Source organism: Methylophaga sp. UBA2012 (genome assembly GCF_002335235.1).
Classification (GTDB): domain Bacteria; phylum Pseudomonadota; class Gammaproteobacteria; order Nitrosococcales; family Methylophagaceae; genus Methylophaga; species Methylophaga thalassica.
Genome location: NZ_DDCG01000019.1, coordinates 172,338 through 230,008, shown reverse-complemented (window position 1 = coordinate 230,008; position 57,671 = coordinate 172,338). Strand labels below are relative to the sequence as shown.

Here is a 57,671-nt window from a genome sequence, read left to right as displayed (position 1 = left end):
TTAAAGCAAAGGTCTGCAAATACACGGGCGGTAACGAAGAGATGCCAAAAATACTGAGTCGTTCTGGCAGACCTGCTGGCTTTTCTGTCGCTGTTTGTAAAAGCTGATTAAGCTGGTTTAACAACCTGGCCCGATGCATAGGTTCGGGATCATCCACTGTGATTTTTTGCCAGAGTAGCCCTTGCCAGTTATCGCTTTTTCCCCGCTCCCATTCTGCAATCCAGTCTGGTCGGTACATCAGGTACTGATCATAGGTATCCGCCAGGCGTTCGGCTAATTGAAAGCGTTTTAATTCATCGGTTTGTTCACCTAAATAAGCGGCAATCGCGGTAAATTCCGGCTCATCAGCTAACTCGGGCAACAGGGCAAATAAACGCCAGCTAATTGGTGCTTTGGCATAAGGTGAATGCAGAGGAATATCGGGCCAGATTTGTCGAAATAAACGCCAGATATAGGCAGAGGGAAAAGGAAACTCCGTATTGGCTGAAATGCCTTGTTCATTGGCTAAAAATAATGATAGCCAACGAGCCAGCTCATTACTCTGCACAATAATATTTTCCTGCTCAAACGGACTGAGCGGCGCGGACTGAAGCTGTTCAGCAAGCCAGGCAGCCAGTTGTCTGCTGTCATTACTGTAAACCATCTTCAGCATGTGGATTCCTTCACGTCAAAAGCCACATATTACGGGATGTTTCGGTTGAAACAAACTGCTTTGAATGTCAGAACAGCGGTTGAAGCTAACACCATCAAAAATCAGGGCTTATCTGCTTTGTAGAAAACAGCTGAACAGCCAAGCCCCAGGTCATCCCGCCTATTCGAGTTTACCTAGCATTTTCTAACATGTTTGTTTGTGGCATACCTCACATTATTTTGAAAATTCATCACATTGTCATAATCCATCATTATCTTGAGCGTCATCTCTATTACCTGACTTGGAGTTAACGTGAAACATACACATAAACTACTGATTGCTTCGATATTAACCGCTTTATACAACGCACCCGTGCTGGCAGAAGATTGTGTCGCCGGAGGCACAGCTGACTCCCCTACACTGCTTTGTAATGCAGCAGACAGTAATAACATTAATGACAGCCGTGATAATTTGTCTATCACTGTTGAAAGTGGTGCTCAACTTGTCGATGAAAACGATCGCCCTGTAAAGCTGGACGGTTCAAACCAATCAGTCATTAACTACGGTCTTATTGAAAGTGGCGATGATGATGCTATTCGCGCTAAAGGCACTGACCTGACTATCGATAACTCTGGCACCATTATTGGTGGTGATCGTGGTATACGCCTTCAAGATGATGCCGATAATTTCACTTTGCTTAACCGAGAAACTGGAAAAATCTTTGCTGAAAATCAAGCCGTAAGATTAGACGATGATACCGAACTGAAAAATGCACACATCACCAACTATGGTCAGATCGAGAGTGAAAAAGGTCGTGCTATTCAGAGTCGTGGTGCAGGCACAACAGTCATTAACTACGGGACATTACGTGGTAATGAAGAAGTGATTGAAGCGCGCGAAGACTTCACCCTGGAAAATCACGGCACCATCGTCCTGAATGGTTTGTCATGGAACGCAGCGACGAAAACCTGGACTAACACTGGTGCCACCGACGATGAGGACGGCGTGCAATTTGCCAGCGGTACCGCAGATAACTACGGTGTGATTTTGGGCACCGATGATGGTATCGATATCGACGAAGGCAAAGTACACAACCATGCTACCGGTGTGATTGTATCAACCGGTACAGAAAGTGACCCTTTGAATGGGGGCAATGGTATTGATATTGATCCACTTTTCGAACCGAATGTAGGTGATGTTCGCACAGCCGGTCCACTGACCATCATCAACGAAGGTTATATCGAAGGCGTTCATGCGATTGGTTCGGATGACGCAAGTACTTCTGAAGTCACCGTCACCAACAGTGGTACATTGGTCGGTCGTTCAGGCACAGCTATCCATTTTGCGCCCAATCAAGGTAATAGCAGCCTCACACTGACAGGTAACAGTGAAATTATCGGTGATGTGATGTTTGGTAGCGGTGATGACATGGTGATCGTCGAAGGACTCACTACTACTGGTCAGCTAAGCTCAGGCATCTTTGATGGTGGTGAAGGCATCAACAGCATTTTCTTCAATGATTTCGAATTGTCAGATATTTTGTCATTTGAAATTTCTGATGCGCTTGTCTACCTGTCATTAGGCGTGGATAGTGGCGAATTACTATCAGGCAAGTTCAAAAACTTCTCATCATGGGGTTTTGGTGATGGCATCTTCTCTACTGAGTATCTTGCCAGCCAGTTCTCTAACCCAAGTGCCGTACCATTGCCTGCAGCATTACCTCTGTTTGCTTTTGGCTTGGTAGGTATGTGGGCTGGCCGTTCACGTCTCAGAGGTGCTAAAGCAGCCTAATTTGGGTGTTATTTAGAGGCCTGAGTTTAGAGCCAGTGTAAACACTTGATATGGAGTGTGTACACTGGCCCTAAATTATTTTGGGGATATTAAAACCTTCGTTAAAGCAGTCACCCTTTAAATTAGGTATGTTAGTGTCTCACTCACTATCTCAGTGTCAGAAAGAGGCCAGTTTTGAATTCTCGACATATTGTTTGCTTCACTTTTTTATTGCTGCTTCAGGCATGTTCTTCGATACCGACGACACAAAACCGCTCGGATACCGCATTACACTTGGCTAACAGCCATGGTTGGCAATCACAGCTCCTCACCACGTCTTCATTCCAATTGCAAAGCTTTGTTCCTAAAAACAGCAAACCATCAAAACGTTTAACGATTTATATCGAAGGCGATGGCTTAGCTTGGTTAAGTCGTCGAAAAATATCTTCTGATCCCACCCCAATCGATCCACTTGTACTCAAGCTTGCAGTACAAGATAAACAAGCTGTCTACCTGGCTCGTCCTTGTCAGTATATTAACTCTGATACCTGTGACAAAAAGGTATGGACCTCTGCTCGATTTTCAGCTGAGGTTGTGGAATCCATGAACCAAGCCGTCACTGAACTGAAAAATCAGTTTCAGGCCTCATCATTAAGATTGATTGGTTACTCAGGTGGTGGCGCCATTGCTACTTTATTGGCAGCTGAACGAGATGATGTCGACCAGCTGGTCACCGTGGCCGGTAATATCGATACAACGGCCTGGACAGAAATGCAGCATATTTCAGCATTAACAGACTCACTTAACCCGGCAGATGCATGGCAAAAACTCACTGATGTTCCACAAATCCACTTTGTTGGCAGTGAAGACAAGATCATGCCTGAGGCGGTTGCCAAGTCATATCAACAGCATTTTCCTGACTCCAGGCAACCCGAGGTCAGAGTGATTACTGGCATGACTCATCACTGCTGCTGGGCTGAGCACTGGCCAGAATTATTAATGGAAATTTCGGCTTCTGATCTGGAAATCGAATAGATAAAAAAAGCCATCATGCACTTCATGATGGCTTTGTTACTTGCAGATAGTTTTTAAGCTATTTATGCGACTAAATTCGCTTTACGTCGCAAACCTAAAAAGCCTAATAATGCTGGCCCAAATAAAAATAAAGCGGCTGGAACCGGCACGGCACTGACAGCTTGACTCACCACCAGATTAGCAAAGGTATCACCAAACACCAGTTCAAAATTAAAGCCGCTAATGCTCGGCAGAATGACACTATCAAAACTGCCAACGATGCTGGCAAACGTTAAAAAGTTAAACGTACCTTCGGTGACATCATCACCAATAAACTCAAAGCTCAACACTCCGGCCAGCGAAGCGATACCTGACACATCCAGTAAATCAGAATGCGTTTCATCAAACTCCACTACCATCGAACCAAACTCGCCTTGCGTGTAATTACCATTGATGATCATCGTGCCAATCGAATTACCCGCAGTCAGACTGGCATAGTTCTCATAACTTGAACCATTGACCGTAACGTTGCTGTTTATCGTGCCAGTGCCTGATAAGCTGCCGCCTTTAATATTCACGCTGGTTTGAGTCATGACGCCGTTGTTGATGGTTTGACCAGAGGTTTGTGTGTAGCTCCCCTCGCCGGTGACACTTCCCTTCGTATATATAGTTACATCACCACTATTCGTCATGACATTATTGTTGATAACTTCATTATAATTTCGCAGCGTATTTGAGGTCGAAAAAACACCGGAGTTTGTTATCAAGCCTTTGTTTATAATACGGTAATTATTGTTCAAATCCGCGTTATTTGTAATCTCACCAGTATTAGTAAACACAAAACTATTATTAGTGAATTGACTATTATTTATAATTTTGCCTTGGTTATTCACCGAACCGGCCATGATGAGCTGCCCATCATTTTCTATCTCACCGGTATTTGTCAGGGAGACGGCATTAAAAAGTCCTGTCGATTTAATGGAAATAAAACCATTATTATTCATTTCGCCTTGATTGTATAAACTTCCCCAGACAGCCAAAACCCCATCAGTACGATTATCAAGGACTCCTAAATTTTTCATGGTATTACCCTCGGTAATATACGCATGCTTATTGTTGATAAACGTGCCAGTATGGTCGATGGTAATTTTACTCGATTCTAAGGTAGTGACATTATTATCATTCTGGAACGTATCGCCGTTATTGACCGTATTATTATCGTCAGTAAGATAGAGTCTTTCCGTGTTAATGCCGCTTAAGTCTTGAGCATACGCGACACTTAGGATTGAACTAGTCATTAATACAGTGACTAGAAAAAGTGTAGGTTTTACAAAGGTATTCATCCGTTAATCTCTCGTATAGAGCAACCCAGCCACCTTGTCATCCTCAAGGCCTGTAGCTTTCCGTCCTCAGTTCACACTGAGTTTGGCAGAAAAATAGCGTATTGGAATCAATACACAACGAGAAACAGCTTAGTGTTTGTTTTGATTACGCACTATCCGATTTTCGCAAACTGTAAATTTAATTAAAGGCACGGCGAAGTGTGGTTGAAGGTAACTCACCAAAGAGTTGCAAATAGTCATTGGAAAATCGGCCAAGATGCCAAAAATGCCACTCACTAGCCACCTGTGTCACTGTTACACTGATATCGACCGGACAGAGAAGCTGAGAGCGAACCCGGTTTAATCTCAGTCGATACAAATAAGCATTGGGAGTCACCCCCACCACTTTTTTAAAGTTATATTGCAGATTACGCTGGCTGATATACAAGTCTTTACAGATATCAAGAATCGTCGGACAAGTATGACTTTCCAGCTTGGCATGAATATAGTTTATTGCTTGTCGTACTGATATCGTCGCCCGACGGCGTGACAAAACATCACTGGTCTGACCATCAAGCAGTAAGGATGAATCCAGTGCTAGTAACACATATTCCATTACCGATGAGTTCATGTTTTTCTGTTGTTCACGTAAGAGATGATTCGAGTCCATCGCTGATAACTCACATAGATAATCAGTGAAAACCTCTAACGGTTGTCGGTTCACCTCACTGAACAGCATGACGCACTCAGCAGCCATTTCCCAATGCTGTGGATTAATAGCTCTGGCTGACTCTAGAAGTGCCGACTGTTCAAATCGAAAATAGATCGTCTCAACATCAACTCCTGCCTGTATATCAACTTCAACATTGGCTGGCAGAAAAAATAATGAATTCTCAAAGCCATCGTACTCAGACACTCGCACCTGATTGTTCGCCGATCGTGCAAAAGACACTGTGCAAAAATCCTGCTCAATGATGGCACGTTTATGCACAATCTGATTTTGTTGTTCAAGCACGATTCGGACATCATCATTGCCCATTTCACGGTAATGTCCGCGGTACTGTCCTGCAGATAATTGCATTATCTCAATGGGCAACCAGTCTTGTGCCACCTGCTGTTCATAGGCATCAAACAGAGGCTGATCACGATAGACAGTATGGTGCGTCGACATCACTTTTATATGTTCGGTAGGAAGGATTGAATGCACATGACAATAAAAGCCATTAGAATGAATGACTCTGAATATACCCTGATTCAGCATTCTTTTCTCATTCATTGCAAACGGATGCTCAAGAAGCCAGACCTCATAGATGATAACGTGTCTCTAACAAACCACTAAGCAATCACCAGCTCCAAAACAAAAAAGCCCCAACCGTTTCCAGTTGGGGCTTTTCATTTCAGTAATGCTTCAGTCTAGAAAGACCAACGCAGTTTGACTGATGCCGTTTGGTTTAAAAAGTCTTCACGACCTTCTACATCGTATTGAGCGGTGATATCAGTGTAATCGTTTAAATTAACGGTGGCACCGACACCGGCTCTGGCTAACCACGGAGAGGGATCAATCCCATCCGTAGTAAAGGCAGTACCACCACCAGTATAAGACGCTGTCAGACTAGTATCGTCATTGATGACATCATAGCCCACGCCGATATTAGCCAGTAAAGTCGTCTTATCATTTAACTGATGGTCGATATCGGTTTGTACCATTAAGATAAATTCATCGGAATGAACGCTGTCCACATCAAGGTTAATCGCCCCTGCGCCTTTTTCTGTGTAACTTTCATCACGAATATACGCATAATCGGCACGAAGGCTTGGCATTACTGTGCTGCTGTCATTCAGCTCAAAACGTTTGCCAATACCCACACCCACATGGGCAGTGTAGCTATCGTAAACTGCTTCAGCGGTACGGCCAATAAAACTGATTTGGCGTTTGCTATCATTTTTATTCATACCCACATCGGCTTGCCAGTTCAGTTCCACATTTTCAAACTGGGATAAGTCATGGCTACCGTAGGCAATCAACTGATAGGCATCAATATCGGCTTTGTTACCGGATGACATACCATTACCATCAACGCGGGTGTTCATATACGATAAAGCCAGACCTAATCGGCTTGATTGGCTGACATCACCGTCCATACCTACCACAAAACCGTAAGAGTCGGCATCATAACCACTCACACCATTACGTTCTTGTTGACGGGTCCAGCTACCCACCGGTTTTAACCACATGTTTTTATCAGTTAAAAATGCATCACCTGAAGATAAACCACGAGTATTGGCCTGACGGCTTTGAATCACGCGGTTGGTGCTGTGCAAAGTATTGGCAGCGAGTTTTGTGGTGCCGCCCACCAGTAAAGGTAGAGTTTCGGCCACCGCTTCTGTGATTTCCTGGTCATTGGAAAGACGCCCGAATGCTGTTGACACGTTTGCAATATCTGTATTTGTAGAGCCGCCGTTCACAAAACCGTCTAATACACGTGCTGCACTACGACCGGATTTAAAGCCTTCACTGTTGACGCTTTGAAGTACACTGGTATTACCATCTCTTGTTACACGTAAGCCGACAGTATTCCCTTCTTTTTCTGCAGCGAATGAATAGAGTAATGAATTATCCGTCACTTCAAAGCTGCCTGCATCCAAGGTGCCTGCGCTAATCACCTTGCTGAGAAGGCTCCCATTAGCGAGCGATGGCGCACCTTTAACATCTACATCAAGCTTCGAACCATCGGCAAAAGTGGCAGTGCCCGTCACATTTAACTTACCGTATTGACTCGCATCGATCAGTCCCAGTCTAAGCAGACCATTCAGCGTTTGCGTATAGTCTGCCGTTGCTCCAGCCTGACCGAGTGTTAACGGTTTATTAGCAGCAATCGATAAGGTGCCACCAACCACATTCACATTTCCTGAAAAGCCTTCCAGGTCACCGGTTAAAGTTGTAGAACCTGATAAAAAGTTAATAAAACCTTTACCGTTAGCATCTACAATTTCTTGGGAGAATACATAGTTAGTGTTGTTATGGTTAAAGTTAATAATGCCATTGCCAGCACCTAGCTCAACAGATGATGCACCTAAAGTACCTGCTGTTACAACAGTATCGCCAGACGCTGCACCAATATTAAGTACCCCCGATCCAGCCGCCTGATCACCTAAAATGAGTGTACCAGTGCCATTATTTATATTGAAATTAGCACCATCAGCTAGATTTAAAGTCCCTTCCCCCCTGTAACCAATTATCGCAGTCGCACCATCTGCCTGAACAGAAGATCCAGTGCCGGTTACCTGCATATTGCCAATTGCCTCCTCATCATAGCCGAGAAGTAGGCTTGATGATTCTAATGTACCCCCATTTTTTACGATTAACGTACCTTCACCTGTGAAACCGACTCTTAGATAATTAGCTGTCAATGCTGCACTTGATGAGTCGATTATTAATGTGCCGGTTGCTCCTGATCCCACAGCAATGTTTGTCCAGCTTGTTGTGAGAGAACCATTTGTAATTGTCAGATTACCAGTAGACCCATCTGAGTTACCAAGATATAAATTAGCAGTAAGATTTTGTGATGAACCATCGCTGATAGATACTGTACTGCCATTATCTATATTGGCAAGGTCAGTAGGTATTACACCACTGTCCCAATTCGTCGCTGTAGACCATTCTCCATCAGCACCAACCCAATTGTTTATCCCTGCTGCCTGCACTGCCAGCGGTGTTGTTGTCAGCAGTGCAGCTGATAACACAACGGCATGACCGACTGTTTTGGTCTGAATGTTGGTCTTTTGTGTTTTTGTTTTACCTTTAGCTGATGTGAACTCAGAGGCTACCATCCATGCTTGCCTGCTGACATTCCAAACGATGCGATATGCTAGGTTCATACTACTTTTCCATTCCTGTTTTAATTAAGGGTCTACCGAAAACGTTTCTTACTAAAACGAATTTTGTGGTTTGTAAAAAAACGTTAAAAACGAATAAACACTAATCAATAGAAATGGTTTTTTTAAGCTTATTTTTGTATCAATTTGTATCAGACAATCGCGATCGGTTTGGTCAGCTGATAACCGACGTTACGTATGGTTTTGATGGGAAATTGAAAGTCATCCGAACTGAAGCGTTGGCGCATCCGTGAGATATGTAAATCCAGGCTTCGACTCTCAGGTGAATAGTTAGGATTACCCAGTGCACTATAAAGCGCCTCACGTGAGGTCGCCTTATCATCCATGGACTGTTTAGCTAATAGTGAAAGTATGGTCAGTTCACTATTGTTGAGTGGGTGTTGTTCACCATCAGGTGTTATCAATAACCAATTGACCGTATCCAATTGCCATGCATGTGTTTGCTTAGGCTGATGTGTTGTTAATGCTTGAAAGCGATTATTGATAACGGCCAGGAGTTCACGAATATCGACGGGTTTTGCCAAATAATAATCGGCACCAGAAGTAAGACCATTGACGCGATGCTCAACTTCACCCAATGCAGAAAGCATCACCACATCAATACGCCGGTTTTGCTTTAGACGACTAACAATATTGAGGCCACTGTCATCCGGCAGATTCACATCGAGCAGCACCATATCGGCATCAAAATCATTCAGAATGGCATCCATTTCTCGTGCTGAAGCAGCTTCATTGACCAGCAGACCTTCGCTAGTCAAAATGGCTTTAATTGGTGCACGAAAATCTGCATCATCATCAACAATCAAGATCTTCGGCTTAGTCATGAGACACCTCATTTTTTGCTATTTGCACACTGAAGACAGTGTGTTGTTCACAACTGAGTGAGATGGCAGCCTGATGCATATCGCATATACGCTTGGCAAAATATAATCCCAGACCTGAACCGCCCGCCGAGTCAGAGGATTCGACTCGAAAATATTTATCAAATATATAGGGGCGATGCTCTGCAGAAATACCGGGACCATCATCCACAACCTGAATAATGTAGTCACCGTTATTTTCTTTCAGTTCCATATACACGGACGATCTGTGTCGAGCGTTTTTAAGTGCATTTGAGACCAAATTAGAAAATAACACGTTGAGGAACATCTCATCGCCTAGCACATTAGCCCCTGAAGGTAATGAATGAATAAGAGGAATGTCATATTCCGTGGCTATATTCTCCAATACAAGACTTAGCGAAGTATCGTATAAAGCCTTCTCCTCCTGCTCAATCGAGTGAGCCATCCATTCATCATTTAAACAACGCTCGACCAAGGCATTCAGTCTCTCAGAAACATGCTTAATCCGATGCAAACTCTCATCGACGATCGGCGTTTTCACTTGCTGCAGCATAAGAGCGGCATCAGCATTTGCTTTAATCGCACCGATGGGTGCTTTAAATTCATGAGATAACATGGAAAGAAAATGTTGTTGTTCTTTCAATGATTGATGAGCAATATCACGTGCCTGAGTGACTTTATTCACCTCATTACGTAATTGGTTATGTAACTTTTCTGAGGTCAAGACAATAAAGCCCACCGTGATCACGAAGCTGCTGACAATAGCCATCAAGAAAATCACATAGGCGGCATTGAAATCCAAAAACGAGATGTCTTTTACAGGTGCGTAGAGCATATTGGCTATTCGCCAGAGACTGATCATTCCCAGCACCAAAAAAGTGAGAGACATACCTAATCGTCCAGGCAGGTTTCTAGCATTTTTCCATAAAACATAGCTTGTCATCAGTGTAAGAATAGCGACACCGGTTGCTGAAATAATGATACGTTCTGCTAGATAATGGCTGCTTTGAAACCACCAAAAAAGTGGCGATAAACATATAATCATCGAGACAGGAAAAAGCCAGGCAGGCTTTAACCCGGTTAATTGTCTTGAGGCTTGATAATAAAAGAGTAAGGCGAGGAAGTAACTGACATTCGTCACCATGATCGATAAAGTGACATCCATACTATCTCGAAGCAGTAAAAAATAGGAGGCTATAGCCTGAAAACCTGCGCCGATAGCCGCGTATTTCAAGCCTTCCACGTCTTTCAACAGACGATAAAATAAAAATAAAGTGATAGCTGAAATAGAAGTAGTGATGACTAAAACAAGAACGATGGTGCGTAAATCAGGTAACAAAAGTAACTCACTCTTACAAAGGCACTAAATGGAATATGTCTGCTAATTACAGCAACTGAGCTGCTGCAAGCAGAAAATCACCACAGATTATGACAAACCATCACCGTAAAGTGAAAAGCGTTCTGATCAAGGGCACTTTACATTACTCATAAACTTGTTTCGCCAAACAGATTTAGTGAGAGAATTTAAGCGTCTGTTCTAAAGATTTATGCCACTTTCACAACGATTATGTGTCAATACACTTACAGCAAAATAATCAAAGGACGAATATGACGAAGATATACCATAAAAACGACGCGGCCATTTCTGAGCTTGATGAACTGCAATATCACGTCACTCAGCAATGTGGCACCGAGCCCCCTTTTAACAATGCCTATTGGGATAACAAAGAACCGGGGTTGTATGTAGATGTAGTGTCTGGCGAGCCCTTATTTACCTCGTTAGATAAATACGACTCGATGTCTGGCTGGCCTAGTTTTACCCGCCCACTTGATGCCAACAATATTACTGAGCATAGTGATGACACACTAGGCATGGTCAGAACCGAAGTCCGTTCGAAATACGGTGATTCGCACTTAGGTCATGTCTTCCCTGATGGGCCAGAAGAACATGGTGGCTTGCGTTACTGTATTAACTCCGCCAGCTTACGCTTCATCCCCCAAGACAAATTAGCTGCTGAAGGTTACGCTGACTACCTGCCCTTGTTTGATAATGACGAGTCAACGGATACCGATACCATTGAAACCGCCATCTTAGCCGGTGGATGCTTCTGGGGCATGGAAGAACTATTCCGTCACCAACCCGGTGTAATTAATACCCGTGTTGGCTACACTGGCGGTCATGTGCCTGATGTCACTTATAAAGATGTAAAACAAGGCGACACCGGGCATGCTGAAGCGATTGAAGTGATGTTTGATTCTTCACAAACCAGCTACCGTGACATCCTGGAGTTTTTCTTTATGGTGCATGACGCCACCACCAAAAACCGTCAGGGAAATGATATTGGTGACAGTTATCGCTCAGCTATTTTTGTCGAAAATAGTGAACAAGCCAAAGTCGCCGATGAATTAATAAAAGAACTCGATGCCAGCGGCATTCTTCCCGGCCCAATCACCACCGAAGTCACCAAAGCCGGTCCATTTTACGAAGCCGAACCCGAACACCAGGACTATTTACAACATTATCCGAATGGCTATACCTGTCATTGGATTCGTAAAGATTGGAAATTGAAAAAGTAGTGCTTAGATAAATCACACACTCGGGCATCCAATCTGGATGCCCTTTTGTATGCCTATCTATTTTCCAGACCTTAAGCATCACAACTAAGAGCTAGTCCACTAGCATTTGACCGAAAAATAAATTTGCTTAAAAACGTAGGTTGGGTAGAACCTGTGAAACCCAACAAATCCTATACTTGAATATATATTTTGGGTTTCGTACCTCAACCCAACCTACAGTGCTGGGTGCCCTTTTTATGCCTAACAATAAAGCACTTCGCTTCCCTTTCTTTGGCTTGACAAAAAACGCTAGTGAGTTTGTATTTAAGCTATTGCCAGAAAACACAAAATAAGTCAGAGTTAAACTTAATTCAGAAAAAATGGAAGGTTTCATGAATACTATAAAGTTGGCTTTATTTGTCCAGCCAAGCTCACCATTCCGGCTTTATTTCCCAAAAAAATTAATCGCGTTTTTATTAATAAACAGATACTTAAGAAATCTAAACCGGAATTATGGAGCGACTTCTTTAATATTTATTATGAAGCCAGTGGCTTCATAATAAATATTTTTAATGTGAAGTAAGGTTTCTGCTTTCTTTAACATCTTCGGAAAGCCAAACTTTAATCAAAGATTGATAAGGAATATCTCTTTTGTTTGCCTCAGCTTTAATGCTTTCAAGAAGAGACTCCGGCAATCGAAGTGATATCGTTTTAGTAGACGGTTTTAAATTGGGAAGTGTTACTCTTTGAGCGTCACTCCAATCCAGATAATCAGTAGAGTCATGAGTTTCCCAAAACTCACGCTCTTCTGATTCATTTTTAAATTTCGGTAGTTTTTTATTTTTGCTCATAATAAGCCCTCTCTTTATGGTGCATATCGCGGGCTGAAATAACACGAATCAATGTTTCATTTTGGCGCAGGGTAAAAGTAATATGAAGCAACCGCTCCGTATCTGTTTTACCAAGGGCATGGTACCTAGTCTCTATTTGGCTGTGTTTTGGGTCGTGCAACAAGAGTAAAGGGCAATTAAAGAACACCTGCTCAGCCTCAACCTGACTAACACCATGTTTTTTAAAATTTTTTCTGGAGTTACCATCATCCCAGTTAAAACCTATAATAGAGTTTAAGTCAATCATTAATGTATATTATCAACATATACATAGTATGCAAAGCAAAGCTATCAACATGGCGCCCCAACTAGCTCCACTTCGGCCTACAGGTTATAACGCTTAGGGTAAACTCAGGAAATTAAATTAGGGATAAAATGAAACCGTCAAAACTAATAATTTTCAGTATATTAATTTGTCTTAATACACTTGCACAATCATCAACTTTATCAAAAAGTGAATTTACAAAAGAATTTCTTAAAGAAATATCTTCAGAAATTAAAGAATCAAAATTTGTAGTTATTTCCGACTTAAAAATTCACACAAATGATATAGCTGGTTATGAATTAAACATCTTTCTCGATAATGCTTATGATGCATATAACTCTGGTCAAAGATCTTTAACAGAGGTTTTTAATGACCAAATCAAATCTATAAAAAATCAACAATCCGCTTATTCTGATAACAATATCAAAAGTATATTTCCAGTCCTAAAGCCAAAAACTTATCTTGAAATTGCCAAGAAACAACTTAGAGATTCTGGATATGACAAAGAGACTCTTCCCTTCTATGTTGAGACTCTGAATGATGATATGTATGTATTATACGTTTTTGATACACCTGAAAGTATGCGGTTTGTATCACCGGAAGATGTAGAAAAACTTAATATAGATACATCGTTAATTCGCTCCATTGCCAGTAAAAATCTTGATAATTACTACCATAAGATTGGGGCACAATTACAGCTACTTGACACAAAAGGTAATGGAACAGTCTATATGTTTGCTGCAGATGAAAATTATGAAGCATCAGCACTTGTTTCTTCATTGTTTTTTGAACAAGCGAGTAATGCACTAAAAGGTGACTTTGTGGTATTTACCCCAGCAAGAAACTTAGTTTTACTTGTTGCTCCACAAGATACTCTTGGGCTCCAAATCGCATCTAAACTAGCATTTCAAGGTTATTCTGAGCTCGGTTATTCAATTTCACCTTATGGGTACAAAAAAGTTAATGGCAATTGGAAAAGGTTATTGTTCTGATGATTAATAATCAAACATTCAAACACTATAAACCAATTGATTTCGACTTGAGGCAAGGCTGACATGTCAGACGATATACCTGCTACCACCATATTTAAGTCGAGTTCGCACTGGGCTGTAGTCGGTATATTTTTACTGCTGTTACTGGCCAGTATTGCTCACGCTCGTGATTTTCTCGTGCCGGTAGCGCTTGGTGTGTTATTGGCACTGGTATTTAGTCCGGTGCGACGCTTCCTTGAGCGCCGACGGCTACCACCAGCTGTCTCCGCTTTTATTATTGTATGCGGATTGATGACGCTAATAGGTTTGGGCTTAAGCACGCTCGCCGATCCCGTACAGCGTTGGATTAAAGAAGCACCCACCATCGGTTATAAAATAGAACAGAAATTACGTGGTGCCAACGAATCAGCGAAAGAAGTCATTGATGCTGGTAAACAGATTGAGCAGATCGCCTCCCTGGAAAACGAGACAGAGCAAGTACAGAAGGTCTCACCACGCGAACCTGGCGTGCTTGTCAAACTTGCCACTTCGGTGCCTGAAATTCTGGCGCAAGTGCTATTTACCTTAGTGTTGCTGTTCTTTCTGCTGGCCTCAGGTGATATGTTTTACGAAAAGCTAGTACACATCATGCCGACGTTTAAAGATAAACGTAACGCGATCAAAATTAGCTATGACATTGAACGTAAGTTGTCGAATTACTTATTCACTATCACCCTTATTAATGCTGTGCTTGGTATAGCGGTTGGAGTATCAATGTGGCTACTGGGCATGCCAAATGCCATCTTATTCGGAGTGTTAGCGTTCGCCTTTAATTTTGTGCCTTACCTTGGTGCTATTGTCGGCGTTGTGATCGCGGCTCTCGTGGGATTGCTTACCTTTGACCATACCGGTACTGCACTGCTTCCGGCCCTCACTTATTTGATCCTAACTATTTTTGAAGGGCAGATTGCCACACCATATTTCGTTGGTCGGCGTTTAGAAATGAACCCCGTCGTGATTTTCCTCTCGGTCGCATTATGGGCCTGGCTGTGGTCGATTGTGGGTATGTTAGTAGCAGTGCCATTATTGGTTGCTGTTCGCACCTTTTGCGAACATATCCCCAGCTTAAAGGCATTTGGTACTTTTCTCTCGGCACGCGGTAGTGAAAACTTTCATCCAGAAAATACCGACATAGAAACCTGATGTGATACTAGAGGAAAAATAGAGATGGCGCTGGGGAAATAGAAAGTCGAAATCAAGAAACAAAATACTTCTGACGCTAAAAAAAGCATTAGCATTAAGTTGAGAACTTATCAGCACAAATCGGAAATTTGAAAAGCTCCTAACCCCCCGTCTATTGCCGCCAAAAATTAGGGTTGATTGATGGACTAAGTGGTCGAGTGTCTGACCGAAGGGAGTTATCGACCACGCCATCAAGCAAAGTTCATTTTTGGATGAAAGGCAATATCGGGTGCCCTTTTGTTTGGTTCGTTTATTTTGGGCATGCACAAATTCGTCTGGAACGAATTTGGACGCCAGAGGCGCCCGTAGGGTGAGTGACATGGATGTCACGAATCAAATTAAATGAACGCCTTGCGGCAGCGTGTGATTTAACAAAAGAAACTATCCGTTGGGTTTTGTTCCTCTACCCAACCTACACAACTCATGTTTTTGTTATAAACAATCAAACCATTACAAAGCTTAACATATTCTCTTATAGTTTAAAGAAGGGTGCGCTTGCGCGCACCCCGGTTGAGTTAGGCTGCTTTAGAAGTGTCAGCGTTTTGATTTTCCATATCATGTTCCAAAGCTTTGTTAGCTGTTTGATTAATCGGGATTGATTTAGGCTTCATCGCTTCAGGAATTTCTTTCACAAGGCTGATAGTCAGTAAGCCATTGGAAAGATCGGCGCCAGTCACTTCGACGTAATCAGCAAGGTTGAACTTACGTTCAAATGAACGATAAGCAATGCCTTGATGGAGGTACTTACGCTCTTCTTTAGCCGCTTTTTCACCTCGCACTGTCAGCACACCATTTTCAACCTGAATATCAAGCTCTTCTTGTGTGAAACCTGCAACGGCCACCGTGATGGCATAGCGGTTGTCCTCAATAAGCTCGATATTGTAGGGAGGGTATCCACTGGAAGTGGAGTCTGCAGTGAGTGCATGGTTAATCAGTGATCCCAAACGATCAAAACCAACACTACTACGATAAAGAGGGGTTAGGTCAATTGCATTCATGGTATATCCTCCGTTAGAAGCAATATAAAACAAAAACAATCAATGGTGAGTGCCCCTTTATGGGCGGCCTCTCACGCTATGTTTAATAAGGGTGAGCTCTACAAATTTCAAGTCTTTTTATGAGATTTTTATCTAACCATAATGCATAACGACGGTACATTTTTGCTCAATCTTGGCTCAATAAAAAAGGGAATCAGCACCAGCTAACTCCCCCTCTTTCATACTCAGATATTTGTTTTGGATTAATGCAATGTATTTGGATCACTTGCTGAAGCGACGGTGTCATTAAATAACTTGGCGACATCGACTTTATCAAAGGTGTAATGCTGGTTGCAGAATTCACAGGCGACTTCGATCTCACCTTCGGTAGCGATAATGTCACCGGCCTCTTCCTGCCCTAACATGGCGATGGTTTCTTCTACGCGCTGACGTGAGCAGGTGCATGAAAAACGTAATTCTGTCGGTTCGAACAATCTGACTTGTTCTTCATGAAACAGGCGATGTAATAAGGTTTCTGATTCTAAGGTCAGCAACTCTTCATCGGTAATGGTGCCTGCCAGTTGGCTGATACGGAACCAGTCTTCCTGGGAGTCTTCACGTTGGTTTTCTTCGCTTGGCAGTTGCTGTATGAACAAGCCAGCCACATTATGTTCATTAGCTGAAAGCCAGATTTTGGTGGCTAATTGTTCTGAGTTTTCAAAGTAACTTTCCAGCGTTTCTGACAGATTATCGCCTTGTAAACTGACCACGCCCTGATAAGGTTGTTTGGCCCCTTCCTGCTCAATGGTAATCGCTAATGTACCGCCACCCATCATGTCTGTGAGGCTAGCATCATCGGCAATATCGCCGTCCCACTGAGCTAATGCACGTAAGGTATTTTTACTGGTGCATTCCACCATCATCAGAGACACTGGCCCTTCAGAACGGACTTGCATAACCAGGCGACCGGTAATTTTCACTGTGGCGGTGAGTAACGCAGCTGCGCCCATCATTTCACCTAAGACATTGCGTAAGGCTTGAGGGTAGTCACGGCGGTTTAACACTTCCTGCCAACTTTCCTGCAAGTTGACCCATTCACCACGAATCGCTGCATTATCAAAAATAAAACGTTGTAAACAATCTGATTTCACTACTGTGATACCTATTTCTTTAAGTTTGGGAGTGAGAGTTTTAGCAAATCAGGTGATAAGAAACCACCATATTTCTTTCACCCAATAAAAAAGCCGGACAACTACTTGCCCGGCTATTCTATCGCATATGCGTGTTTTAACTAAGCAATCTTCAACAAAATTTCGTTGATACGTTTGACATAAGTGGCTGGGTCTTCCAGTTGTCCACCTTCTGCCAATAATGCCTGGTCAAACAGAATCGATGTCCAGTCCGTAAAGCGACTTTCGTCCGATTCTTCTTTAAGTTTCAGCACCATCGGATGCTCAGGATTCAGTTCCATAATCGGTTTTGTGCCTGCCACATCCTGACCGGCCGCTTTTAACATACGCTCAAGATTCATACTCATATCGTAGTTATCGGCGACTAAACAGGCTGGAGAGTCAGTTAAACGATGCGTGATACGCACGTCTTTGACTTTGTCTTCCAGTGATTTTTTGACTCTTTCGACTAAGTCTTCGAAGTTTTTATCGGTTTCTTCGTGGGCTTTTTTCTCTTCTTCGTCTTCCAGCTCACCTAAGTCCAGGTCACCTTTGGCGACAGATTGCAGGTGTTTATCATCAAACTCAGTCAGAGAGTTCACTAACCATTCATCGACACGGTCAGTCAGCAATAAGACTTCGATACCTTTCTTACGGAAGACTTCCAGATGCGGGCTGTTTTTCGCTGCCGCGTAGCTTTCTGCGGTGATGTAGTAAATCTTCTCTTGCTTGTCTTTCATCCGGCTGACGTAGTCTTCCAGAGACACTGTTTGGTCTGACGAGCCAGATTCGGTAGTCGCAAAACGGAATAATTTCGCCAACGTTTCTTTATTAGCAAAGTCTTCGCCCGGACCTTCTTTTAACACCTGACCAAACTCTTTCCAGAACTCGGCATATTGCTCCGGTTCGTTTTTCGCGAGCTTGCTCAATTCGCTCAGCACTTTTTTCACTGACGCAGCACGGATGGTGTCAATGGTTTTACTGCTTTGCAGAATTTCACGTGACACATTCAGTGGCAAGTCGTTAGTATCCACCACACCACGAATAAAGCGCAGGTAACGTGGCATCAGTTGTTCGCTGTCTTCCATGATAAAGACGCGTTTTACATACAGCTTGATGCCGTGCATGCGGTCACGGTCCCACATGTCAAACGGGGCTTTTGACGGGATGTAAAGCAATGAGGTGTATTCGATATTGCCTTCGACTTTGTTATGACTCCACAGCATGGGGTCCTGATAGTCATGAGCGATTTGTTTGTAGAACTCTTTGTACTGATCGTCGCTGATGTCGTTTTTAGATAAGGTCCACAAAGCCGTGGCTTTATTGATAGTTTCATCACCTTTATCAGCTTCATCAATTTTGCCATCTTCGTCTGGTAATGGCTCTTTTGCCATCACAATCGGCAGGTTGATATGGTCAGAGTACTTGGTGATGATATTACGCAGACGCCAGCCGTTAGCGAATTCTTCTTCACCTTCACGAAGGTGCAGCACGATTTCTGTACCACGTTGCGGTTTTTCGATGGTTTCAATGGTGAACTCACCTTCACCGGCCGATTCCCACTGAACACCATGCTCAGCCGTCAGACCTGCACGACGTGTTCTTAAGGTGACTTTATCAGCGACGATAAAGGCAGAATAGAAACCAACACCGAACTGACCGATTAATTGTGAATCTTTGGATTGGTCACCAGTTAAGTTTTCGAAAAACTTGCGTGTACCACTGCGTGCGATGGTACCGATATTTTCAATCACTTCTTCACGTGTCATACCAATACCGTTATCACTGATGGTGACGGTATTTTTATCTTTATCAAACTCGACACGAATTTTTAATTCCGCATCATCTTCATAAAGTGCATCGTCTGATAACGCTTCAAAACGCAATTTATCAGCTGCATCGGCCGCGTTTGAAACTAATTCACGTAAAAAAATCTCTTTATTCGAGTACAAAGAGTGAATCATCAGATTCAATAGTTGTTTGACTTCAGTTTGAAAACCCAGTGTTTCCTTATGTGCATCAACACTCATTGAAAAAATGCCTCCGTATGGCTATTTGTTTGGACATGGGAAGCAGATGGGGTCGGCTTTTTTAAAATCAAGAGCAAATGATGAATATCTGTGACTTGGATTTTTCTTCCCAGCCAACCATAATAGTGAATAATTTTCTAAAGCCGGATAGTGCTCGGTTGACACAAGTACATTGGATTCTTCATACATGTCGAAAAACCAGCTCCGCATTCTGACCTACAATTTGCATAAAGGCTTTAACACCAGTAACCGGCAATTCACATTGCATCCGATCCGAGATGCCTTGGTGGAAACCAATGCCGATATCATGCTGCTGCAGGAAATTCAGGGTGAGCACAGTAAACACGGTTTAATTCATGATACCTGGCCGGAAGGTTTGCACTCTGAGTTTCTAGCCAAAGATGTCTGGCCTCATCATGCCTATGGCAAGAATGCCATTTATGAAGTCGGTCATCATGGCAATGCTATTCTCAGCAAATACCCACTTGTCAGCTGGGAAAATATCAATGTCTCCCCTTTCAGTTGGGCCAGCCGTAGTCTGTTACATGGCGAAATTCAATTGCCCTGGTCAGATGAGATTTTGCATATCATTTGTATTCATCTGGGTTTAACCGGCATTGAACGTCGCAAGCAATTTGGCTTGTTATGTGATCGTATACAGGCGCATGTACCGGATAGCGCACCACTCATTGTCGCCGGTGACTTTAATGACTGGACTGGACAGGCTGAAAAACGTCTGGCACAGCGTCTGGATTTAAAAGAAGCTTACCGTACCCTGCATAATCGCTATGCTCGAACCTGGCCCTCATGGATGCCAATGTTGAAAATGGATCGTATTTATTATCGGGGCATGGAGCCGACATTATGTGGCAGACCACCGCATTCGGCATGGAACCAATTATCCGATCACGCACCACTTATCGCTGCTTTTGACTTACCCTGAGTCGATAGCTTTAAGGATGAAAATCATCGAACAGCTCAGAAAATGGGCAACTGCATTAAAAACCCAAATTACCGCATTGTATATCGCCTATCAGCGTCCAGATGTTCCGTTGCTGAGTAAAATCATTATCAGTCTTGTCATCGCTTATGCCGTCAGCCCGATTGATCTGATTCCTGATTTTATTCCCGTCTTAGGCTGGTTGGATGAACTTCTGCTGTTACCTCTCGGCTGCTGGCTGGCTATTCGATTAATGCCTTCTGCCATCTGGCTCGATTGTCAGGAAAAAGCACAACATCGTTCTATCCAACTGCCGCGTAACCGATGGATCGTGTGGGGTATTATCATCATTTGGTGTTTGCTGGCTGTTTGGCTACTCTCTTTAGCCTGGCCCTACTTTGAACAGTATTTTTGAGACAGCATGAACTTGCAGAGATGGGGTAATTTTCATTTAATGATTCGGTTTATAACTCTATCAACGATTACTTTTCTTTGAAAAAAACCGTCTTTATCTGAGGTGCCAATGTCTGAGTCAACAAAACTCGATAATCCGATTACCTTCACTATAGGCCACGAACAATTACAGATTCGTCGACGCTATGAAGTGGTTAGTATTCTCAATGATTTTCTGATTGCTATCTGGTTTTTGATCGGCAGTATTCTCTTTCTGTATCCCGAGTACGAAAATACCGCAGTATGGCTTTTCATTATTGGTAGTTTTCAGTTTTTATTACGGCCCACTTTACGTTTAGCTTCTCATATTCACCTGCAGCGTATTCCTGAGTCTGAGTGGCAAAAATAGTGGTTAACGAACAATAAGATTCTACGATGACCGATTATATCGGGCGATATGCCCCCTCTCCCACTGGACCACTACACTTTGGTTCACTGGTCACTGCTGTTGCCAGCTATCTTGAGGCTAAAACCCAGTCAGGCAAATGGCTATTGCGAATGGAGGATCTGGATAAACCCAGAGAAATGCCTGGCGCAGCAGATGAGATATTACGTACGCTGGAAAGTTATGGCTTTGAATGGGATGGAGAGGTTGTTTATCAAAGCCAACGTAGTGACTTATATCAATCTTATCTTGACCAACTCATTGATAAACAACGTGTCTATCCCTGTAATTGTAGCCGCCGCGAAATTGCCGACATTGCCCATGCAGGAATAGAAGGTCCTATCTACCCAGGCTCATGTAGACATGGTCTGTCATCACACCGGCAACAGATAGCCTGGCGACTTCGAGTAGATAGCGACAGACTGGTTTTTAGTGATCGGGTCTATGGTAACTTCCAGCATCATCTAAAGAATGATTTTGGTGACTTTATATTAAAACGCGCTGACGGACTTTTTGCCTATCAGTTAGCCGTGGTAGTGGATGATGCCGAGCAAGGTATCACTCATGTTGTTCGAGGTGCAGATTTATTAAATTCGACCAGTCGCCAGATTTATCTACAGCAGCAATTAGGTGTTTCGACACCAAGCTATACCCATATTCCTCTAGTAAAAAATGCTCAAGGTGAAAAGCTGAGTAAACAAACCGCTGCACCAGCAATCAAAGACAAGGAGGCAGCTGCACAGTTAATTAACGCCCTATGTTTTTTGGGGATTGATGTAACAGCTCTGTCTTCAGCGATGCCGGTTTCAACTTTATGGCAGTGGGCATTGCCCCATTGGCAACTCTCCGGAGTTCAGAAAAAAATCATCCAAAAAAACAGTGAAAAAAGCTAAGGAAAGTAAGCGCCTGTCCGCTAAGGTGAATAGTATTATCAATCAACATGACAACTTCATGTTTTTTTAAGGAAAACCGCATGCTTAATCAACTCACTGTGAAAAAGAAACTCTTCATTTTGTCAGTATTGGTCGGTGTGACAATATTAGTGATGATTATTCTCGGGCAGATATTCCTATCCAAAATTATTCACTTAGAAAATGCAGCTCATCAAGCTGTTAAGTTAGAAACGAATATGTTGATGTTACGTCGACATGAAAAAGACTTTCTCAAACGACTTGATTTGAAATATCAAGATGAGTTTCATCAAACACAACAGATTTTTCTCAGTAATCTTGAACAACTTTCTCAGTCACTGGATCAGCTGGATCAGTCACACGAGTCACTCAATGCACTTCATGATGTGCTGATTGAATACGGCACAAAATTTGATGAAATTGCAGCCGTTGAACAAACTATAGGATTAACCCCTACCGATGGTTTATATGGCAACCTTCGAAAAGCAGTGCATCAGGTTGAGGAGACCATCAACAGATTTAATGACGATACTTTACTTGCCGCCATGCTGATGCTGAGACGTCATGAAAAAGATTTTATGCTGCGTTCAGACATCAAATATGTCAGTAAATTTGAAGAATCCTATGCTGATTTTAATCGCCGCCTGGATGACAGCTATATTTCCACGGATATGAAAAAACAGATTGGCAATGAAATAGAAAAGTATCGTGCTGATTTTTTATCTTTAGTGAAAGGTTATGAAACTCGTGGGATGAATTCTGAGTCAGGATTGCTAGGAGAGTTACGTAGCACGATCCATCGAAGTGAAGGTGAACTTGATACGCTTGAACAACATATCAGTAATGAAATCCCTAAAGCGATACAAAATGCAAAAATCACTGTTTTTGTTATCGCATTGACACTGGCAGCACTGATTTTGTGGCTTATCAGGCTATTAAGCCAAAGTATTATCATTCCACTTCATAAGCTGTCTGAAACCATGCAAGAAGTCGAAAAAAATCGCGATTTAAGCTTGCGTGTTGATGATAGTGGTAAAGATGAAATTGCCGAAATGGCACACTCCTTTAACTTAATGACGGCCTCATTTCAAAAGCTGATTCAACAGGTCATGACCTCTGCTCTCACCGTCAGTGCCGCAGCTGAGGAACTCTCTGTAGTGGCTGAACAAACCAAAAAAGGTGTTATCAACCAACAAAGCAGTAGTGAGCAAGTTGCTACAGCCATGAATGAAATGACCGCGACTGTGCAGGAAGTCGCACGTTATGCGGCTGAAGCAGCGAGTTTATCTAAAAGTTCTGATAGCGAGACCAGTCAGGGACAATTATTGGTCAAAGACACCATTGATTCCATCAAACAATTGGCTGTTCAGAGTTCAAGTAACGCAGATGCTATTAAAAACCTGCAAGCAGAAAGTGAAAACATTGGCACCGTATTAACCGTGATACAAAGTATTGCCGAACAAACCAACTTACTAGCATTAAATGCAGCGATTGAAGCGGCACGTGCTGGCGAGTCTGGTCGAGGTTTTGCTGTTGTCGCAGATGAAGTCAGAACATTGGCACAACGCAGCAAAGAGTCAACAGAAGAAATTAAAACGATTATCGAGCGTTTGCAAAATGAAGCCAATCAATGTGTGACAGCTACAATGAAAGGTAAGGAATATGTAGAAGCCACCGTGACTAAAGTTGGCGCAGCTGGCGAAAGTCTGAGTATGATTTCAGAACGTGTCAGATCGATTATGGATATGAACACACATATTGCAAGTGCCGCCGAAGAACAGAGTGCCGTGGCTGAAGACATTAACCGTAATGTAAATCACATTGCACAAGTAGCCGAAGAAAATGCTGAAAGCACATCACAAACAACGGAAACCAGTCAGGGCCTTGCTGGACTGGCAGCAGACTTGCAAAAACTGATTACTCAGTTCAAAGTCTGACATAACAGAGCGTCATGGATGACGACTATCAGTGGTAGCAAGACAGTGCTGATTCACATTATGATGCATACTCAGGACTTATATTCAGGATGACATGTTATGCCCTTGTACCGTTTCTTCATATTTGTGTTAATCAGCCTGACGGTGGCTGCATGTGATTCTGACTCGGCGCAACGGACACTCAAGCAACAACAACTGAATATCAGTGGTCAGATCAGTTATCGCGAACGTATTGCACTCCCCAAAAATTCCCAACTCATCATTAAACTGGAAAATATTACCAGCGCACAAAAAAATGGCGAAATCATTGCCGAAAAAACGATATCACTTGGCAACCGTCAAGTGCCCATCGATTTTCAGCTACAGGTGTTTAAAGATCAGCTGAACAAAGATGAAAATTATGCACTGCGTGCCTCTATTCAGGATAAAAGTGGGGAATTACTCTGGACCACCGATGAACTGAATCTGGTTCCTACAGATACCGATAAGGTTTCGCTCGGCCTACTTAATCTGGTGAAATTTCAACAGCCTGAGAATGATAATAGTCACACGGTACTGTTTCAATGTGGTGAACAACAGATCATAACCGTCATCAAAAATGAGTCTATGCAGCTCAAGATGAACGATGATTTGTATATGCTATTTCAGGTGCCAACCGCTTCCGGTGCCAAATATCAGTCTAAAGATAAATTAGTCAGTTTCTGGAGTAAAGGTCATCAGGGGATTCTGACCATTGCTGATATGAGTTGGAGTCATTGTACTGCTGTTAATCAGGATCAACTGGAACAACTGCCTTTCCGAGCTCAAGGCCACGAGCCAGAATGGTCGCTTTCTGCAACGTATGACCAGGTGATTATGACGTGGGATAAAGGACAGAAACAGAGCGTGCTGGCTGAGACAGAACTGAATATTTACCACACCGGTTTTGAACTCAAAGCCTACTCTGACACCCGCTATATCAAAGTAGAAACCTTAGCTACTTTATGCCGTGATGATATGTCGGGATTACCCTACCCTTATCAGGTTAGCGTGCGATTGGACAATCTCGATTTTCAGGGCTGCGGGGGCCATAGTCGTGATTTACTCGTAGGTCAGGAATGGATAGTTCAGGACTTAAATCAACAAGGTGTGATTGATTTTTCGCGTCTGACGATGACCTTTGATGATCAGGGGCGTTTATCAGGATTTACTTCATGTAACCAGTACAGTACGGCTTATGAATTTAATGAACGACTGGATATCGCTTCAGCGATTACCACACAAAAAGTGTGTCCGGTGGCTATTATGAATCAGGAAAAATTATTTTTGTCGATACTGACGGATGTGGAATCGCTGGATATCAGCATCAACGGCGCTTTGATTTTGAAAACAGCAGACGGGCGGACGATTACCGCCCGTCGCTGATAAAGCCGGGCTTTATTTCATTACCACATGATTGTGACTATGGTAACGGCGATTACCTTCCAGCTTCCGTAACATCACATAGAAAACTGGGGTAAAGAACAAGCCGAAGAATGTGACCCCGAGCATGCCTGAGAAAACGGTGACACCAATATCATTACGCATTTCTGAACCTGCACCGGTCGATAGCACCATCGGTACAACCCCCATAATAAACGCAAAGGATGTCATCAAAATCGGTCTTAAACGCATACGACTGGCTTTGATTGCCGCTTTTACTGTTTCCATGCCATCAATCTCAAGCTCGCGAGCGAACTCAACAATCAAAATGGCATTTTTACTGGCCAGTCCCGCCAGCACAAAGAAACTTATCTGCGTGAAGATATTGCTATCGCCATCGGTTAACCATACACCCGTCACTGCTGCCAGAATCGATAGCGGCACAATGGTAATCACCACCAGCGGCAAGATAAGACTTTCATATTGTGCAGCTAACACTAAGAAAACCAATAACAAACATAAAGGGAAAATGAATAACGCAGTATTCCCGCTAATCACTTGTTGATAGGTTAAATCAGTCCATTCAAATTCCATTCCCGCAGGCAAGGTTTTTTCCAGGATCTCACTAATCGCATCTTGGGCCTGGCCACTTGAGTAACCCGGTGCGGCATTACCATTCAAGTCAGCCGCCAGATAACCATTATAGTGAGCCGCACTTTCCGGACCATAGCTTTCTTGCATTTGTAATACGCTGCCTAATGGCACCATATCGCCATTGCTATTCCGTACTTTTAGATTCAACGCATCATCCGGAGCATTACGATAATCAGAATCTGCCTGAGCAATCACCTGATAGGTACGACCAAACTGATTGAAATCATTGATATAGAGTGAACCGAGATAAATCTGCATGGTGTCAAAAATATCTTTGATGTTCAGTCCAAGCTGTTTGGCTTTTGTCCGATCTAAATCAGCATAAAGCTGAGGCACATTAATTTTATAATTCGAGTAAACGCTGGTAAGCGCCGGACTCTGCCATGCCTGACCTTGCACCTGAGAGACAACTTCAGCGAGTTTTTCATACCCCAGATCCGCACGATCTTCAATCTGCAGTTTAAAACCACCAGTGGTACCCAAGCCACGTACAGGTGGTGGCGGAAAAATGGCGATGAAGGCTTCTTCAACCTGAGCAAATTTTGCTTGCAAACGACCTGCAATAGCCGCGGCAGACAGGTCAGGTGACTTGCGTTTATCAAATGAATCCAAAGTAACAAACACAATCCCCGCACTTGGGCTGTTAGTGAAACCGTTGACGGATAATCCCGGGAACTGCACAGCACTCTGAACACCTGGTTCATTCAGTGCAATACGCCCCATTTCTTTAATAACGTCCTGTGTCCGCGCAAGAGATGCACCATCTGGTAATTGGGCAAAACTGATGAGGTATTGTTTATCCTGAGCTGGGACAAAGCCTTTTGGCAGGATATTCAAACCATACACCGTCATACCCAGCAAGATGATATACACAAATGACATCATGACTTTGTGTTTTAACAAACCTCCGACAGAGCCAGAATAGCCATTTGATGCTTTCTTAAATGTCTTGTTGAAGATGTTAAAGAACCAGCCAAACAGAAAATCAATGATTCTGGTCAGTTTATCTTTTGGTGCATCATGCCCTTTCAACAGTAAAGCTGATAAAGCGGGACTCAATGTCAAAGAGTTAACCGCAGAGATGACTGTTGAGATAGCAATCGTCAACGCAAATTGTTGGTAGAACTGTCCGGTTAATCCACTCACAAAAGCGATAGGCACAAACACCGCAACCAGTGTTAATGATATAGCGACGATAGGGCCACTGACCTCACGCATAGCTTGGTAACTTGCTTCAAGCGGGGATAAACCATTCTCAATATTACGTTCAACATTTTCCACGACCACGATGGCATCATCCACCACGATACCAATGGCCAGCACCAGACCAAATAAAGACAAAGTGTTGATGGAGAAACCAAACACATGCATCAAAGCAAAGGTACCGATAATCGACACCGGCACGGCCAATAATGGAATTAATGAGGCACGCCAAGTCTGTAAGAACACGACCACGACAATAACAACCAGAACAAGCGCTTCCAGTAAGGTTTTAATAACCGCATGAATGGAATCACGAACGAATACCGTCGGATCGTAAACCACACTGTAATCAACACCTTCAGGAAAATTCTTTTTCAGTTTGGCCATGGTGCCACGAATATTGTCGGAAATATCGATCGCATTTGCACCCGGTGACTGGAAGATAGGAATCGCTACGGCAGGCTGATTATTTAACATTGAGTTCAAGCTGAACTCAGCCGCCTGTAATTCAACTCTGGCTACATCTTTCAGGCGTGTCACCTGACCATCGCTACCGGCGCGAATAATGATGTTTTCAAACTCTTCCGGTGATTCCAGACGACCTTTTGCATTAATCGGTAATTGCACATCAACAGGTTCGGTCATTGGCGCACCACCGATAATACCGGCAGCTACCTGAACGTTTTGCTCTCTGATCGCATTTACCACGTCCATTGCTGTCAACTGCCGTTCCGCTACTTTTTCAGGGTTGAGCCAAATACGCATGGCATAGTCACCTGAACCGAACAAACGAACTTGTCCGACGCCTTCAACTTTAGCTAACTCATCTTTAACATGAAGAACGGCATAGTTACGCAAATATAACTCATCATATCGTTTGTCTGGTGACGTCAAATGCACCACCATGGTCAGATCCGGCGAGCTTTTAACTACTGTTACGCCAAGTTGACGAGTCACTTCAGGTAGTCTTGGTGTTGCTTGTGTGACACGGTTTTGCACCATCTGTTGAGCTAAGTCAGGATCGGTACCTATCTTAAAAGTCACAGTCAGTGTCATACGACCATCTGAGGTGGCTTGTGAAAACATATAGATCATGTTTTCTACACCACTCAGCTGCTCTTCCAGTGGTCTGGCTACCGTTTCAGCAATGACTTTAGGGTTAGCCCCCGGAAACTGAGCGTTGACGACAACTGATGGTGGCGATACCTCAGGATATTCCGATATCGGCAACTGAAACATCGACAATAAGCCGGCAATAAAAATAAGAATGGATAAAACACCCGCGAATATGGGTCTGTCCACAAAAAACTTAGAAATATTCATTGCGTTCCTTCGTTACGCTATATAGCGAATTAACTTACTGTCAGAATTACTCTTCTGAAACCGGAGCATCTGTTTCATCGACTGTTTTTGGTGAAACAACCATATTTGCTCTGATGTGTGATAAGCCATTCACAACGACTCTATCACCGGCTTTTAATCCAGATAAAACAATACGCTTGTCCTGATGGTGTCCACCTAACTCGACTTCGTGATAAACGGCCTGATTCTCATCATTAATGACAAATACAAACTTTTTGTTTTGGTTGGTACCAATAGCTCTACTAGGGATTAGCAATGCATCTTGTTTATCAGCAGAACCGACTTTTACATTGGCGTACATACCCGGTGTCAACGCACCATCTTTATTATCAAAAATAGCTCGGGCACGAATTGTGCCGCTGGCAATATCCAAACGATTATCTAAAGAATAAATATCACCGTGATACACAACACTCTCATCAGCCGCCAGTGTCATATCAACCGGCATTTTGTGTTCCTTGTCCGTATTTCTCATCATTTTTATATAAGTCTGCTCATCCACATCAAACTCAGCATAAAAACGATCATTTGCGACAATGGTAGTTAATACTGGCGCACTGGGTGTCGTTTCGATGATATTGCCTACCGTCAATTCAGCGCGGCTGACACGACCAGAAAATGGCGCACGAATATAACAATAATTCAGGTTCAGTTTTGCTTGTGAGACAGCACTTTCTGCTTCACTAATAGCAGCTATGGCAACCTGATTTTCATTTTTGGCTGCATCAAAAACACTATCCGACACCAATTTATCTCTGACCAGTTTTTCTGTACGAGCGAGCTCATCTTTGGCCAGCGTCGCTTTCGATTTAGCAGATGCCAATTGCGCTTCGGCACTAGCTAAAGCGGCTTTGTATGGACGTGGGTCGATAACAAAAAGTAGCTCATTTTTCTCCACTAACTGACCATCAGTGAACAATACCTGTTGAAGTTCGCCGCCGACGAGCGGTTTGATATCCGCTCTATCAACTGCACTCAAACGGCCAGAAAAGCTTGTCCAGATACGGACTTTCTCTGGTTTTACGGTAATCACCTCAGCGACAGGTGGCGGCGGCGTATTTGGCGCTGCGGCTTGTGCAGATTTCTCACCCTGCTGTGCAAACATCACATAGGCAAATCCCGCTGCGATGCACACAAGAATAAAAATAAGTAGCTTTAATCCACCGCGATTTTGACGGTTTGATGATACTTCAGACATTGAAATCTCCGTGAGCCAGATAAGCCTAGCAGGTCCTTGATAAAACTATCCTGTTCAGGATAAACTGCAATAGAATACATACCGACCGGTATGTTAGTCAATATGACCGAGAAAATAGTCAACTTTTCTACAAGATTCATATAAAACAACGATCTAAATCACCATCACGGTAACTCATCTTAATTAAAGTATGCTTTCATTTTGGATAGTTTCTTGTAAGAAACTTGTCACACAAACCGAGCGGTATCTATACTGTATTATTAGAATGAGTGGTTTATAAAATATGTCTGTCACAGAAACTCGTGAAAAGCTATTGTCAACAGCACTGGAGCTGATCTGGCAAAGCAACTACAACTGCGTTGGCGTCAATGATATTTGTCGCCAGGCAGGGGTAACCAAAGGTGCGTTTTATCATCACTTTGATTCTAAAGCATCTTTATTTTGTGAAGCCGCAAGCTATTACTGGCAAGTTATAAAAACCGACCTAGATGCTGTTTTTTCACCTATCAACTCGCCTCTGCAACAACTTGAGAATCTCATCGAGTTTGTTTTTAAATCGAAAATAAGTACACGTAATAAACCGATACCAGGCTGTCCCTTCTTTAACGCCGGAGCACAAATTGGTACGGATGATGAACAGGTATTGGAAGCCTTACGATCGCTGTCACAAACAGCCATTAATTATGATATTGCTCTGGTTAAAGCGCTGGCATCAGCTGGCTATCTCAATTACAAGGCCGATCCAGAAAGTTTAGGCCGAATGATGTACACCTATATTCACGGTGTAATGAGCTTTGCTCACCTTCAGACTGATATTTCAACCGTAAGAAAAGATCTGCCTGAAGGCTTATACCGGCTTCTGGGTATCAAAGAAGAATATTGGTTTACGGAATCAGCTACCTGGAATAAGCAACCACTGCTAGCAAAATAGTGATGCTTATGCTTGTAGCTCCCAACTTTCTATTAGCCTGTATTCCACCCCTGATGCTAAAGAAACTGACTCAACCAAAGCAAATTTTTTTGCCCGCATTGAAATCGCGTTAAAGCAGATCTGAGGTCGATATTTTGCTTTTCTGGCCAACGTCATATGAGCACGAAATGGACGGCTTTCTTTATGGACAGGTAAATCCCGTATCAAGTGGTTTAAAGCATTGACCAATTGATATAAGGATAATGGCTGTTTCTGACAGGTTAAGCAGACTATTCGAGGTCTTGACCAGTAATCAATTTCATCAAATTGAAGTGTGACTGAAGATGAGCTCAGTGTTCTTGCCCTCTGTCTTAAGGTCAGAATAACGTCCTCTTCAACGTTCCCTAAAAAAGCTAATGTAACGTGTAAATTGGTCGACTTTAATTTTCTTAAACCCGGTTGTTCAAGACATTCAGATAATTGGCTGACCGCATTGCGTGTGGCATCATCTGGCCAAAGTGCAAAAAATACCCTTCTCATCAAAATAGACTAAAAGACAATCGTTGTATTGCGACCAAGTTCTTTGGCTCGGTATAGCGCCATATCGGCCCTTTTTATGCAGTCATCAACTGCTTCATCTTCATTGTACTCAGTCACACCAAAGCTTGCCGTCACTTGCAGATCATCTAAGCCAAAATCAGTGTCCTCGATCAATCGTCTCATATGCTCGGCCACAGCCTTAGCTCCATGATTGTTGGTCTCAGGACAGACGATTAAAAATTCTTCGCCACCCCAACGGCCAACGATGTCTGTGTCTCTCAAATTCTCAGACAACATATCAGCAATTTTTTTTATAACCTGGTCACCAATGACATGACCATAGGTATCATTCACTTTCTTAAAATGGTCAATGTCCATAATGATGACCGAAAATTGATGTTGATATCGATGGTAAGTCTGCAATGCTTCCTGAAATGCCTCATGCAGATAGTAACGGTTGGGTAATCCGGTTAACTGGTCATTTTGTGACATATACACCAGTTTTTTATTGACCGCTTTCAACTCCCTATTATGTCGATGAACAACGCGATAACGATAAAGAGACAAGAGGAGAATGATGAATAAACCAGCAAGTAATTTCCATAACAAACTATAGTCAGCATCATATTCCAATTTGACCGATAGCCAATTATTCAAAATCTGTTGGCGTTGGGCTTCACTAGTTGCATTGATTGCTTTGTTATAAATCGACAATAACAAAGGAAGGTCTTTACGAATACCAACAGACATATTGTACTGTTCATTAAGCACACCACTGATTTTCAGATGAGAAATACCGTGTGCCAGCATTTGATAATTGATACTCGGCACGGTATCAATAAATGCGAACGCCATCCCGCGTTCTACCAGTTTCAGGCCCTCAACAGCACTACCGGCTTCAATAATATTCAATCCAGGATAATTGTCCCTGATAAGTTTTATGGCAGCGTAGTCTCTAACCATAACAAATTTTTTATCTTTTACTTGAGACAAGTTAATAATAAATGGAATATCAGGGTGAGTCGCCAACGCAAGTGAATAGGTTATATAGGGTTTAGTAACGGTCAGATAATCGCGTCTTTCAGGGATATCCTGGGCACTGGATAACACATCACATTTTTTTTGCTGAATAAATTCGAGTGATTGATCCCAGCTGACCGTTTTCACCAGCACTACCGGCTTACCAATCATGCTTGACCATAATTGGTGAAAACTCGACATGATGCCAGTGTAATGGCCGCTTTTATCAATCCCTTCGTAAGGCATCCAATCTGGATCGGTACAAAGATGAATCTCGTCGATTTTATCAAGGAAGGCTTGCTCTGATACTGTCAGATTAAGTGTTTGTTGAGCAAACGAGGGAGCTTGAACCGAGATATAAACACAAAGTAACAGTAAAAACCGTAAGCTCAACTTCATCTTCCTTGATAGCCTCATATCACTTATAGCATCGAATCATTCATGGTCACGAATAAAAACCCACTCATCTTTTTTCGACATATCGGCGCTGTAACGATAGCCATCCGTGTCAAAATTCTTAATTCTATCAGGATCTTGTATCTGATGTTCAATGATATATCGGCTCATCATGCCCCGTGCTTTTTTGGCATAAAAACTGATCATTTTGTATTCGCCATTTTTCCAATCTTTAAAGACTGGTGTAATAATTCGAGCAGTCAGCTTTTTTGCTTCAACGGCTTTAAAATATTCATTTGAGGCCAGGTTAATCAGCACTTCATCCTGCAGTGACTCTTCGGCCTGTAGTGATTCACGAATATCACTGCCCCAGAAGTAATAAAGATCTTTACCTTGTGCATTCTCCAGCTTGGTGCCCATTTCAAGACGATATGGCTGAATCAGATCTAAGGGTTTTAATACCCCATAAAGACCAGACAGAATTCTGAGATGCTTTTGAGCAAATGCCAGTTGTTTTTCGTCAAGTGTCTCAGCCTCTAAACCTGTGTAAACATCACCTTTGAACGCTAAAACGGCTTGTTTAGCATTATCCAAATCAAAAGGGGTATGCCAGGATTCGTATCTGGCCACATTTAACCCGGCCAATTTATCACTGAGCTTCATCAGACTGGCAATATCCGCCACATTTAACTTGCGCAATGTATCAATGAGTTGTTTTGACTGCGTCAAAAATCGCGGTTGAGAGTAAGTTTGTGTGATTGGCGGCGTATCAAAATCCAGAGTTTTCGCCGGTGAAATAACAGTCAGCATAAAATTTCCTGCATAAATTCAAAAAATAAAAACGTTAAAGGCTTCAATTAACATCGCTATCATTGCGTGTCACATCTCTTAAAGAGCCACCACTTTTCCAGTCACTAAAGGGAAAGGGGCGATACTCGCTGGTATAAGTTAAAAACGCCACAATCCGATAGACATATTGGCTCAAATCCGCTGCAAAATCTGCAATATCCTGATGTGGTTTACCTGTTATTAGTGCAAACAGTAATTGAACCAATACCACCAGCCAGACCACCATCATGCTCAAATAAAGAATGATCGCAAACAGAACCATATACAGGATCCGTGTCCATTGATTTTTATTACTCATATTTTGTTTAATTTGCTCGTTATCCATGCTCTCTCTCCTGAAATTATTCCAGAGACAACTTTATCACTTCCCTCTTTATATGAGTAAGAACATTGAAGGTATATGACAGAAACTAGAGCTTAACTGTGATTTATGGGAAACTTGTTCGATTGTAGAGCACATAGACATATCGACATGAAAACACGCTTTGAGCCATTCATTTCCGTCATTGAAAATTTTATCGACCTGACTGGTCGAGCAGTATCATGGCTGATACTGGCCATGGTGTTACTCATTTGTTATGACGTAGCTATGCGCTATTTATTCAACTATGGTTCTGTCGCCTTGCAGGAACTGGAATGGCATTTATTTGCGCTGGTTTTTCTGCTCGGTGGAGCTTATACCCTTCGGCATGACGCACATGTCCGAGTTGATATTTTCTATCAAAGCCGGTTCGTTTCTGATTTAGGGCGCGCGTGGATCTCTCTGTTAGGCACGCTCTTCTTTTTATTCCCGTTTTGCATGATGATTGTATTAACTGCCTGGCCATTTGCTGAAAATGCATTTTATTACAATGAAGGCTCACCTGACCCCGGCGGTCTGCCTTATCGCTTCATTCTCAAAGGGGCGATTTTAGTCGCCTTTGCACTTATTATGCTGCAAGGTATAGCTGACATACTTAAGAATCTGAAAATTATCTGCAACAAGGAGTCCAAATGATGGAGTATTGGGCTCTGGCCATGTTTCTGGTGTTGTTTTTACTGCTGTTAATCGGTTATCCCGTCGCCTTTACATTAGGTGCTATCGCGCTTGGTTTTGGCAGTATATTTTTAGGTTTCGAGTTTTTTAGTCTGTTACCGCTGCGTATTTGGGGGGTGATGACAAACTTCACTTTGCTTGCCGTGCCGCTTTTTGTGTTTATGGGAGTAATTCTCGAAAAGTCTGGGATAGCAGAAGAACTGCTTGATACCATGGGTCGCTTGTTTGGCAGCTTGCGTGGCGGGCTGGCTATTTCAGTGGTTGTTGTGGGTGCGCTTCTCGCTGCAACAACCGGTGTGGTTGGTGCTTCTGTAGTCACAATGACGGTGATTGCCTTACCGTCTATGCTAAAACGTGGCTATTCACCTGCTTTAGCCAGTGGCACCATTGCCGCTTCTGGCACATTAGGCCAAATCATTCCACCTAGTATTATTCTGATTTTATTAGGTGATGTAGTCGGCGTACCTGAAGGCGAATTGTTTATGGCAGCCGCGGTACCAGGCACCTTATTAATTCTTGCCTATATTCTTTATGTCATCTGGACCGCCTGGCGACATCCGGAAGCCGCACCAGCAATCACTAATTCGGCCGATGATTCTACGCATTTAGTTTTTAGTGTGATTAAAAGTCTCGTGCCACCGATGTTATTAATTCTCGCGGTATTAGGTTCTATTTTCTTTGGTATCGCGTCTCCAACAGAGTCAGCTGCTGTTGGCGCTCTGGGTGCGATTCTACTTGCTGCTATTCACCGACGGATGAACCTAGCGAATTTACGTGAAGCACTTCAACGCACAACCCGATTAACCAGTATGGTATTTATTATCTTTATCGGCGCCACCGCATTCGGCCTGGTTTTTGTTGGTATGGGTGGTGATAAACTGATTCTGGATTTATTCACAGGCCTACCGGGAGGAAAATGGACATTTCTGGTACTCAGTATGTTACTGATTTTCTTCTTAGGCTTTTTCCTGGACTTCATTGAAATTTGTTTTATTGTTGTACCGGTGATTGCTCCAGTAGCCATTCATATGGGCATTGATCCATTATGGTTTGCTTTATTGATAGCCTTAAACCTGCAAACCTCATTTTTAACACCCCCTTTTGGCTTTTCACTATTTTATCTAAAAGCCAGTGCGCCCCCTTCCTTAAAACTTGAATCAATCTACCGAGGCATTGTGCCTTTTGTAGCAATACAAATTGTGGTTTTGGCTTTAATCATCGCTTTTCCGCAAATCAGCCTCTGGTTGCCTGAGCTTATGTCCAAATAAGATCTATTGCAGAGCTGGAGTTTTGTTCTCCATCTCTGCACCGGCTTACGTTAACGGACTAAAGCTTACTCAACAGCCACTGGATATCGTGATTTAAATTGTAAAGTTTCATTAAAAAACCTATCCTATATCGTTAATGATAACTATTAACATTTAGATTAAAATGAAACCAATTACTCCCTTTCTTTGCCTGAGCTGTAGCTTATTATCTTTTCAATCGGTGATGGCCGAAGATAATTCAGCCTCTTTATCCACCCTCGTCGTCACCGGTCATCAAACACCCTATATCCGACTCTCCGAAACAGCGACCAAAACCGATCAGGATTTATTAGACACACCGTTTAGCGTCAATATTGTTAACCAGAACTTTATTCAGGATTTGCAAGCTGAAACGCTAGCCGATGTTTATCCCTATATTGTCGGACTAAGTCAATCTGGCACCAATGCCAATAGTTTTACCTTACGGGGTTTATCTTCGAGCTTACAGAATGTGCAGATTGATGGCTTACCGGGCCTTGCCTCACGCTTTGGCTCTCCGTCTACAGCCAATATTGAACGCGTCGAAGTACTTAAGGGACCGGCTTCTGTGCTTTATGGTTTGATGGAACCGGGTGGCCTGGTCAATATCGTCACCAAAAAACCACAGGCAGAGGCACAAACCAGTCTCAGCTTTAGTGGTCGCAGTTATGCATCAAGTGACTCAGGGTTTGGTTCTGATGTCGGCGGCACGTTTACCTATGACTCTACCGGTGCACTCACTGAGGATAAAGATTTACTCTACCGTTTTATTGGCAGTGTTGAAAACATTGATTCCTTCCGTGATGGTGTCAATGATAATAATCTCTATCTTTACCCCACCCTTTCTTATCAGATTAATCCGGATATGAATGCTACCATTGGCATGGAGTATATTCGTGAACGTCGTGATGCCGATGATGGCCTGGTCGCCGTCAATAACGATATTGATCAAACGGCTTCATTGTCGACTCGCTATCAAAGAGACGGTGATTCGGATAATGATGACGGATTAACGTTATTTGGTCGACTGGAAAACCAGATTAATGACAGCACCGTATTCCGCCTCAATCTGAGAAGTGTTTATCACGAAGATGAGCGCGAACTCTATGAAAATAATGCCGTGATAGATGCCACGAACATTGTGGACTCAACCTTGAGAAGACGTGACCGTTATCAGGTTAATAAACGCCAATATCATTTCTTTGATGCCAACTTATCTCATAAGTTTGAAACTGGTGAGTTATTCCATAACACCCTTATTGGTATCAATGGCGGTTTTGAACGTGCTGATTTTGACAGAAAACGTTTTGGTCCAACAAACCGTATTACACCTAACTTGAATGTGTTTAATCCCACATCAGACAGTGGAACCCCTCTCGCACAAGATTCCGGCAATCACCGGATTACCGATAATTACAATCTGGGTTTGTACGCTCAGGATACGGTAGATCTGAATGATTATATCTCTGTGATGCTGGGTGGACGCTTTGATACACAGCGAACACGTTTTGTGGAGAAAAATGTCGGTAAGGACGATGAATTTCAGAAACAAAATACCAAAAAATTCTTGCCTCAAGCTGCCCTTGTTTTCAGAGCGACAGATGAAATCTCGCTCTACTTAAGTCATTCTGAATCATTTAATCCCAACAGCATTGAAAGTAGAAATGCCGATGGTAAAAGCTTTGATCCAGAGTTAGGTAAACAAAATGAGTTTGGTATTAAAGCGGCTTTATTCGATGACAAACTCAACTTCACCGCATCCAGTTTTAAAATCATCAAAACTAATATTACGGAAAAAGATAGCGTTACTGATGAAAACCGATTAGTAGGTGAACTGGAAAGCAAAGGCACAGAATTTGAAATACAAGCACTGCCCATCGAAAACTGGCAGATTCGTGTCGGTTACGCCAATGTTGACTCGTTCATCTCTCATAGCCTTGATAGCGAGACAGTAGGTAACAGAAATGCGTTTGCGCCCATGCATAATGGCTTTATCTGGACGCGCTATAACGTCCCGCAACCTGTCTGGGGTGGAAAGGTCGGCACCTCATTGGGACTAAACTATCAATCCTCGCAGTACACCAGCTCGGATAAAGAAAAACGCGTTGAACTGCCAAGCCATACACGCGTCGATCTCGGCTTTTATTACGATATCAAACAGTATCGTTTCGCACTGAATATCGAAAACCTGTTTGATGAAACCTATTACACGGGTGGCTCTAACGATAGTAAAATTTATCCAGGTGATCCGCGCTTAATCACCTTGTCATTTAAAACTACTTTATAAAGATAATCCTGAACGGCCTAAACAGGTTTGAGTTAAAGACTCCAAATCTGTTTAGGCTGCCTTGATACAATTACGGCCTGACTCTTTCGCACGATATAAGGCCTGGTCCACTTGTTCAACAAAATCGACAAGCTGATCGTGAGGACCTGGAACAATCGTACCGATGCCGATACTGATGGTCAGCAGCTGTGAAACCTCAGATTGCTGATGGCTAATTTGTAATTTCATCATTAATTGCTGGCAGCGCTCAGCGATTTTTACTGCAGCAGGATTATCAGTCTCCGGCAATAACATCACAAATTCCTCACCACCAAATCGGGCAAAAAAATCTCTGGATCGCGTAGCAGCTGAAGTGAGCGTCTGGGCAACCTGTTTTAAACAATCATCGCCCTGAATATGGCCATAACAATCGTTATATTGTTTGAAAAAATCAATATCCATTACCAGCAGAGACAGGGGTTGCTGGTGACGTCTAGCCGTCATCCATTCTTCTTCTAACACTTTGTCCAACATTCGTCGGTTAGGTATACCGGTCAGACCATCTTTAAAAGACAGTTCTTCCAGCTCTTTTTGCAAATCCAGCAATTTTTGTTCGGTTTCTTTTCGTTCAGTAATATCAAACATAAAACCAATCAAAGCTTCGACTTCACCCTGCTCATCTCTGACCACATGAACAACATCACGAATCCACACATAATGCCCATCTTTGGTCATTGCCCGATAATCGGCTTCATGATCAACACCGGCTTTTGACTGGGCAACACAGAAATCGACCACCCATTGTTGATCTTCAGGATGCATTCTTTCAGCCCACTCATTGACCGTTTGCCAGCTTTCCGGCGACCAGCCTAATAACTTCTCTATTTGTGGTCCGATGTAGGAAAAACGCATGGTTTTCCAGTCAATACGCCAGGGAATAGCTTTTGTAGATTCCAATAATGTTTTATAAACATCATTATTCTGGGTAATAGAAGTATCCATATCGCCCATAGGTATGATCCTTTTATCAAAACTCACTAATAAACTCATCACCCAAGAAAATGTCGGGCATTAACTCTGCTCAAACCTAAAGCTGCTGACGGCATTTATATCATTTACACCGAGCTTTAACATCAATAGTCTATCGACACCGATAGCCACGCCAGTACAAGCCGGTAACCCAGCATTGACGGCCGCAATTAAATTCTGATCCATTGGCATCATAGCTTTACCTTGTCGCTGACGGATAAGATTATCTTTGGCAAACCGCTGACTCAGTTCGTTAGCTTCCAGGCATTCGTCATAGCCATTCGCCAGTTCAAGTCCTCGCGCATAGACTTCAAATCTGGCGGCCACTACTGCTCCATCATCTGACCGATGTAACTTTGCTAATTGTGCCTGTGAGGCAGGAAAATCGTAAATAATATAGGGCTGACCCGACAAGGCTAATTGTGGTTCAATCAGTTCACTCATCAACAGTTCCAGCCAACCATCTTTGTCAGCTTGCCAGTCATCAGGCAGACTCGTTATTTTGGATATAGCAAACTGTTTGAGTTGCTGTTGACTCACATCACTCACGTCAATAGCGAGATACTGAGCAAACACCTGTTGGTAGCTCAATTTAACCGCAGCCGGTAAGCCCACCACACTTTGTAATAAATCATCGACTTCAGCCATCAGCTGGTGATAATTCAGACTAGGACGATACCATTCCAGCATCGTAAATTCTGGAGAGTGGTGTCGGCCCTGTTCACCATTACGGAACACTTTTGCTATTTGATAGATATCCCCCAAACCAGCAGCTAACAGCCGTTTCATCGCAAATTCAGGTGAAGTATGTAAATAACATGAGGTTTTCTGTCCACCAGCGGCAATATATTCCGTAGTGAAACTATCAAGGTACGGTGCGGTAGGCGCCGCATGAGACAGAATGGGCGTATCGACTTCCAGCACATCTCGCTGATAAAAAAAACGACGGATCTCAGTCAGAAACTGAGCCCGTCGCTTTAAATGATCCAGACTTGCAGAAGGTTGCCAGTCTTTATCGTACATATGAGGATTTAGTCTTTTGCGCGTTCAACATAGGATGAAGAGCGAGTATCTACTCTGAGGACTTCACCAATTTCAATAAATAATGGCACACGAACAACCGCACCTGTTTCCAGTGTAGCGGGTTTACCACCACCGCCTGAAGTATCACCACGTACACCCGGATCGGTTTCAACCACAGCGAGGTTAACGAAGTTAGGTGGTGTGACCAGTAATGGTGTGCCATTCCATAATGTCACAGTGTAGACATACTGTTCTTTCAACCAGTCTTTACTTTCACTGATAGCATTGGTATCGGCGCCATATTGTTCAAATGAAGTTGGATCCATGAAATACCAAAACTCACCATCGGTGTATGAATATTCCAAATCGACTTCAATAACGTCAGCGCTTTCCACTGTATCGCCAGACTTGAACGTCCGCTCATTCACTCGGCCAGTTTTCAAGTTACGGAACTTAACACGATTAAATGCTTGGCCTTTACCCGGTTTAACAAATTCGTTTTCAATGATGCTGCATGGATCACCATCAAGCATAAACTTCAGGCCGGATTTGAATTCATTTGTACTATAACTTGCCATCTTAACCTCTTTTAGGGGACGATCTTCACTTGCTTCAAAATAAAAGCCACTATGATACCGCAAACCACCACCGTAAAGACAAAACAAAACTGGCAGCACTCACTCGCTAATGCCGTAAACAATGCCGACCAGTTATTAGCGCTATTAGGGCTTAGCGGCCAACTATCGGCGATTGATAAAGATAAAATACGCCAGTTTCCCGTGCGCGTTCCGCTCAGTTACATTAAAAAGATGCGCTACGGTGATGTGACCGATCCCTTACTTCGTCAAGTATTTCCTTTGCTTGATGAAGCTTATGAAGTCGATGGATTTTATAGCGATCCGGTGGGAGATCATTTGGCCGTTAAGTCCCCCGGTATTTTGCAAAAATATCAAGGACGCGCTTTATTATTGATGACAGGTGCTTGTGCCATTCATTGTCGGTATTGCTTTCGTCGTCACTTTCCCTATTCAGAAAGCAATCCGCTGGCTGCTCAGTGGCAGCAATCGCTTGATGTATTAAGGGCCGACACGTCAATTACTGAAGTTATCCTGAGTGGTGGCGATCCGCTTTCACTGAATGATGAAAAACTCAATAATGCGATAGGCGATCTGAATAAGATCCCGCATTTAAAACGACTACGAATTCATACCCGGCTACCCGTCGTATTGCCAGAGCGTATCACGGACTCATTACTTAACTGTCTGCAAAATACCCATCTGAAAGTGGTGATGGTGATTCATGCCAATCACGCCAATGAAATTGATGAGGAAGCGGCACAGGTGCTGAATGACTTAAGGCAAGCTGGCGTGCAATTACTCAATCAAACGGTCTTATTAAAAGGTATTAACGATAGTGTGGACGCATTGGCCACATTGAGTGAACGTTTAAATGAAGTCGATGTGCAACCTTATTACCTGCATTTACTGGATAAAGTAGCAGGTGCTCATCATTTTGATGTGGAAGAAGAAATAGCGGTTAATTTGATTGAGACTTTGAGAAAACAATTGCCTGGCTACCTTGTGCCCCGTCTGGTACGTGAGCAACAAGGTGAAGCCAGTAAAACGGTAATTAGTTAATTACCGTTCTTCGATAGGTGTGTAGTCACGCATATCACTACCCACATATATTTGTGTCGGTCTGTAAATGCGATTATCGCAGATTTGTTCACGCCAGTGAGCCAACCAACCCGCAGAGCGAGCGACAGCAAATAAAGCGGTGAATTCGTCTTCAGGAATGCCCATTTCGCTATAGAGAATGCCGGAATAGAAATCAACATTCGGGTAAACGCCTTTATGGCCGAGGCGATCAGCACAGACTTCTTCCAGTTTTAGGGCGGTATCGAACATATCATCCAGATGACCACCACGTTCCGCAACTAACTGTTCTACCAGTTTGTGCAAAATGGTAGCACGCGGGTCTTTGACCTTGTACTCACGGTGACCCATTCCCCAGATGACTTCTTTGTTTTTCAGCTTCTGATCAACCCAGCTTTCGACATTCTTCGGTGAGCCTATCTCTTGTAACATGCCAACCACACGTTGATTGGCACCGCCATGTAACGGTCCAGATAAGGTACCAATGGCCGCTGAAATAACACTATATGGTGTAGCTAGTGTCGAACCTGCAACCAATGCCGCAAAAGTAGAAGCATTCAAGGTATGTTCTGCATGCAGAATCAAACACACATCCATAATTTTTGCCATTAATGGATCCGGTTCTTCACCGTTAAACATGTATAACAAGTTTTCTGCAACAGACAGATCGTGCTTTGGATTAACCGGGTCCCAGCCATTACGGATGTGTTCCCACATCGCCACCAGTGGTGCCATTTGAGCGATGATATTCACCGTCATATTACGCACGTAATCAAGATCTTCACAGCTGTTAGCATCTGTCAGACATTCCGTGCCTGGATAGAACATTCCCAGACTGGATACAGCCGTTTGCAACATATCCATGGGATGACCGGTGTGGGGAAAATGCCGCATCATCTGACGAATGTGATATTTGATACGGTAATTATCTTTTAACTGTTGGGAAAAATCGTTTAATGCTTTCTTAGTTGGTAATTCACCATCTAATAAAAGCAAGGTGGTCTCTTCAAATGTACTGTTTTCAGCAAGAGTTTCGAGTGGATAACCACGATAACTCAGTATGCCTTTTTCACCATCAATAAATGAAATGGCTGACTTTGTTGCGGGTACACCTTCCAGGCCTGGTAAAAAATCACTCATCTACAACCTCATAATTATCTTGATGGTGGAGATTATCGGAAAAGCTGGCATTATACTGCATTGCAGGTACAGCAGCATCACCGATGTTCTTAACTACTGATTTAACGGGGTTATCTAAGAATATCTGACCAGATATTATGTGCCCACGCATCGGCAAACTCGCCTTCTAACAACGTAGGTGTTGGTGTTATCCCCCCACCTGGCATCACCGCCATTTTTTCCGTCTTTGGATCATATCTGAATACAGCCGCGACATGGCCTGCTTTTTCGCCGTCAGTAAAACTATAGCAGGTATTACCAAATACGGGTTCAGGTTCAACATCGTGCTCATGCAATAATGCAATGACCGCGGCTGCACATACCTTGGCCTGCACATTCGCGATATGACCCGATTTGGGTAAGGTAGATGCCACCGCATCACCTATCACATGGACATCCTGAACAGCAGTTGACTCATACGTTCTAAAATCAACCTCACACCAGCGTTTATCCACATTAATCACACCTGCCAGCTCAGCTACCTTACCGGCTCGTTGTGGCGGTATAACATTCAATACATCTGCCTGAACACTATCAAATACACTATCGACCGTTAGGGTATCAACATCAATATTTTCCACACCATTACTGGGTTGATACTCAATAATATCGGCATAAAGATCATCCCAAACACCTTTAAACAAGGCTTTTTTAGAGACGATATCACCATTGGCATCGAGAATAATTAATTTGGCTGTTGGATTATGTTGTTTTAAAAATAAGGCAATTTGACAAGCACGTTCATAAGGGCCGGGGGGACAACGAAATGGCGCTTGTGGAATGGTCATCACCACTTTGCCGCCTTTAGGCATGGCTTTTAACTGTTCATGCAGCAACTGTGTTTGCGGTCCAGCTTTCCAGGCATGAGGAATCTTAGTCTCAACAATCTCCGGCGTGAGCATGCTTAGCTGGTCATAAATAAAATCAACACCGGGAGCAACAATAAGGCGGTCATACTGAACCACTGTGCTATCATCAAGACGCACATTTTTGTTATCAACATCCACCGCATTTACCGTGGCCTGAATCATCTTCACACCGTAGTAAGAACTCAGGGCATGATAATCAAAGGTCAATTGCTGTAGGGTTCGGTGACCACTTAATACGAGATTACTTTGTGGGCAGGAAACAAAAGCCGTTTTTTTCTCAATCAGAATCACTTCAAGATCCGGCGACCACATGCGTATATATTTGGCAGCAGTGGCGCCCGCAAACCCGCCACCAACGATCACAACACGTTGAGGCTTTTTAGAGCGAGTCATCATGGCTGAGCTTATATTCGGAAATGCGGCTAACGCAGATACTGATATAGCTCTTTTCATCACTTGCCGGCGATTAATAGCCATAATAACTCCCCTACTTAATTAAGAAACATGCTCACCTTGTGCCTGTAAATCGGCATGATAAGAAGAACGCACCATCGGGCCACTGGCAACATGCTCAAAGCCCATTTGTTTACCTGCCACAGCAAGTTCATCAAATTCGGCTGGCGTGACAAACCGCTCAACCGGTAAATGATGCATGCTCGGTTGCAGATATTGTCCTAAGGTCAACATTCGACAACCATGGTCACGCAGATCCTGCATCACTTGTTTGACTTCATCTATAGTTTCACCCAAGCCCAGCATCAAACCTGATTTAGTCGGCACATCGGGATGCATCTCCTGAAACCGCTTGATTAAATCCAGCGACCACTGATAGTCAGAACCTGGTCTGACGGCCTTATACAAACGTGGAATACTTTCCAGATTATGATTAAAAATATCCGGCGGACTTTGTTTCAAAATATCCAGCGCCACATCCATCCGACCACGAAAATCTGGCACCAGTACTTCAATATTGGTTTGTGGTGACTGCTGGCGAATTTCATCAATACAACGAACAAAATGGGCCGCTCCACCATCACGTAAGTCATCACGATCGACTGAAGTCACCACAACATGTTTCAGTTGCATAGCAGCAATGGTTTTTGCCAGATGTGCTGGTTCGTTTTCATCTAATGGGTCAGGGCGACCATGCGCCACATCACAAAACGGGCAGCGTCGGGTACAGATATTGCCCATAATCAGAAACGTCGCCGTGCCATGAGAAAAACATTCACCTAAATTAGGACATGCGGCTTCTTCGCATACCGTGTGCAGCTTATGCTCACGTAGCATATTTTTAATATGTTTCACTTTTGGATCGGCATGTGATTTTGCCCGAATCCATTCTGGCTTGCGTTTTGGCTTGCTTGGCTCAATTTTTATGGGAATACGGGAGACCTTTGATTCGCCCTTAAGAGCGCGAACGTCTCGTCTTCCGTCTACTGTTTCAGTCATGCATTATTTCCTAATTGTGTCTGTTGCTGAAAAGCGGACACAAACTGTTGTTTCGCTTCTGTCATTGTTATATCAATGCCCAGCGATCTCATATCAATTACTTCCATGCCAGCATAACCGCATGGATTAATGTAGCTAAAGGGTGTTAAATCCATATCAATATTCAGACTGACGCCGTGATAGCAGGCCCCTCGTTTCACTCGTAACCCCAGTGAAGCGATTTTTCGTTCATCAACATAGACACCAGGCGCATCCTGTCTGGCATAGGCATCAACACCGTATCGTGCGAGCAAATTCACGACTGTCTGCTCAATATTTGTCACCATTTGCCTAACGCCAATCCCAGCTCGGCGCAAATCAATTAAGGTATACACAACCAGTTGTCCAGGACCATGATAGGTCACCTGTCCACCACGATCTGTGGATACAACGGGAATCGCAGAATCCATCAAAATATGGGCAGCATCACCATTTGCCCCTTGGGTAAATACGGGACTGTGTTCCAGTAACCATAACTGATCTTCTGTGTCAGTCTGTCGTTCGAGCGTAAAAGACTGCATGGCATCCACGGTTGGCGGATAATCAACCAGCCCCAGGTCTTTAATCTGCATGAACGTTAAAGTACGTACTTAATCGCGTCGTGATCACTCAAGTCCTGATAGATCGCATCGAGCTGAGGTTTACTTGTCGCTCTTATTGTTACTGTGACCGAGGTAAACTTGCCACCAGAACTCTGTTTCTGGCTGACAGCTCCTTCAGCAATATCATCAACATGACGCCTGACGATTTCCACCACGATGCTATCAAGTTCTTCACTGGACTCCCCCATGGCTTTAATAGCAAAGTCACAAGGAAACTCTAATAATGTATCTTGTTGTTCTTGTTCACTCATTGATTCGCCTCCAACTTATCACGTTGGTATAGTGCATCCAGTTGCTGCCAGATGGGTCCCGGAATTCCTTGCCCTACGGGCTTATCATCCAGCCTCGTCACCGGTAATAACTCCCGCGTTGAGCTACTGATCCAAATTTCATCAGCCTGAGTAAGCCTTTCTGCTGTCACCGATTCTTCTTTGTAAGCAATATTGGCTTTAGCAGCCAGCTCTAACACGAAGTCACGGGTGATGCCGGGTAAAACCGTATTATCTTTTGCTGCCGTATAGATCACACCATCAAACACAGCATAACTATTACTGGCAGAACCTTCCGTCATCACACCATCACGAATCAAAATGGCTTCGCCAGCCCCCCGCTCGTGTGCCTGCTGTCTCAGCATGGTGTTTGGTAACAAAGCAATAGCTTTGATATCGCAGCGCTGCCAACGAATATCGTCGACAGTGATCGCTTTGATCCCCTGTTCTTTGTATAACTCGGGTACCGAATTAAGCGGATTACTCATCATAAAGACAGTCGGCTTAACCCCTTCCGGAAAGACATGTTCACGTGGAGCCACACCCCGTGTTACCTGCAAATAAAGCGCCTGATTATCACTGTCATTCTGCTCAATCAGCTGCGTGATTAATTGTGTCCAATGCTCATCATCATATGGATTTGTTAGATGGATGCCATCCAGACTGCTTTGTAGTCGGGATAAATGTGCCTTTAAACGAAAAGGTTGGCGACCATAGACAGGGATCACTTCGTAGACACCATCCCCAAATAAAAACCCCCGGTCATAAACAGATACCTTTGCCTGCTCAGCAGGCAAAAAGGTATCGTTTAAGAAAACCGTTGCCATGGACTGTTAACCCCAGATCCACAGCATGATTTCATCAATCAGGCGACGCCACCAACTACCTTGCTCAACATCATTTAATGCAACTAATGGTTGTTTTGCTACCACTTCATCACCAAGACGAATATCGACTTCACCTAATACTGTACCGGCTTTAACAGGCGCAATAACCGGTTGCTGAATATTTGTCGTCGCTTGAAGCTGATCATACTGACCACGAGGTACGGTGACCGATAATGGCTTAGCCAGGCCCAGTGATAATTGATCCGTCGCGCCTTTCCATACTTTGGTATCGATAATGCCGGTGTTGGCTTTGTATAACTGATGTGTTTCAAAGAAACGGAAACCGTAGTTCAGTAATTTTTGTGTTTCCTGTGCACGCGCGTTTTCGCTTCGAGTGCCAAGTACCACAGAAATTAAACGCATATCACCACGCTTTGCAGAGGCAGCGAGACAAAAACCGGCTTCTTCTGTATGACCTGTTTTTAAGCCATCCACACTATTATCACGCCATAACAGTTTGTTACGGTTATGCTGAGTAATGCCATTGTAGGTATATTCTTTTTCTGAATACCATTCGTAATGTTCGGGGAAATCACGAATCAAAGCGGCTGATAAAATCGCAATATCATGAGCTGTTGTGTAGTGATCAGGGTCAGGTAAGCCGGTGGCATTCATATAGTTGGTGTTGTACATGCCGAGCTGCTGAGCATACTGATTCATCATCTGAGCAAAGGTTTCTTCACTACCGGCAATATGTTCAGCTAAAGCGACAGCCGCATCATTACCTGACTGCACAATCATACCGCGCATTAAAGATTCCAGACTGACCTTAGTATTAACCTCCATAAAGCTGCGTGAACCTTGCATACGCCAGGCTTTTTCGCTAATCAAGACTTCATCATCCAGATGAATATTGCCTGCATGTAGTTCATGAGACACGACATAAGAAGTCATCAGTTTGGTGATACTTGCCGGTGGTAATTTTTCATCGGCGTTTTCTTCAGCAAGAATTCGACCGCTATCGTAATCCATCAAAATATAGGATTTTGCCGCGACACTCGGCGCAGACGGCTGAGGTGTGATTGCACCTGCAAAAACCTGGGTAAATGCAAATAAAAAGGACAGAAATAAAACAACTTTCGTGGTTTTCAGCATATTGAACTCTCTGAATCTAAATGTTTAATCGATAACGATGTGCGAATTGGGAAAGCCAAGACCAGCGACTTTCGTTGCAAGGCTATCACCTTGTTCAACGCTGCTTAATGGCCCTATACGCACACGATATAGGGTTCCCTGCGAACTTTTAAAAGGCGTGATCGTAATCACACCTGTAATTTCATGCTGTAATTTCCGTTTAACTTGCTCAGCACGGCTAAGGCTACTGAAGGCCCCCACTTGCAGGAACATTTCTGCTGAGCTTATTGACTTTACCGAAGCAGTCACCTCAGATGCTGGCTCCTTTACTACTGGAGTCACCGTATTGGCTTTGCCCGGTGTTGTCAGTGCACGGATTTCCACAAGTCCAGTACCTTTCGCAATGATACCTAGTTTGGTCGCCGCACTATATGATAAATCAATCAGACGGTTTTCGTGAAATGGACCGCGATCGTTGACCTTCACAATCGCTTTTTTACCATTTTCCAGATTAGTCACTTCGACATAAGTTGGCAGCGGCAAAGTCTTGTGCGCAGCTGTCATTTTGTACATATCGTAAATTTCACCACTCGATGTTCTGCGTCCATGGAATTTGGTGCCATACCATGAAGCAATACCTTTCTCATGGTACCCCTCTGCACTACTTAGGGTGTAATAATTTTTACCTAATACTTTGTACTGACGTGGATTGCCATATTTACTTAAGGGTTCATTTTTAGGAACGGCATCAGGCACATTACTGAGATCCGGAACACGAGTCGGTGCACTATCCTGATCCTGTTTGACAACACCAACACCCCCACCGCAAGAAGTTAAAAAGCCGATCAGCAATAATATCGCTGACCGGTGTACCACTAACCTCATTTTGTATTATCCATTTTTTCTCGAATAGCTTGTGCTAATTGATACACAGCCATGGCATACATTCGGCTGTGATTGTAGCGGGTAATCGCATAAAAATTTTGACGTCCTAACCAATACTCTTCACCGTCTTGTTGAGTTAAACCAACGACGGATAAAACATCTTGACCAGCTGGCAATTGTGACAGTGAGAAGCCTGCTTCCTGCAGTTGTTGTCGTGTGAACGCTGGCTTAAGATCATTCGCTAACATCGCTTGTGGAAGCGGTTTACTGGCTTGAGTACGATGTACAATAGACTGACCGGGCACCCAACCATGTAACTTCAAATAATTGGCAATACTGCCGATGGCATCTGTTGGGTTCGTCCAGATATCACGATGGCCATCACCATCAAAATCAACAGCATAGGCAAGGTAACTGCTTGGCATGAACTGTCCAAGCCCCATGGCACCGGCGTATGAACCTACTGGTTCAAGCTCTGATATTTTCTCTTCATGCGTCAAAACTAAAAACTTTTCCAGCTCACTACGGAAGAAAGGACTGCGCGGTGGGTAGCGAAAAGCTAAGGTCGATAAGGCATCAATCACTCTGTATCCGCCCATATGCTGACCATAACGAGTTTCAACGCCTAATATCGCGATGATGATTTCAGCAGGCACACCATATTGTTTTTCAGCCGCTTCTAAAGCTTCTTTATGTTGTTGCCAGAATTCAAAACCGCCATTAATACGCGAGTCAGTGAGAAAAATATTCCGGTACTCATACCAGGGTTTACTTTTTTCAGCCGGTCTGGAAATGGCTTTAAGAATGGCATCCTTCACTTCGACCTGATCAAAGACATTTTCTAACTCAGCACGATCAAAACCGTGTTTGGCGACCATTTCATCGATAAATTGACCGACGTCAGGCAATTGGTCATTGGCTTGCAGATTAAGACTGGCAAGCAGCAGCAAAGAACTGAATAGCTTTTTTTTCACGGTGACATCATCCTTCGGTGAGTATGAATAGACATCAGGATACCGAAGCCTGCCAGCAGGGTCACCATAGATGTTCCCCCATAACTGATCAAGGGCAACGGCACCCCTACAACGGGTAACAATCCTGTTACCATCCCAACATTAACGAACACATAGACAAGGAAAGTAATAGAAATACTTCCTGCCAGTAATCTGGCAAAGCTGCTTTGCGCCTGACTGGCAATATACAGTCCTCTGCTGGCAACCAATAAATAAATGAATAATAAAATGGCAACGCCTACCAGGCCGAACTCTTCTGAGATGACCGCAAAGATGAAGTCGGTGGATCGTTCAGGCAAAAATTCCAGATGCGATTGTGTTCCCTGCAACCAGCCCTGACCAAATAAACCACCAGAACCAATAGCAATTTTAGACTGAATAATATGGTAGCCGGCGCCCAGAGGATCATTTTCTGGATTAAGGAAAGTCATTACACGCCGCCGTTGATAGTCATGCATGAAATACCATAAAACCGGCGCAGCTGATGCACATGCCACTAAAAAACTAATGATAATCTTCCAGCTGATTCCTGCTAAAAACAACACAATCAGACCCGAACTGGCTATCAGAATAGCTGTACCCAAATCTGGTTGCTTAGCAATTAAAAACGACGGTAAACCGATAAGTATCAAGCCAGATAAAATACGCCAGGCTGATGGCGGCAAAGGACGTTCAGCGATATAAGCGGCGATAAGAATAGGAACGGCCAATTTGATAATTTCAGATGGTTGAAACCGGAAAAATCCCAGATTTAACCAACGTTGCGCACCTTTGCCTTCATGACCGAACAATAAAACCGCAATCAATAAAATCAAACCAAAGCCATATAGCCAATAAGCATTATCGCGCAGCCGATCCGGATCAATCTGTGCAATCACTATCATCACTGTTAACGCCATACCTATCCTGACTAGCTGACGCATAATGATGCCAAAATCCTGACCACCGGCACTAAACAACATCATCAAACCAGCACCTATCAGCACCAGCAGCCCAAGAGACAACAAGGGATCGATATGAAAGCGTCTCAGCATCGAAGACAATTGCCACTGATGCGATTTTCTTCTGTCTGTTAGCAGGCTACTCATCGACATTAAGTCCAAAATATTGTTGAATTAATTTTCTGGCAATCGGTGCGGCCACTTTACTCCCACTACCACCATTTTCGACTACAACAGCGACCGCAAACTCGGGTTTATCTGCAGGCGCGAATGCAATAAATAAGGCGTGGTCATGAAGCTTTCGCTCCAAGGTTTCAGCATCGTATTCTTCATCTTGGGCAATACCAAACACTTGAGCGGTACCCGTTTTACCGGCCACTTGAAACGGCATATCTTTTCCTACCGATCTGGCTGTGCCCCGCGCCCCATGAATCACTTCGACCATCGCCTGCACCACATTTTCCCAGTTCTGGCTGTTTTGCATAGGCAAATTGTTCATGATCTCGCTATTTCTGAGATTCATATCGGTTTGTCCCGCAGGACGGGTTGCTCTGACTACCTGTGGCTGCATCGAAATCCCACGCATAGCGAGTGTCGCCGTGGCATGAGCCAGTTGTACAGGGGTGGTTTGGTTAAAGCCTTGTCCAATACCCGAAATCAAGGTTTCCCCAGGGAACCAAGCTTGATTTCGGCTGGCTCGTTTCCACTCACTGGAAGGTGACAAGCCTTCACTTTCATTAGGTAAATCAATACCACTCCGATGTCCAAAGCCAAAATAGTCTAAAAAGTTATGTAAGCGATCAATGCCTAATGTATGCGCCAGATCATAGAAATAAACATCACAGGACTGAGCAACAGCGTCCTTCATATCCACCATGCCATGGCCATAACTCTTCCAACAGCGATAGCGATGGCTACTGCCAGGCAAGCTATACCAGCCGGGACAATAGGTTTTTGAATGCTCATCCACAACGCCAAGTTCCAAGCCAGCAAGCGCAACAAATGGTTTCAGTGTTGAACCAGGGGGATAATGCCCACGAAGTGCCCTGTCAAATAAAGGACGGTCAGGCGAATCTCTCAATTCGCCATATTCCTTGCTACTGATACCTGAAACAAACGAATTTGGATTGTAGTCAGGCTTGCTGACCAAGGCTAAAACCCCACCATTTCGCGGATCAATAGCGACAATGGAGCCGTTGTAATCCCCCAGAGAATCAGCAGCCACTCGCTGCAAATTAATATCCAGATTCAGAAATAAATCATCACCCGATTGCGAAGGTACCGACATTAATTCTCGAACAATACGGCCCTGCACATTCGTTTCAACTTGACGATAACCAACGCTGCCATGCAAGGTATCTTCGTATTGTTTCTCAATACCTGTCTTACCTATTTGAGAAGTGCCTTTGTAATCTTTCTGATCAATGAGTTCCATATCACGTTCATTGATACGGCCCACATAACCAACAGCATGGGCAAACAGATTATTTTGCGGATAGTGACGAATCAACCGGCCTTCGATGTCCACACCGGGAAATCGATAGCGGTTAGCAGAAAATCTAGCGACTTCCTCTTCTGTCAATCGCTGCCGAATAACCACGTGATGAAAACGGCGTTGACGTTTCATCCGGTCTTTAAAAGCATCAATATCCTCGTCAGATAAAGCTAAAAGCTGACTTAACTCTTTCAGTGTCTGGTCAATATCTGGGACTTTTTCCGGCACCATTTCCAGGCTGAACGTTGGAATATTCTCGGCAAGCAGTACACCGTTACGATCATAAATCAGTCCGCGCTGTGGTGGCAGCGGTTCGATATCAACACGATTGCGGTTTGATAAAGAATCAAAGTGTTCATATTCAAACACTTGCAGATAAACCAAACGAAAGATAACGATACCAAAAATAATGACCGAGAGTAGGCCGGAAAATAATAAACGTCCGTTTACCAGGCGACTTTCACGAAAATGATCTTTAAGGGTGAACTTTGATGCCATATCAAGTTCACGTCACCTGAAATGTGCGACGAATTTTACGTAACACCGCATACATTAATGGCCACAGAAGTGTACTGGTTAACACTGGCATCCAGCTTTCCCAACGTAATGTTGCCCGCGCTACCGCCACATCAATAAATTCAACCAAAAATACAACAGATAGAATGGTCAAAGCCTGTTGCCATAGCGGATATTGACGTAATTGAAGATGGAAACGGGCTATTAAATAGATGGCCAATGCATAACTAAAAGCCATCACGCCTAATATGCCGCCCATCGTCACATCCATTATGAATCCAGTACACCAGGCAACACCGATACTGACACGATGAGGTAAAGCCATTGCCCAGTAAATTAATGTCATAACGACCCATTCCGGACGAAAAAAACGCGCATAATCAGGTAATGGCACAAGCATCATTAAAATGGCAATAATGAGTGTAACAACGATCACAAAGCCGTTACGCGTTTTAATTGTCGTCGCCATGCTCTATCTCCGCTTTTGACGACTCAACATCAGCTTGTTTAGCTGGTAAACGCTCTGTTTGAATTTTTTCACCTGGCAGCACCAACATTACCTCACGACTGGTAGACAGCTTCGCCGCAGGTTCAACTTTAATATCCGCAAACGGTTTACCTTGGGGAAATTCGACTGACACTACTTTACCCACTGGATAACCGACCGGAAAGCGTCCACCCAGGCCAGATGTCACTAATAAATCACCTTCACGGACATCCGCATTGTGAGGCAAAAAGTCCATCTGCAGATATTCACCTAATCCACGTCCTGTTACGACAGCTCGTAAACCATTACGGTTAATCTGTACAGGAATGCTGTGGCTAGGATCAGTTAACAGCACTACTCGGCTCGACACTTCTGATGTTTCCGTCACCTGTCCCATCACGCCCGTGGCATCTAATACCGGTTGACCAACATAGACACCATAATTCCTACCCTTATCAATCACCACTTGTTGAGAAAAGGGATCAAGGTCAATCGTCAACAATTCAGCAACCTGAACTCTTTCTTGTAGACGAAATGAAGAGCCTAATAACTCTTTCAATCGCATATTTTCTCGTTCTAAGGACTGTAGTTTCTGTAAGCGAATACTCTGCAACATATTATTCGCTTCCATCACGGTAATTTTTTCACGCAGTTGCTTACGATCCTGAAAAAAGTCATTAACCCAATCCGTTAAATCTGTGGGTAAGGATGCAGCCGCCTGCATTGGATAAACAGCCGTCGACAAAGCCGAACGTACTGGCTTGAAATAATCCAGACGCGTGTCGAGAAAAAACACCAGAATTGATGCGATAACAGCCAGCATCATCCGGGTATTTAAAGAAGGTGTATGGGCGAATAAAGGTTTAATAACTCAAAGTCCAAAAACTAAAAGACCTTCGCAAATGGATAACACTTGCAAAGGTCTTACTACTCAATCTAGTCACAATTACTCAAAGGTAAATACGTCGGTACCTTTTTCATCAATCATCTCAAGTGCACGACCACCACCACGAGCGACACAAGTAAGTGGATCTTCTGCAATTATCGCTGGCAAACCAGTTTCTTCAATAAGCAGTCTATCTAAGTCGCGTAATAATGCACCACCACCGGTTAACACGATACCACGCTCAGCGACATCAGCACCTAATTCTGGTGGCGTTTGTTCAAGCGCTGTCTTAACTGCTGCGACAATACCAGAAAGCGGATCTTGTAAGGCTTCCAGAATTTCATTGCTATTCAATGTGAAGCTGCGTGGAACACCTTCGGCCAAATTCCGACCACGTACTTCCATTTCACGAACTTCATTACCTGGATAGGCTGAACCAATTTCTTTTTTGATTTTTTCTGCGGTGGATTCACCAATGAGCGTGCCGTAATTACGACGAACGTAATTAACAATGGCCTCATCAAATAAATCACCACCGATGCGTACTGAAGCAGAATAGACGATACCGTTTAATGAGATAACCGCGACTTCTGTAGTACCACCACCGATGTCTAATACCATCGAACCACTGGCTTCATCTACCGGCATGCCCGCACCAATCGCCGCGGCCATCGGTTCTTCAATCAAAAATACATCTCGTGCCCCAGCACCTGCGGCAGATTCACGAATTGCGCGACGCTCAACCTGAGTTGAACCACAAGGTACACAAACTAAAACGCGCGGACTTGGTTTTAAGAAGCGTCCTTCATGCACTTTACGAATAAAATGCTGCAACATTTTTTCCGTTACGGTGAAATCAGCGATAACACCATCTTTTAATGGCCTGATGGCAGTGATATTGCCCGGCGTTCGTCCCAGCATGCGCTTGGCTTCGACACCGACCGCAGCTATAGAACGGGGGCCACCTGGCCCTTTATCCTGACGAATAGCAACAACTGAAGGTTCGTCTAGTACGATACCTTTGCCGCGCACATAAATCAGCGTATTCGCTGTTCCAAGATCGATCGACAGATCGTTGGAGAAAATTCCACGTAAACGTTCAAACATTGAAGAAACCACACCTGAAAGGGGTAAAATAGATACTTTAGCAATGCTCTGGGCTGTTGGGCAAGCAACTAATCATTTAAACTTACTGCTTTGTTGAAGCAATTAACCTTTGGAACTGTCGATGAGTTTAGATAAACACGATGTAGAAAAAATCGCGCACCTCGCACGCCTGTCGATACAGGAAGACGACATCCCTCATTATGCACGGGATTTAAATAATATTCTCAATTTAGTTGACCAGTTGAGCGCAGCTGACACAAACGACATACTTCCTATGGCCCATCCTCTTGATGCACATCAACGTTTACGGCCTGATGCTGTTACCGAAGTCAATCAGCGTGAAGCATTTCAGGCGATTGCTCCTAAAACTGAAGCCGGTGTCTATCTGGTTCCTAAAGTCATCGAATAAAGCAACACAGGCAAACACATGCATAACAAATCACTTTCAGAATTATCGGCAGCCCTGCACAACAGTGAAATAAGCAGTGTTGAACTTACTCAGCATTACCTGAACCGTATCAATCAACACAACGGTACCTTAAATGCTTTCATCACGGTCACCGAAGAACGCGCATTAGAACAAGCAAAAGCGGCAGATAAATTACTGGCAGAAAAAAAAGCCGGCGCGCTAACCGGGATTCCTCTCGCTCATAAAGATATTTTCTGCACAAAAGGTATCCGCACCAGCTGTGGTTCCAAAATGCTGGATAAATTTATCGCACCTTATGATGCCACCGTCGTTGAAAAGATTGATCAGGCAGGTATGGTTACCCTGGGTAAAACCAATATGGACGAATTTGCCATGGGCTCGTCTAATGAAACAAGTTGGTACGGCCCGGTAAAAAACCCATGGGATACTGACCGTGTGCCGGGTGGTTCATCAGGCGGCTCAGCAGCAGCCATGGCAGCGCGTTTAGCGCCTATTGCCACAGGTACTGATACCGGTGGTTCCATCCGTCAGCCGTCTTCTTTATGTAATCTTACTGGTCTGAAACCCACCTATGGTCGTATTTCTCGCTACGGCATGATTGCCTTTGCTTCCAGTTTGGATCAAGCAGGGCCGATGGCAAACAGTGCCGAAGATGCGGCTTGGTTAATGAACGTTATGTCAGGCTTTGATGAGAAAGATTCGACCAGTGTCGATCGTGATGTACCTGATTATACGGCCAGTTTGAATGATTCACTGGAAGGCCTGACCATTGGCCTGCCTAAGGAATATTTTGGCGAAGGTCTTGATCCTCGTGTTGCGGCTACAGTGGAAGCGGCCATTAAAACGTATGAAAAAATGGGCGCCACATTAAAAGAAATTACCTTACCGAATACAGGTTTAGCTGTGCCTACATACTACGTGGTTGCCCCTGCAGAGTGTTCATCAAATCTGTCCAGAATGGATGGTGTTCGTTTCGGTCACCGTGCTGAAGATCCAAAAGACTTAATGGATCTCTACACCCGTTCACGTGGCGATGGTTTTGGTGAAGAAGTCAAACGTCGCATTATGATTGGTACTTATGCCCTATCAGCGGGTTACTATGATGCTTATTACCTAAAAGCTCAGCAATGTCGTCGTCTTATCAGTAATGATTTCCAGGAAGCATTTAAAGAAGTCGATGTGATTATGGGACCGACAGCCACCAACCCCGCTTTCCGTTTTGGTGAAAAAACCGATGATCCGGTTGCCATGTATCTGGAAGATATTTATACCATCAATACCAATCTGGCTGGCTTACCCGGTATGTCTATTCCAGCTGGTTTTGTTGATAATTTACCCGTCGGTTTACAAATTATTGGTAACTATTTTGATGAGGCGAGATTATTAAATATCGGTCATCGTTACCAACAAGAAACAGATTGGCATCAACGTATACCGGATGCATTTAAATAAGAAATTAAAGGGGCTCATCGCCCCTTTTTTTCTACGCCTAAGCCATGTCTATTTCTGT

At 43.5% G+C, this 57,671-nt stretch carries 52 protein-coding genes and 1 riboswitch (1 of these 53 only partly in view); of the genes, 18 read left to right on the top strand and 34 right to left on the bottom strand.

Annotation, left to right across the window (positions count from 1 at the left end):
• Window positions 1–652 carry the 5' portion of an exodeoxyribonuclease V subunit gamma gene (recC, locus tag B2248_RS14225; RefSeq protein ID WP_273180156.1) on the bottom strand. The gene continues 2,576 nt to the left of window position 1, outside the view, so only the first 652 of its 3,228 coding nucleotides appear in the window; its start codon is at window positions 650–652; its stop codon lies off the left edge, out of view.
• A 291-nt stretch (window positions 653–943) separates the two neighbouring features.
• Here recC and B2248_RS14220 point away from each other — a divergent pair, with 291 nt between their 5' ends.
• Both B2248_RS14220 and B2248_RS14215 read left to right on the top strand, forming a co-directional pair.
• Window positions 944–2,422 (top strand): hypothetical protein, encoded by a 1,479-nt coding sequence (locus B2248_RS14220; RefSeq protein WP_273180154.1) that lies wholly within the window; start codon window positions 944–946, stop codon window positions 2,420–2,422.
• Between the two features lie 174 nt (window positions 2,423–2,596).
• Window positions 2,597–3,436 (top strand): alpha/beta fold hydrolase, encoded by an 840-nt coding sequence (locus B2248_RS14215; protein ID WP_273180152.1) that lies wholly within the window; start codon window positions 2,597–2,599, stop codon window positions 3,434–3,436.
• Between the two features lie 62 nt (window positions 3,437–3,498).
• Here the strand turns inward: B2248_RS14215 and B2248_RS14210 are convergent, their stop codons facing one another.
• From B2248_RS14210 to B2248_RS14190, 5 genes are all read right to left on the bottom strand, one after another.
• Window positions 3,499–4,758: a hypothetical protein gene (locus B2248_RS14210; protein ID WP_273180149.1), complete on the bottom strand. Its 1,260-nt coding sequence runs from the start codon at window positions 4,756–4,758 to the stop codon at window positions 3,499–3,501.
• 16 nt (window positions 4,759–4,774) lie between these two features.
• A riboswitch (cyclic di-GMP riboswitch) is annotated at window positions 4,775–4,855 on the bottom strand.
• A gap of 81 nt (window positions 4,856–4,936) precedes the next feature.
• Window positions 4,937–5,998 (bottom strand): helix-turn-helix domain-containing protein, encoded by a 1,062-nt coding sequence (locus B2248_RS14205; RefSeq protein ID WP_273180147.1) that lies wholly within the window; start codon window positions 5,996–5,998, stop codon window positions 4,937–4,939.
• Window positions 5,999–6,150: 152 nt separating this feature from the next.
• Window positions 6,151–8,616 (bottom strand): autotransporter domain-containing protein, encoded by a 2,466-nt coding sequence (locus tag B2248_RS14200; RefSeq protein ID WP_273180145.1) that lies wholly within the window; start codon window positions 8,614–8,616, stop codon window positions 6,151–6,153.
• A gap of 149 nt (window positions 8,617–8,765) precedes the next feature.
• A complete protein-coding gene (locus B2248_RS14195) occupies window positions 8,766–9,458 on the bottom strand; it encodes a response regulator transcription factor (RefSeq protein WP_273180143.1) in 693 nt (230 codons plus the stop codon).
• The gene (locus B2248_RS14190; protein ID WP_273180139.1) at window positions 9,451–10,815 is read right to left on the bottom strand and encodes a sensor histidine kinase; all 1,365 of its coding nucleotides are present in this window, start codon (window positions 10,813–10,815) and stop codon (window positions 9,451–9,453) included. The genes B2248_RS14195 and B2248_RS14190 overlap by 8 nt, the downstream gene beginning before the upstream one ends.
• A 269-nt stretch (window positions 10,816–11,084) precedes the next feature.
• On the opposite strand from B2248_RS14190, the gene B2248_RS14185 reads away from it, so the two are divergent.
• The gene (locus B2248_RS14185) at window positions 11,085–12,053 is read left to right on the top strand and encodes a bifunctional methionine sulfoxide reductase B/A protein (protein WP_273180137.1); all 969 of its coding nucleotides are present in this window, start codon (window positions 11,085–11,087) and stop codon (window positions 12,051–12,053) included.
• Between the two features lie 548 nt (window positions 12,054–12,601).
• Here the strand turns inward: B2248_RS14185 and brnA are convergent.
• Together brnA and B2248_RS14175 are read right to left on the bottom strand one after the other, a co-directional pair.
• Window positions 12,602–12,883, bottom strand: coding sequence for a type II toxin-antitoxin system BrnA family antitoxin (gene brnA, locus B2248_RS14180; protein ID WP_273180136.1), 282 nt, complete (start codon window positions 12,881–12,883; stop codon window positions 12,602–12,604).
• On the bottom strand, window positions 12,870–13,169 hold the full coding sequence (locus B2248_RS14175) for a BrnT family toxin (protein WP_273180135.1): 300 nt from the start codon (window positions 13,167–13,169) through the stop codon (window positions 12,870–12,872). The genes brnA and B2248_RS14175 overlap by 14 nt, the downstream gene beginning before the upstream one ends.
• Window positions 13,170–13,297: 128 nt before the next feature.
• On the opposite strand from B2248_RS14175, the gene B2248_RS14170 reads away from it, so the two are divergent.
• Window positions 13,298–14,179, top strand: a complete 882-nt coding sequence (locus B2248_RS14170) for a DUF1444 family protein (protein ID WP_273180133.1) — start codon at window positions 13,298–13,300, stop codon at window positions 14,177–14,179.
• Between the two features lie 63 nt (window positions 14,180–14,242).
• Window positions 14,243–15,361: an AI-2E family transporter gene (locus tag B2248_RS14165; RefSeq protein WP_273180131.1), complete on the top strand. Its 1,119-nt coding sequence runs from the start codon at window positions 14,243–14,245 to the stop codon at window positions 15,359–15,361.
• A 554-nt stretch (window positions 15,362–15,915) separates the two neighbouring features.
• Here B2248_RS14165 and B2248_RS14160 read toward each other — a convergent pair.
• From B2248_RS14160 to htpG, 3 genes are all read right to left on the bottom strand, one after another.
• Complete coding sequence (locus B2248_RS14160) at window positions 15,916–16,398, bottom strand: Hsp20 family protein (protein ID WP_273180129.1); 483 nt, start codon at window positions 16,396–16,398, stop codon at window positions 15,916–15,918.
• 242 nt (window positions 16,399–16,640) lie between these two features.
• Complete coding sequence (hslO, locus tag B2248_RS14155) at window positions 16,641–17,528, bottom strand: Hsp33 family molecular chaperone HslO (RefSeq protein ID WP_273180127.1); 888 nt, start codon at window positions 17,526–17,528, stop codon at window positions 16,641–16,643.
• A gap of 140 nt (window positions 17,529–17,668) precedes the next feature.
• Entirely contained in the window at window positions 17,669–19,576 is a 1,908-nt protein-coding gene (gene htpG, locus B2248_RS14150; protein WP_273180125.1) for a molecular chaperone HtpG, read from the bottom strand.
• A gap of 187 nt (window positions 19,577–19,763) precedes the next feature.
• On the opposite strand from htpG, the gene B2248_RS14145 reads away from it, so the two are divergent.
• From B2248_RS14145 to B2248_RS14120, 6 genes are all read left to right on the top strand, one after another.
• On the top strand, window positions 19,764–20,519 hold the full coding sequence (locus B2248_RS14145; RefSeq protein WP_273180123.1) for an endonuclease/exonuclease/phosphatase family protein: 756 nt from the start codon (window positions 19,764–19,766) through the stop codon (window positions 20,517–20,519).
• Between the two features lie 16 nt (window positions 20,520–20,535).
• Entirely contained in the window at window positions 20,536–20,931 is a 396-nt protein-coding gene (locus tag B2248_RS14140) for a YkvA family protein (RefSeq protein ID WP_273180120.1), read from the top strand.
• A gap of 108 nt (window positions 20,932–21,039) precedes the next feature.
• On the top strand, window positions 21,040–21,318 hold the full coding sequence (locus B2248_RS14135) for a YrhK family protein (RefSeq protein WP_007146489.1): 279 nt from the start codon (window positions 21,040–21,042) through the stop codon (window positions 21,316–21,318).
• Window positions 21,319–21,344: 26 nt separating this feature from the next.
• On the top strand, window positions 21,345–22,247 hold the full coding sequence (gene gluQRS, locus B2248_RS14130) for a tRNA glutamyl-Q(34) synthetase GluQRS (RefSeq protein ID WP_273180117.1): 903 nt from the start codon (window positions 21,345–21,347) through the stop codon (window positions 22,245–22,247).
• A gap of 80 nt (window positions 22,248–22,327) precedes the next feature.
• Complete coding sequence (locus B2248_RS14125; protein WP_273180115.1) at window positions 22,328–24,202, top strand: methyl-accepting chemotaxis protein; 1,875 nt, start codon at window positions 22,328–22,330, stop codon at window positions 24,200–24,202.
• 99 nt (window positions 24,203–24,301) lie between these two features.
• Window positions 24,302–25,606, top strand: a complete 1,305-nt coding sequence (locus tag B2248_RS14120) for a YbaY family lipoprotein (RefSeq protein ID WP_273180113.1) — start codon at window positions 24,302–24,304, stop codon at window positions 25,604–25,606.
• A gap of 12 nt (window positions 25,607–25,618) precedes the next feature.
• Here B2248_RS14120 and B2248_RS14115 read toward each other — a convergent pair whose 3' ends face one another.
• On the bottom strand, window positions 25,619–28,783 hold the full coding sequence (locus B2248_RS14115; RefSeq protein ID WP_273180111.1) for an efflux RND transporter permease subunit: 3,165 nt from the start codon (window positions 28,781–28,783) through the stop codon (window positions 25,619–25,621).
• A 46-nt stretch (window positions 28,784–28,829) separates the two neighbouring features.
• Window positions 28,830–30,020, bottom strand: a complete 1,191-nt coding sequence (locus tag B2248_RS14110; RefSeq protein WP_273180109.1) for an efflux RND transporter periplasmic adaptor subunit — start codon at window positions 30,018–30,020, stop codon at window positions 28,830–28,832.
• Between the two features lie 283 nt (window positions 30,021–30,303).
• Here B2248_RS14110 and B2248_RS14105 point away from each other — a divergent pair, with 283 nt between their 5' ends.
• Window positions 30,304–30,951 carry a TetR/AcrR family transcriptional regulator gene (locus B2248_RS14105; protein ID WP_007146495.1) on the top strand — a complete coding sequence of 216 codons (648 nt, stop codon included), beginning with the start codon at window positions 30,304–30,306 and terminating at the stop codon, window positions 30,949–30,951.
• Window positions 30,952–30,957: 6 nt separating this feature from the next.
• On the opposite strand, the gene thpR is transcribed toward B2248_RS14105, so the two are convergent.
• The 4 genes from thpR to B2248_RS14085 are packed head-to-tail and all read right to left on the bottom strand — an operon-like array spanning window position 30,958 to window position 34,060.
• On the bottom strand, window positions 30,958–31,470 hold the full coding sequence (gene thpR / locus B2248_RS14100; RefSeq protein WP_273180106.1) for an RNA 2',3'-cyclic phosphodiesterase: 513 nt from the start codon (window positions 31,468–31,470) through the stop codon (window positions 30,958–30,960).
• Between the two features lie 9 nt (window positions 31,471–31,479).
• On the bottom strand, window positions 31,480–32,889 hold the full coding sequence (locus B2248_RS14095; RefSeq protein WP_273180104.1) for a diguanylate cyclase: 1,410 nt from the start codon (window positions 32,887–32,889) through the stop codon (window positions 31,480–31,482).
• 36 nt (window positions 32,890–32,925) lie between these two features.
• Complete coding sequence (gene yaaA, locus B2248_RS14090) at window positions 32,926–33,696, bottom strand: peroxide stress protein YaaA (protein ID WP_273180102.1); 771 nt, start codon at window positions 33,694–33,696, stop codon at window positions 32,926–32,928.
• 43 nt (window positions 33,697–33,739) lie between these two features.
• The gene (locus B2248_RS14085) at window positions 33,740–34,060 is read right to left on the bottom strand and encodes a DUF4389 domain-containing protein (RefSeq protein WP_273180100.1); all 321 of its coding nucleotides are present in this window, start codon (window positions 34,058–34,060) and stop codon (window positions 33,740–33,742) included.
• Between the two features lie 147 nt (window positions 34,061–34,207).
• Here B2248_RS14085 and B2248_RS14080 point away from each other — a divergent pair, with 147 nt between their 5' ends.
• The 3 genes from B2248_RS14080 to B2248_RS14070 all read left to right on the top strand — a co-directional run bounded on the left by B2248_RS14080 (window position 34,208) and on the right by B2248_RS14070 (window position 38,344).
• A complete protein-coding gene (locus tag B2248_RS14080) occupies window positions 34,208–34,732 on the top strand; it encodes a TRAP transporter small permease subunit (protein ID WP_007146500.1) in 525 nt (174 codons plus the stop codon).
• Window positions 34,732–36,039, top strand: coding sequence for a TRAP transporter large permease (locus B2248_RS14075; RefSeq protein ID WP_273180224.1), 1,308 nt, complete (start codon window positions 34,732–34,734; stop codon window positions 36,037–36,039). The genes B2248_RS14080 and B2248_RS14075 overlap by 1 nt, the downstream gene beginning before the upstream one ends.
• A 163-nt stretch (window positions 36,040–36,202) precedes the next feature.
• Window positions 36,203–38,344 carry a TonB-dependent siderophore receptor gene (locus B2248_RS14070; RefSeq protein WP_273180098.1) on the top strand — a complete coding sequence of 714 codons (2,142 nt, stop codon included), beginning with the start codon at window positions 36,203–36,205 and terminating at the stop codon, window positions 38,342–38,344.
• A gap of 51 nt (window positions 38,345–38,395) precedes the next feature.
• Here B2248_RS14070 and B2248_RS14065 read toward each other — a convergent pair whose 3' ends face one another.
• Genes B2248_RS14065 through efp form a run of 3 tightly spaced genes read right to left on the bottom strand, consistent with a single transcriptional unit; the run spans window position 38,396 to window position 40,953 of the window.
• Window positions 38,396–39,334 carry a GGDEF domain-containing protein gene (locus tag B2248_RS14065; RefSeq protein WP_273180095.1) on the bottom strand — a complete coding sequence of 313 codons (939 nt, stop codon included), beginning with the start codon at window positions 39,332–39,334 and terminating at the stop codon, window positions 38,396–38,398.
• 60 nt (window positions 39,335–39,394) lie between these two features.
• Window positions 39,395–40,375, bottom strand: coding sequence for an EF-P lysine aminoacylase EpmA (gene epmA / locus B2248_RS14060; protein WP_273180093.1), 981 nt, complete (start codon window positions 40,373–40,375; stop codon window positions 39,395–39,397).
• An 8-nt stretch (window positions 40,376–40,383) separates the two neighbouring features.
• Entirely contained in the window at window positions 40,384–40,953 is a 570-nt protein-coding gene (gene efp, locus B2248_RS14055) for an elongation factor P (RefSeq protein ID WP_273180090.1), read from the bottom strand.
• Window positions 40,954–41,004: 51 nt separating this feature from the next.
• Between efp and epmB the strand changes: the two genes are divergently transcribed.
• Window positions 41,005–42,012, top strand: a complete 1,008-nt coding sequence (gene epmB, locus B2248_RS14050; protein ID WP_273180087.1) for an EF-P beta-lysylation protein EpmB — start codon at window positions 41,005–41,007, stop codon at window positions 42,010–42,012.
• Here the strand turns inward: epmB and B2248_RS14045 are convergent, their stop codons facing one another.
• The 14 genes from B2248_RS14045 to B2248_RS13980 all read right to left on the bottom strand — a co-directional run bounded on the left by B2248_RS14045 (window position 42,013) and on the right by B2248_RS13980 (window position 55,731).
• Window positions 42,013–43,170: a citrate synthase gene (locus B2248_RS14045; protein ID WP_273180084.1), complete on the bottom strand. Its 1,158-nt coding sequence runs from the start codon at window positions 43,168–43,170 to the stop codon at window positions 42,013–42,015.
• 110 nt (window positions 43,171–43,280) lie between these two features.
• Window positions 43,281–44,555: an NAD(P)/FAD-dependent oxidoreductase gene (locus B2248_RS14040; protein ID WP_273180081.1), complete on the bottom strand. Its 1,275-nt coding sequence runs from the start codon at window positions 44,553–44,555 to the stop codon at window positions 43,281–43,283.
• A gap of 18 nt (window positions 44,556–44,573) precedes the next feature.
• Window positions 44,574–45,530 (bottom strand): lipoyl synthase, encoded by a 957-nt coding sequence (gene lipA / locus B2248_RS14035; RefSeq protein ID WP_273180078.1) that lies wholly within the window; start codon window positions 45,528–45,530, stop codon window positions 44,574–44,576.
• A complete protein-coding gene (gene lipB / locus B2248_RS14030) occupies window positions 45,527–46,141 on the bottom strand; it encodes a lipoyl(octanoyl) transferase LipB (RefSeq protein ID WP_273180076.1) in 615 nt (204 codons plus the stop codon). The genes lipA and lipB overlap by 4 nt, the downstream gene beginning before the upstream one ends.
• A 5-nt stretch (window positions 46,142–46,146) precedes the next feature.
• Window positions 46,147–46,422, bottom strand: coding sequence for an HP0495 family protein (locus B2248_RS14025; protein ID WP_007146512.1), 276 nt, complete (start codon window positions 46,420–46,422; stop codon window positions 46,147–46,149).
• Window positions 46,419–47,267, bottom strand: a complete 849-nt coding sequence (dat, locus tag B2248_RS14020; protein WP_273180074.1) for a D-amino-acid transaminase — start codon at window positions 47,265–47,267, stop codon at window positions 46,419–46,421. Before dat ends, B2248_RS14025 begins: the two co-directional genes overlap by 4 nt.
• Before the next feature lie 6 nt (window positions 47,268–47,273).
• The gene (locus tag B2248_RS14015; protein WP_007146514.1) at window positions 47,274–48,422 is read right to left on the bottom strand and encodes a D-alanyl-D-alanine carboxypeptidase family protein; all 1,149 of its coding nucleotides are present in this window, start codon (window positions 48,420–48,422) and stop codon (window positions 47,274–47,276) included.
• Window positions 48,423–48,446: 24 nt separating this feature from the next.
• On the bottom strand, window positions 48,447–49,286 hold the full coding sequence (locus tag B2248_RS14010; protein ID WP_007146515.1) for a septal ring lytic transglycosylase RlpA family protein: 840 nt from the start codon (window positions 49,284–49,286) through the stop codon (window positions 48,447–48,449).
• A complete protein-coding gene (gene mltB, locus B2248_RS14005) occupies window positions 49,283–50,260 on the bottom strand; it encodes a lytic murein transglycosylase B (RefSeq protein WP_273180071.1) in 978 nt (325 codons plus the stop codon). Before mltB ends, B2248_RS14010 begins: the two co-directional genes overlap by 4 nt.
• Window positions 50,257–51,387, bottom strand: coding sequence for a rod shape-determining protein RodA (gene rodA, locus B2248_RS14000; RefSeq protein ID WP_273180069.1), 1,131 nt, complete (start codon window positions 51,385–51,387; stop codon window positions 50,257–50,259). Before rodA ends, mltB begins: the two co-directional genes overlap by 4 nt.
• On the bottom strand, window positions 51,380–53,233 hold the full coding sequence (mrdA, locus tag B2248_RS13995; protein ID WP_273180066.1) for a penicillin-binding protein 2: 1,854 nt from the start codon (window positions 53,231–53,233) through the stop codon (window positions 51,380–51,382). The genes rodA and mrdA overlap by 8 nt, the downstream gene beginning before the upstream one ends.
• Before the next feature lie 7 nt (window positions 53,234–53,240).
• Window positions 53,241–53,720, bottom strand: coding sequence for a rod shape-determining protein MreD (gene mreD, locus B2248_RS13990; RefSeq protein ID WP_273180063.1), 480 nt, complete (start codon window positions 53,718–53,720; stop codon window positions 53,241–53,243).
• A complete protein-coding gene (gene mreC / locus B2248_RS13985) occupies window positions 53,704–54,606 on the bottom strand; it encodes a rod shape-determining protein MreC (protein WP_273180223.1) in 903 nt (300 codons plus the stop codon). The genes mreD and mreC overlap by 17 nt, the downstream gene beginning before the upstream one ends.
• A 78-nt stretch (window positions 54,607–54,684) precedes the next feature.
• Window positions 54,685–55,731: a rod shape-determining protein gene (locus B2248_RS13980; protein ID WP_091715336.1), complete on the bottom strand. Its 1,047-nt coding sequence runs from the start codon at window positions 55,729–55,731 to the stop codon at window positions 54,685–54,687.
• 121 nt (window positions 55,732–55,852) lie between these two features.
• On the opposite strand from B2248_RS13980, the gene gatC reads away from it, so the two are divergent.
• Window positions 55,853–56,140, top strand: coding sequence for an Asp-tRNA(Asn)/Glu-tRNA(Gln) amidotransferase subunit GatC (gatC, locus tag B2248_RS13975; protein ID WP_273180059.1), 288 nt, complete (start codon window positions 55,853–55,855; stop codon window positions 56,138–56,140).
• An 18-nt stretch (window positions 56,141–56,158) separates the two neighbouring features.
• Window positions 56,159–57,613 (top strand): Asp-tRNA(Asn)/Glu-tRNA(Gln) amidotransferase subunit GatA, encoded by a 1,455-nt coding sequence (gene gatA, locus B2248_RS13970; RefSeq protein WP_273180057.1) that lies wholly within the window; start codon window positions 56,159–56,161, stop codon window positions 57,611–57,613.
• Window positions 57,614–57,671: the final 58 nt, after the last annotated feature.

Excerpts from the sequence above, each read along its gene's own strand:
- B2248_RS14110 (WP_273180109.1), bottom strand. The coding sequence starts at position 30,020 with ATGTCTGAAGTATCATCAAACCGTCAAAATCGCGGTGGATTAAAGCTA.
- B2248_RS14170 (WP_273180133.1), top strand. The coding sequence starts at position 13,298 with ATGAAACCGTCAAAACTAATAATTTTCAGTATATTAATTTGTCTTAAT.
- B2248_RS14120 (WP_273180113.1), top strand. The coding sequence starts at position 24,302 with ATGCCCTTGTACCGTTTCTTCATATTTGTGTTAATCAGCCTGACGGTG.
- htpG (WP_273180125.1), bottom strand. The coding sequence starts at position 19,576 with ATGAGTGTTGATGCACATAAGGAAACACTGGGTTTTCAAACTGAAGTC.
- B2248_RS14185 (WP_273180137.1), top strand. The coding sequence starts at position 11,085 with ATGACGAAGATATACCATAAAAACGACGCGGCCATTTCTGAGCTTGAT.
- B2248_RS14105 (WP_007146495.1), top strand. The coding sequence starts at position 30,304 with ATGTCTGTCACAGAAACTCGTGAAAAGCTATTGTCAACAGCACTGGAG.
- B2248_RS14210 (WP_273180149.1), bottom strand. The coding sequence starts at position 4,758 with ATGAATACCTTTGTAAAACCTACACTTTTTCTAGTCACTGTATTAATG.
- B2248_RS14160 (WP_273180129.1), bottom strand. The coding sequence starts at position 16,398 with ATGAATGCAATTGACCTAACCCCTCTTTATCGTAGTAGTGTTGGTTTT.
- B2248_RS14040 (WP_273180081.1), bottom strand. The coding sequence starts at position 44,555 with ATGGCTATTAATCGCCGGCAAGTGATGAAAAGAGCTATATCAGTATCT.
- epmB (WP_273180087.1), top strand. The coding sequence starts at position 41,005 with ATGATACCGCAAACCACCACCGTAAAGACAAAACAAAACTGGCAGCAC.
- B2248_RS14175 (WP_273180135.1), bottom strand. The coding sequence starts at position 13,169 with ATGATTGACTTAAACTCTATTATAGGTTTTAACTGGGATGATGGTAAC.
- B2248_RS14070 (WP_273180098.1), top strand. The coding sequence starts at position 36,203 with ATGAAACCAATTACTCCCTTTCTTTGCCTGAGCTGTAGCTTATTATCT.
- gatC (WP_273180059.1), top strand. The coding sequence starts at position 55,853 with ATGAGTTTAGATAAACACGATGTAGAAAAAATCGCGCACCTCGCACGC.
- B2248_RS14015 (WP_007146514.1), bottom strand. The coding sequence starts at position 48,422 with ATGCTGAAAACCACGAAAGTTGTTTTATTTCTGTCCTTTTTATTTGCA.
- B2248_RS14080 (WP_007146500.1), top strand. The coding sequence starts at position 34,208 with ATGAAAACACGCTTTGAGCCATTCATTTCCGTCATTGAAAATTTTATC.
- B2248_RS14085 (WP_273180100.1), bottom strand. The coding sequence starts at position 34,060 with ATGGATAACGAGCAAATTAAACAAAATATGAGTAATAAAAATCAATGG.
- gluQRS (WP_273180117.1), top strand. The coding sequence starts at position 21,345 with ATGACCGATTATATCGGGCGATATGCCCCCTCTCCCACTGGACCACTA.
- B2248_RS14145 (WP_273180123.1), top strand. The coding sequence starts at position 19,764 with ATGTCGAAAAACCAGCTCCGCATTCTGACCTACAATTTGCATAAAGGC.
- lipA (WP_273180078.1), bottom strand. The coding sequence starts at position 45,530 with ATGACTGAAACAGTAGACGGAAGACGAGACGTTCGCGCTCTTAAGGGC.
- B2248_RS14165 (WP_273180131.1), top strand. The coding sequence starts at position 14,243 with ATGTCAGACGATATACCTGCTACCACCATATTTAAGTCGAGTTCGCAC.
- B2248_RS14075 (WP_273180224.1), top strand. The coding sequence starts at position 34,732 with ATGGAGTATTGGGCTCTGGCCATGTTTCTGGTGTTGTTTTTACTGCTG.
- B2248_RS14140 (WP_273180120.1), top strand. The coding sequence starts at position 20,536 with ATGAAAATCATCGAACAGCTCAGAAAATGGGCAACTGCATTAAAAACC.
- B2248_RS14125 (WP_273180115.1), top strand. The coding sequence starts at position 22,328 with ATGCTTAATCAACTCACTGTGAAAAAGAAACTCTTCATTTTGTCAGTA.
- B2248_RS14045 (WP_273180084.1), bottom strand. The coding sequence starts at position 43,170 with ATGAGTGATTTTTTACCAGGCCTGGAAGGTGTACCCGCAACAAAGTCA.
- rodA (WP_273180069.1), bottom strand. The coding sequence starts at position 51,387 with ATGAGTAGCCTGCTAACAGACAGAAGAAAATCGCATCAGTGGCAATTG.
- B2248_RS14115 (WP_273180111.1), bottom strand. The coding sequence starts at position 28,783 with ATGAATATTTCTAAGTTTTTTGTGGACAGACCCATATTCGCGGGTGTT.
- thpR (WP_273180106.1), bottom strand. The coding sequence starts at position 31,470 with ATGAGAAGGGTATTTTTTGCACTTTGGCCAGATGATGCCACACGCAAT.
- brnA (WP_273180136.1), bottom strand. The coding sequence starts at position 12,883 with ATGAGCAAAAATAAAAAACTACCGAAATTTAAAAATGAATCAGAAGAG.
- B2248_RS14065 (WP_273180095.1), bottom strand. The coding sequence starts at position 39,334 with ATGGGCGATATGGATACTTCTATTACCCAGAATAATGATGTTTATAAA.
- B2248_RS14205 (WP_273180147.1), bottom strand. The coding sequence starts at position 5,998 with ATGCTGAATCAGGGTATATTCAGAGTCATTCATTCTAATGGCTTTTAT.
- B2248_RS14025 (WP_007146512.1), bottom strand. The coding sequence starts at position 46,422 with ATGAGTGAACAAGAACAACAAGATACATTATTAGAGTTTCCTTGTGAC.
- B2248_RS14095 (WP_273180104.1), bottom strand. The coding sequence starts at position 32,889 with ATGAAGTTGAGCTTACGGTTTTTACTGTTACTTTGTGTTTATATCTCG.
- B2248_RS14135 (WP_007146489.1), top strand. The coding sequence starts at position 21,040 with ATGTCTGAGTCAACAAAACTCGATAATCCGATTACCTTCACTATAGGC.
- lipB (WP_273180076.1), bottom strand. The coding sequence starts at position 46,141 with ATGCAGATTAAAGACCTGGGGCTGGTTGATTATCCGCCAACCGTGGAT.
- dat (WP_273180074.1), bottom strand. The coding sequence starts at position 47,267 with ATGGCAACGGTTTTCTTAAACGATACCTTTTTGCCTGCTGAGCAGGCA.
- mrdA (WP_273180066.1), bottom strand. The coding sequence starts at position 53,233 with ATGGCATCAAAGTTCACCCTTAAAGATCATTTTCGTGAAAGTCGCCTG.
- B2248_RS14200 (WP_273180145.1), bottom strand. The coding sequence starts at position 8,616 with ATGAACCTAGCATATCGCATCGTTTGGAATGTCAGCAGGCAAGCATGG.
- gatA (WP_273180057.1), top strand. The coding sequence starts at position 56,159 with ATGCATAACAAATCACTTTCAGAATTATCGGCAGCCCTGCACAACAGT.
- efp (WP_273180090.1), bottom strand. The coding sequence starts at position 40,953 with ATGGCAAGTTATAGTACAAATGAATTCAAATCCGGCCTGAAGTTTATG.
- B2248_RS14010 (WP_007146515.1), bottom strand. The coding sequence starts at position 49,286 with ATGAGGTTAGTGGTACACCGGTCAGCGATATTATTGCTGATCGGCTTT.
- B2248_RS13980 (WP_091715336.1), bottom strand. The coding sequence starts at position 55,731 with ATGTTTGAACGTTTACGTGGAATTTTCTCCAACGATCTGTCGATCGAT.
- B2248_RS14195 (WP_273180143.1), bottom strand. The coding sequence starts at position 9,458 with ATGACTAAGCCGAAGATCTTGATTGTTGATGATGATGCAGATTTTCGT.
- yaaA (WP_273180102.1), bottom strand. The coding sequence starts at position 33,696 with ATGCTGACTGTTATTTCACCGGCGAAAACTCTGGATTTTGATACGCCG.
- epmA (WP_273180093.1), bottom strand. The coding sequence starts at position 40,375 with ATGTACGATAAAGACTGGCAACCTTCTGCAAGTCTGGATCATTTAAAG.
- mreD (WP_273180063.1), bottom strand. The coding sequence starts at position 53,720 with ATGGCGACGACAATTAAAACGCGTAACGGCTTTGTGATCGTTGTTACA.